The sequence below is a fragment of the Actinotignum inguinis genome (genome assembly GCF_051265835.1).
Lineage (GTDB): Bacteria > Actinomycetota > Actinomycetes > Actinomycetales > Actinomycetaceae > Actinotignum > Actinotignum timonense.
The window spans coordinates 1-46,364 of sequence record NZ_JBOZDP010000015.1; the positions used below are offsets into that span (position 1 = coordinate 1).

General features: G+C 60.6%; 35 protein-coding genes. 22 read left to right on the forward strand and 13 right to left on the reverse strand.

Features of this window, described 5'->3' with window-relative positions:
* The first annotated feature begins 263 nt into the window (after positions 1 to 263).
* A complete protein-coding gene (locus ACRQFC_RS07320) occupies positions 264 to 1,454 on the forward strand; it encodes a Fic family protein (RefSeq protein ID WP_284904670.1) in 1,191 nt (396 codons plus the stop codon).
* A 355-nt stretch (positions 1,455 to 1,809) separates the two neighbouring features.
* Here the strand turns inward: ACRQFC_RS07320 and ACRQFC_RS07325 are convergent, their stop codons facing one another.
* Both ACRQFC_RS07325 and ACRQFC_RS07330 read right to left on the reverse strand, forming a co-directional pair.
* Positions 1,810 to 2,730, reverse strand: a complete 921-nt coding sequence (locus ACRQFC_RS07325; RefSeq protein ID WP_435734658.1) for a hypothetical protein — start codon at positions 2,728 to 2,730, stop codon at positions 1,810 to 1,812.
* Positions 2,727 to 3,761, reverse strand: a complete 1,035-nt coding sequence (locus tag ACRQFC_RS07330) for an ABC transporter ATP-binding protein (RefSeq protein ID WP_284890438.1) — start codon at positions 3,759 to 3,761, stop codon at positions 2,727 to 2,729. Before ACRQFC_RS07330 ends, ACRQFC_RS07325 begins: the two co-directional genes overlap by 4 nt.
* A 139-nt stretch (positions 3,762 to 3,900) precedes the next feature.
* Between ACRQFC_RS07330 and ACRQFC_RS07335 the strand changes: the two genes are divergently transcribed.
* Both ACRQFC_RS07335 and ACRQFC_RS07340 read left to right on the forward strand, forming a co-directional pair.
* Positions 3,901 to 5,874: an acyltransferase family protein gene (locus ACRQFC_RS07335; protein ID WP_284890437.1), complete on the forward strand. Its 1,974-nt coding sequence runs from the start codon at positions 3,901 to 3,903 to the stop codon at positions 5,872 to 5,874.
* Between the two features lie 22 nt (positions 5,875 to 5,896).
* Positions 5,897 to 6,919 carry an endonuclease/exonuclease/phosphatase family protein gene (locus tag ACRQFC_RS07340; RefSeq protein ID WP_051278324.1) on the forward strand — a complete coding sequence of 341 codons (1,023 nt, stop codon included), beginning with the start codon at positions 5,897 to 5,899 and terminating at the stop codon, positions 6,917 to 6,919.
* A gap of 32 nt (positions 6,920 to 6,951) precedes the next feature.
* Here the strand turns inward: ACRQFC_RS07340 and ACRQFC_RS07345 are convergent, their stop codons facing one another.
* Both ACRQFC_RS07345 and ACRQFC_RS07350 read right to left on the reverse strand, forming a co-directional pair.
* Complete coding sequence (locus tag ACRQFC_RS07345; protein WP_435734659.1) at positions 6,952 to 7,593, reverse strand: hypothetical protein; 642 nt, start codon at positions 7,591 to 7,593, stop codon at positions 6,952 to 6,954.
* The gene (locus ACRQFC_RS07350) at positions 7,571 to 7,801 is read right to left on the reverse strand and encodes a hypothetical protein (RefSeq protein WP_284890435.1); all 231 of its coding nucleotides are present in this window, start codon (positions 7,799 to 7,801) and stop codon (positions 7,571 to 7,573) included. Before ACRQFC_RS07350 ends, ACRQFC_RS07345 begins: the two co-directional genes overlap by 23 nt.
* Before the next feature lie 274 nt (positions 7,802 to 8,075).
* Here ACRQFC_RS07350 and ACRQFC_RS07355 point away from each other — a divergent pair, with 274 nt between their 5' ends.
* From ACRQFC_RS07355 to ACRQFC_RS07390, 8 genes are all read left to right on the forward strand, one after another.
* Positions 8,076 to 8,570, forward strand: a complete 495-nt coding sequence (locus tag ACRQFC_RS07355; RefSeq protein WP_284890434.1) for a Panacea domain-containing protein — start codon at positions 8,076 to 8,078, stop codon at positions 8,568 to 8,570.
* 104 nt (positions 8,571 to 8,674) lie between these two features.
* Positions 8,675 to 9,490 (forward strand): DNA-processing protein DprA, encoded by an 816-nt coding sequence (locus ACRQFC_RS07360; RefSeq protein ID WP_284890433.1) that lies wholly within the window; start codon positions 8,675 to 8,677, stop codon positions 9,488 to 9,490.
* A 186-nt stretch (positions 9,491 to 9,676) separates the two neighbouring features.
* Positions 9,677 to 10,585, forward strand: a complete 909-nt coding sequence (locus tag ACRQFC_RS07365) for a trimeric intracellular cation channel family protein (RefSeq protein WP_284890432.1) — start codon at positions 9,677 to 9,679, stop codon at positions 10,583 to 10,585.
* 393 nt (positions 10,586 to 10,978) lie between these two features.
* The gene (locus tag ACRQFC_RS07370) at positions 10,979 to 11,239 is read left to right on the forward strand and encodes a hypothetical protein (RefSeq protein WP_284890431.1); all 261 of its coding nucleotides are present in this window, start codon (positions 10,979 to 10,981) and stop codon (positions 11,237 to 11,239) included.
* Positions 11,240 to 11,428: 189 nt separating this feature from the next.
* Positions 11,429 to 13,192, forward strand: a complete 1,764-nt coding sequence (locus ACRQFC_RS07375; protein ID WP_284890430.1) for an ATP-binding cassette domain-containing protein — start codon at positions 11,429 to 11,431, stop codon at positions 13,190 to 13,192.
* Between the two features lie 49 nt (positions 13,193 to 13,241).
* The gene (locus tag ACRQFC_RS07380; protein ID WP_284890429.1) at positions 13,242 to 13,454 is read left to right on the forward strand and encodes a hypothetical protein; all 213 of its coding nucleotides are present in this window, start codon (positions 13,242 to 13,244) and stop codon (positions 13,452 to 13,454) included.
* Positions 13,455 to 13,749: 295 nt separating this feature from the next.
* Positions 13,750 to 14,322: a Panacea domain-containing protein gene (locus tag ACRQFC_RS07385; RefSeq protein ID WP_284890428.1), complete on the forward strand. Its 573-nt coding sequence runs from the start codon at positions 13,750 to 13,752 to the stop codon at positions 14,320 to 14,322.
* A complete protein-coding gene (locus ACRQFC_RS07390; protein WP_284890427.1) occupies positions 14,310 to 14,906 on the forward strand; it encodes a hypothetical protein in 597 nt (198 codons plus the stop codon). The genes ACRQFC_RS07385 and ACRQFC_RS07390 overlap by 13 nt, the downstream gene beginning before the upstream one ends.
* A gap of 56 nt (positions 14,907 to 14,962) precedes the next feature.
* Here ACRQFC_RS07390 and ACRQFC_RS07395 read toward each other — a convergent pair whose 3' ends face one another.
* The 6 genes from ACRQFC_RS07395 to ACRQFC_RS07420 form a co-directional block, all read right to left on the reverse strand.
* Positions 14,963 to 15,736 (reverse strand): hypothetical protein, encoded by a 774-nt coding sequence (locus ACRQFC_RS07395; RefSeq protein ID WP_284890426.1) that lies wholly within the window; start codon positions 15,734 to 15,736, stop codon positions 14,963 to 14,965.
* Between the two features lie 413 nt (positions 15,737 to 16,149).
* On the reverse strand, positions 16,150 to 19,053 hold the full coding sequence (locus tag ACRQFC_RS07400; RefSeq protein WP_284890425.1) for an SNF2-related protein: 2,904 nt from the start codon (positions 19,051 to 19,053) through the stop codon (positions 16,150 to 16,152).
* Entirely contained in the window at positions 19,050 to 21,623 is a 2,574-nt protein-coding gene (locus ACRQFC_RS07405) for a DEAD/DEAH box helicase (RefSeq protein ID WP_284890424.1), read from the reverse strand. Before ACRQFC_RS07405 ends, ACRQFC_RS07400 begins: the two co-directional genes overlap by 4 nt.
* A 1-nt stretch (position 21,624) precedes the next feature.
* Positions 21,625 to 22,656: a DNA methyltransferase gene (locus tag ACRQFC_RS07410; RefSeq protein ID WP_284890423.1), complete on the reverse strand. Its 1,032-nt coding sequence runs from the start codon at positions 22,654 to 22,656 to the stop codon at positions 21,625 to 21,627.
* Positions 22,657 to 22,792: 136 nt separating this feature from the next.
* Positions 22,793 to 23,800 (reverse strand): DNA methyltransferase, encoded by a 1,008-nt coding sequence (locus tag ACRQFC_RS07415; RefSeq protein WP_301575436.1) that lies wholly within the window; start codon positions 23,798 to 23,800, stop codon positions 22,793 to 22,795.
* A gap of 110 nt (positions 23,801 to 23,910) precedes the next feature.
* A complete protein-coding gene (locus tag ACRQFC_RS07420) occupies positions 23,911 to 24,462 on the reverse strand; it encodes a hypothetical protein (protein ID WP_284890421.1) in 552 nt (183 codons plus the stop codon).
* A 42-nt stretch (positions 24,463 to 24,504) separates the two neighbouring features.
* Here ACRQFC_RS07420 and ACRQFC_RS07425 point away from each other — a divergent pair, with 42 nt between their 5' ends.
* Positions 24,505 to 24,915, forward strand: a complete 411-nt coding sequence (locus ACRQFC_RS07425) for a hypothetical protein (protein ID WP_284890420.1) — start codon at positions 24,505 to 24,507, stop codon at positions 24,913 to 24,915.
* A gap of 123 nt (positions 24,916 to 25,038) precedes the next feature.
* Here ACRQFC_RS07425 and ACRQFC_RS07430 read toward each other — a convergent pair whose 3' ends face one another.
* The 3 genes from ACRQFC_RS07430 to ACRQFC_RS07440 all read right to left on the reverse strand — a co-directional run bounded on the left by ACRQFC_RS07430 (position 25,039) and on the right by ACRQFC_RS07440 (position 28,959).
* Positions 25,039 to 25,974 (reverse strand): Abi family protein, encoded by a 936-nt coding sequence (locus ACRQFC_RS07430; protein WP_284890418.1) that lies wholly within the window; start codon positions 25,972 to 25,974, stop codon positions 25,039 to 25,041.
* A 257-nt stretch (positions 25,975 to 26,231) separates the two neighbouring features.
* Positions 26,232 to 28,115, reverse strand: a complete 1,884-nt coding sequence (locus ACRQFC_RS07435) for a hypothetical protein (protein WP_435734660.1) — start codon at positions 28,113 to 28,115, stop codon at positions 26,232 to 26,234.
* A 4-nt stretch (positions 28,116 to 28,119) separates the two neighbouring features.
* Positions 28,120 to 28,959 carry a Sir2 family NAD-dependent protein deacetylase gene (locus tag ACRQFC_RS07440; RefSeq protein ID WP_087071152.1) on the reverse strand — a complete coding sequence of 280 codons (840 nt, stop codon included), beginning with the start codon at positions 28,957 to 28,959 and terminating at the stop codon, positions 28,120 to 28,122.
* A gap of 315 nt (positions 28,960 to 29,274) precedes the next feature.
* Here ACRQFC_RS07440 and fbaA point away from each other — a divergent pair, with 315 nt between their 5' ends.
* The 10 genes from fbaA to ACRQFC_RS07490 all read left to right on the forward strand — a co-directional run bounded on the left by fbaA (position 29,275) and on the right by ACRQFC_RS07490 (position 46,277).
* Positions 29,275 to 30,303 (forward strand): class II fructose-bisphosphate aldolase, encoded by a 1,029-nt coding sequence (gene fbaA, locus ACRQFC_RS07445; protein WP_257960156.1) that lies wholly within the window; start codon positions 29,275 to 29,277, stop codon positions 30,301 to 30,303.
* A gap of 1,040 nt (positions 30,304 to 31,343) precedes the next feature.
* A complete protein-coding gene (locus tag ACRQFC_RS07450; RefSeq protein WP_284897249.1) occupies positions 31,344 to 35,876 on the forward strand; it encodes an SdrD B-like domain-containing protein in 4,533 nt (1,510 codons plus the stop codon).
* 330 nt (positions 35,877 to 36,206) lie between these two features.
* Positions 36,207 to 36,689: a tetratricopeptide repeat protein gene (locus tag ACRQFC_RS07455; protein WP_026428701.1), complete on the forward strand. Its 483-nt coding sequence runs from the start codon at positions 36,207 to 36,209 to the stop codon at positions 36,687 to 36,689.
* A gap of 20 nt (positions 36,690 to 36,709) precedes the next feature.
* Positions 36,710 to 37,921, forward strand: a complete 1,212-nt coding sequence (locus tag ACRQFC_RS07460; RefSeq protein ID WP_284897247.1) for a hypothetical protein — start codon at positions 36,710 to 36,712, stop codon at positions 37,919 to 37,921.
* A 181-nt stretch (positions 37,922 to 38,102) separates the two neighbouring features.
* Complete coding sequence (locus tag ACRQFC_RS07465) at positions 38,103 to 39,869, forward strand: glycoside hydrolase family 13 protein (protein ID WP_284897245.1); 1,767 nt, start codon at positions 38,103 to 38,105, stop codon at positions 39,867 to 39,869.
* A gap of 248 nt (positions 39,870 to 40,117) precedes the next feature.
* The gene (locus ACRQFC_RS07470) at positions 40,118 to 41,470 is read left to right on the forward strand and encodes an ABC transporter substrate-binding protein (protein ID WP_284897243.1); all 1,353 of its coding nucleotides are present in this window, start codon (positions 40,118 to 40,120) and stop codon (positions 41,468 to 41,470) included.
* A gap of 205 nt (positions 41,471 to 41,675) precedes the next feature.
* A complete protein-coding gene (locus tag ACRQFC_RS07475) occupies positions 41,676 to 42,518 on the forward strand; it encodes a carbohydrate ABC transporter permease (RefSeq protein WP_284897242.1) in 843 nt (280 codons plus the stop codon).
* Positions 42,519 to 42,676: 158 nt separating this feature from the next.
* Positions 42,677 to 43,507 carry a carbohydrate ABC transporter permease gene (locus ACRQFC_RS07480; protein ID WP_284897263.1) on the forward strand — a complete coding sequence of 277 codons (831 nt, stop codon included), beginning with the start codon at positions 42,677 to 42,679 and terminating at the stop codon, positions 43,505 to 43,507.
* Positions 43,508 to 43,686: 179 nt separating this feature from the next.
* Positions 43,687 to 44,451, forward strand: coding sequence for a hypothetical protein (locus tag ACRQFC_RS07485; protein ID WP_284897240.1), 765 nt, complete (start codon positions 43,687 to 43,689; stop codon positions 44,449 to 44,451).
* Positions 44,452 to 45,131: 680 nt separating this feature from the next.
* Entirely contained in the window at positions 45,132 to 46,277 is a 1,146-nt protein-coding gene (locus tag ACRQFC_RS07490) for an MFS transporter (RefSeq protein WP_284897238.1), read from the forward strand.
* The last annotated feature ends 87 nt before the right edge of the window (positions 46,278 to 46,364 follow it).

The following is a 46,364-nucleotide window of genomic DNA, read 5'->3' on the forward strand; positions in this document are numbered from 1 at the left end:
GCTCAGGCGCGACTACACGTCAGAACGCGAGAAGCGCCAGCCACCCAGCGCGAGCAGCACCACCGCCAGCGCGCACCCCCATTTGTCTATTAGCCCCTCCGCTTCTTGGCCGGCTTCAGCTTTGCTGGTTTACCATCAATGGAGCTGCTGAATGATGGGGAAGTGGCACTTGTTCATCATTTGCTAGTGGTTTTGCTTGGGAAGTGGCACTTGTCCATCATTGAGCCTGGGTTTGTGCGTCGCGGTGACCTAAAATTTACGTCATGAGGCTTGAAGACTTTACTGCCCCGCAGATGGGTTCGTTGGTGGACATTGCCGGCAGTGATCCCATTTTGGGTAGTTGGGAGCACAAGGCGTTCGTGCCCGCCGTGCTTCCTTCTGAGATGCCTGAGCTGTCTGGGCGGACTGTCGTCCAAGTCGCAAATGCCAGGTCTAGCTTGGCTGCTTTGGACGCTGTTGCCTTACAGCTTCTTAACCCTGCTCTTTTCAGAAGTTCTGTTCTTCGTCGGGAAGCGCAAAGCACCTCTGCTTTGGAAGGCATATATGCTCCTCTGGAGCGAGTCATGACAACTGATGTTGACTCGCCAGAAGACGAGACCATGCGTGAGATCGTCAACTATCTGGATATGTCCTATGCGGCTTTTGAATGGTTGAGTTACGGGAGAGAAATATCTGTTGGGATGCTTACTGCCCTGCAGGGGGAGCTGATGAAAGGCACTCGACTGGCTGGGCAATCCGGACGGCTGCGAGAGCGTCAGGTTGTCATAGGTAAGCGAAGTAGCGCCAAAGCAAATGAGCCAGCGATACTTTCCTCTAGGTTTGTTCCAGCTCCTCCGGGGGACTTGCTGATTTCGGGCGTCGAAAGGCTGGTGGAATGGATAGGGCAGGATCATTCTGAGCGGATAGACCCCGTGGTCGCCGCCGCAATGTCGCATTATCAGTTTGAGACTCTACATCCGTTTATGGATGGCAACGGCAGGCTCGGTAGGCTGCTGATAGTTCTGCACTTGATGTCTCAGGGTGTGCTTTCCGAGCCGACGCTTTCCGTTTCGCCTTGGTTTGAAGCCCGTCGAGCAGAATACTATGACCGGCTGCGTGCGGTAAGTACCGCCGGTAACTGGGATGAGTACATCGAATTTTTCGCCAGAGGAATAGGGCAATCGGCCAGCCAGGCCTTGCGCCAGGTGCAGGAGCTGATGCGTGTTCGAAATGTGCTCAAAGGCAAAGTGCGTGATTCTGGTCTACGTTCAGAAGCGGGTCTGCGTGTGGTCGATTTAGCCATCGCGAAAATCACTTTCACGACTAAGGCGCTAGCGGAAGAACTGGATCTTTCAGTGGCGCGAGCGGGCGAGCTAATTAGGCAGCTAGAGAATCTGGAAATCTTGGCCGCCGTCAACGAGAGCGCTCGGCCGAAAGTGTATTTCGCGCCTGCGATCGTTCGGGTGTTGGTTTGAGCCTGAGCCGACAGTGGCCTTCGGGGCGCTTTGGCGGGCATCTCGGCTGGCTTTTCCGGCTGTGAGGGGTGTGCTTCTCCTGCTGGTTTACCATCACAAGTGCCGATGAATGATGGGGAAGCGCCCCTTGTCCATCATTCGCCGGTTTGCCTGACTCGTGCAGATTAGTGACCCGACTGCCGGCTGCTGAGGGGTGGTGGGTCACTAAGGCTGTGCAAGTCAGGCCGGAGCTTCCTACCGGTGGGGGTTGGCCGCGGGCTAGTGAAACAGGTGGGGACCGGGCGATTGCCCGGTTCCCACCTGCGTCGTCGTGCTAAAAAACGCCGCGCTGGAAAGCGCCGCGGCTCAGGCGCGACTACACGTCAGAACGCGAGAAGCGCCAGCCACCCAGCGCGAGCAGCACCACCGCCAGCGCGCACCACAACCCCAGACCGATGGCCGGGCTGGAAACCGTGAACGAGGTGACATCGGCGCCGGCGTTGAGGCCGGGCGGGCTGAGCGCCGCGGTGAGGAGCATCGGCGGCAGGTAGGGGATCACGAAGGTGCGCACGAACTCCGAGGGAATAAGCGCGAGCACCGGGGACAGCATCATCACCGCGAGAATCAGCACGATGGTGCCGGCCGAACTGCGCAGCAGGTAGCCGATTCCCAGGGCCATCCACGCGGAGGTGACCATGGCGATGATGAAGTTGAGGAAGAGCCACCAGGCGTCGCCGCTGAACCCGATGGTGAGGCCGAAGAGGGTGCCCACCACGGCGCCCAATACCAGGAGCACCAGCGTGGTGACCAGGGCAACCAGGCTGAGCGCGAGGGTGCGGGCGGCCACGTTGCGCCAGCGGCGCGGGTCGGCGCTCACGGTGGAGCGCATGGTGTTCGCGGCGTATTCCGAGCACACCGTGACGGCGCCGAAAGCCACCATGATGATCTGGAAAATGGTGCTCGCGCTGATGAGGACGTAGACGGCGAGCGAATGCTCCGCGCCCATCGCGGTGGCGTAGGTGTTGAGTTCGAGCTCGCTGGAACCCCAGGCGGTTAGCGCGGTGATCGCCAGCGAGAAGAGGGTGCCGATGATGAGCGTCCAGCGCAGCGAAGGCAGCGTGAGGATTTTGCGCAGCTCGGAGCGCACGGAGCGGCCCAGCGTGACGCGGTAGCTCGGCGCGGCGAATTGGCTGATGCGCGGGGGGAGCTGAGCTAGCTGCGGCGCGGCGGCACCGGGAGCGCCGGGAGTGCCGGGGCCAGGAGTGCCGGGCCCGGCGGGAACAAAAGCGGTACTCATTGGTGGCCTCCCGGGAGGTTCGTGGCGGGGCGGCCCGCGCCGTATTCGACGTCGTGGCCGGTCAGGTCCATGAAAATATCTTCCAGCGAGCGGTGGATGGTGGCCAGTTCGTCCAGCTGCACCCCCGCCTCGAAGGCGATTTTGCCGATGTCCGCGCGCGAACCGCCCGGGATCGCGAAACGGGCGATGGGTGCGGGTGCGGCGTGCTCCCCGGGCGCCGCGGCTGCGCTGGCCGTGGGCGCCGCGGATTGCGCGGCGGTTGTGCCGGGTGCGGGTGCCGCAACCTCGCTAGCATCCTGGAAGTCCAGCCCGGCCGCGCGCAGCGCGCCCTCCAGGCCGGCCCGGTTCGGGGAAGCCACCAGCACGGTGGTGTTCGCCGCTGCCTCGGTGAAGCTTTCGATGGGCCCGAAGGCGATCATGCGCCCGCGCCCGATGACCAGTAGGTCGTCGGCGGTTTGCTGCATTTCGCTCATGAGATGCGAGGAGACCAAGATGGTGCGGCCCTGCTGCGCGAGCGTGCGCATAAGCAGACGCACCCAGCGCACCCCGTCCGGATCCAGGCCGTTCACGGGTTCGTCAAAGAGCAGCACTTCCGGGTCGCCCAGCAGCGCCGCGGCAATCCCGAGCCGCTGGCCCATGCCCAGCGAGAAGCCCTTGAGCTTGCGCTTGGCCACGCTCCCGATCCCGGTCAGCTCGATCACTTCGTCCACGCGCCGCGCGGGAATCCCGTGGGTGGCCGCCAGAATCTGCAGGTGGCTGCGCGCGCTGCGCGAGCCGTGGAAGGCCTTGCCGTCCAGCAGCGCACCCACCGTGGTGAGCGGGGAGGCGAGCTGCTCGTAAGGCAGACCGGCAATGAGGGCGCGCCCGGAGGTGGGGCGATCCAGCCCCATAATGCAACGCATCGTGGTGGATTTGCCCGAACCGTTCGGGCCGAGGAACCCGGTGATTTTCCCGGGTTGGAGCTGGAAACTGAGGTTATCGACCGCGGTGGTCGCACCGTAGCGTTTCGTCAGGGCTTCGACTGTTATCACAGGCAGTCCTTTCGTGCTGGATTAGGCAACGTCACAATTCTACAGTCGCCCCGCCCGCTCCCCGGTGGCGCTCATCTCATGGACGCACCGCCGCCCCGTGTCTCGCCGCCCCGTATTCGCGCAGTCCTAGAATGTGCCTATGCCGCAATCCTCACGCACCACCACCCGCATCCGCGCCCTCGACGGCATCCGCGCGCTCGCGATCATCGCGGTGGTGCTCTATCACATGCGCCCGGCGCTGCTCACCGGCGGTTTCGTGGGCGTCACGGTGTTCTTCGTGCTGTCCGGCTTCCTCATCACCCGCAGCGTGCTGCGCGAGCTGAGCCGCGAACGCCGCTTCTCCTACCGGCGCTACCTGCGCCGTCGCCTCCTGCGCCTGTGGCCCCCGGTTCTCGTCACCATCGCGGGGGCTGCGCTCCTCAGCTACCTCATCGCGCCCAGCCTCCTCCCGAAAGTCCAGGCCGACGCCCTACCCGCCGCGCTTTTCGCGAGCAACTGGGTCTATATTTTCCGCGAGGTCCCGTATTTCGCGGCGTCCGGGCTGCCCTCCCCGCTCACCCACCTGTGGTACCTGGGGGTCCTCGCCCAGTTTTACCTGGTCTGGCCGCTTATCCTGCTGGCCCTGCGCCGGGTGCGCTATTCGACGCTCCGGATCGTGGCGGGCCTGGCCCTCGCATCCGCCCTGCTCATGGCCGTGTTGTTCTTCGCGGGCCCGGATTCCACCCGCGCCTACTACGGCCTGGACACCCGCGCCGCCGAGTTCCTCATCGGCGCGCTCGCGGCTCTCGTTTCGCCGTATGTTGCGTCGTTGTGGCCGCGCGCGGATAGTACGACGACGCCGCAGCCTCCCACCCATTCCGCCACCGCCGCTTTCGCGTTGCGGGTGGGCACCGGCGCCGCTCTCCTGGCTTTGCTGGCGCTGGCTGTATGGGCGGATGGCGAATCGGCCCTCACCTACGCGGGTGGTTTAACGACGACGGCGCTCCTGGCCGCCCTCATTGTGCTCACCGTGCACAACCCGCGGCTCGGCCTGAGCCGGGTGCTGGCCAGCGCGCCCTTGGCTTACCTGGGTTCCCGGTCCTTCTCCCTCTATCTGGTTCACTACCCGCTGCTTCTGCTCATGAATCCGGCTACCCGCACCGCGGAGATTTCCGGGGCGGCCAAAGTCGGGCAGCTGCTGGTGGTGGGCCTGGTGGCGGAGCTGTTTTATCGCTGTGTGGAGCAACCGAGCGCGCGCCTGGCGCGGGCCGGCTGGCGCACGGGCCTGCGCAGCTGGTGGACTGGCCTGCGCGCGTGGCGCAGCGATATGCGCGCGTGGCGCACCGGCCCACGTAACTGGCGCACCTGGCGCAGCCTGGTGAGCAAGCACCACCTCAGCAGCACGATCTTCGCGATGCTCAGCGCGGTGTCTCTCCTGCTCGTGGCTCTGCTGGCTTTCGCGCCGATTCCCTGGCAGCGCCTCGCGGATTCCCGCGCGGTGGCGCTGCGCCCCGAGCTCGCCGCGCCCGCGCCTGCTATCTCCGCCCCGGCTACGCCGACTCCCACTCCAACGCCGAGCTCAAGTGCCCTCCAGCCCATCGCCACCCAAGTCCCGGCCAACCTGGATACGTCAGCCTGGGCCAAGGACCCGGCCACCGGCGTTTGCTCCGCAAACGCCGTGATGATCGGCGATTCGGTCACCCTGGGCGCCACCGAAGCCCTCAAGGAAGTCCTCCCCAATTCGGTGGTGGACGGCAAGGTCAGCCGCCAATTCGCTGCCGGCGCGGAGGTCTTTGCCCAGCGCCAAGCTCTGGGGGAGAAACCGCGGGTGCTTATCTACGCCCTCGGCTCAAATGGGCTCATCGGCAGCGAGGCAGATATTCAAAAACTTGTGGACGCCGCCCAGGGCCTGCCCGTCTATTTCGTGACGAACCGCAGCCCGTTGGAGGCCCAAAACCCCAATAACGAGCTGCTCAAGTCCTATGCCGCCTCCCACCCCAACGTTGGCATTATCGACTGGTGGGCAGCCACCGAAGGCCACGAGGAATTCCTGCGCGACGATGGCATCCATCTCACACCCACCGGGCAGCAGCACTTCGCTACCCTTATCCAGCAGGCCCTGTGCGGGGCCTAAGCCAGCCGGAAAGGTAGGCGCGGTGCGCGTTCTTAGTTCTCTTCTCGGGTTGCTCCTGGCCGCCTTCGCGGTGTTCACGGTGCAGCCGGCCTGGTTCGGTCCGGCTGCCCGGCTCGCCACCGTGGTGCCCGGGGCTCAGATCATGTCCAGCCGCGGGGCACTCGCGCTCGGGATGCTCATCGCCGCGCTCGCGGTGGGGCTGCTCGGCGCGGTCCGTAGGTATTTCGGGGGTGGGCGCGTGGCGGTGAGCTGCGCCGTCGTACTACTACTCGTGGCCCTGGCGCATGCCGGAACCTTGAGCGGACGCGGGCTGGAGCGGGAGACCCTCGGCGCGCCCGCGGCCGGCGAGCTTACCGTGGTGCAATACAACACGGAGGGCGGGCGCGTGGACCTGGATCACCTGGCCGATGCGATTGTGCGGGTGGGTGCGGATGCGGTCTCGCTTATTGAAACGTCGAGCGAGGCCGGCGCGGAGATTCAGGAGAAACTGGCCGCGCGCGGGGCGGACTATCAGCTTTTCGACGGCGGGGTGTCGCGGTATAGCGCCGCGTGGCGGTCCTCGGTGCTGCTGGTGTCTGCCGCGCGCGGGGAGTATGAAGCGGTGGATCTGAGTGAGACGTACGGGGAGGATGTGTCGCGTGCGGTGGCGGCGGCGCCGCGCGGCGGGGCGCGCCCGGATGCTCCGATGTTCGTGGCCGGGCATCCCACAGCACCGGTACCTGCGTATATGGACTTGTGGCGCGCGGAGGCGCGGGCGCTGTACCGGGTGTGCGAGGCCGTGCCGGATGCGGTTGTTGCAGGGGATTTTAATTCGACGGCGGACCACCAGGCTGCCCTCAGCCCCGGCTCTACCTGCCGCGATCTGGGGGCCGACGCCGGTATCGGGGCGGTGGGGACCTGGCCTACCACGGTGCCCGCGCTGCTGGCCTCGCCGATTGATCGGGTTATGAGTTCGGGGGCTTACCGCGGGGTGGCCGGGGAGATCATCGACCCGGATAACGCCAGCGACCACCGCGGCATCATCGTGCGGCTCAAGCCTGTCTAGTAACCCTCAGACAGACAGGTAACGTAGGCGGTTCAATCCGCGAGGGCTTGGAGTGCGATGGCACGGTTGTTGCGCACCACGGAGCGCACCTGAATCTCTTCCCATTCCCGCATGCCGCGCTGGAGCGCTTCACGTGCCTCGGGCATGCAGGCCACCCCGAACTCGTCGATAACGAAAAGAAGAACTTCTTCCAAACAGGGCCGGAATCTGCGCCCACCTACCGGGAAGTGGACATCGGCAATCCGGGGAGTGCGCAGCGCATTCTTGAGGCGCCGGCGCGAGCGGCGGGAATGCTTGCCGCCCAGGAGCAAAGCATGTGTCCATTCATCACGGTGGGAATGCACCTGGACATGCGCACAGGGAATATTCGACCGCGGTGAGCGAATATAATCCCACCGCACCAGCGGCTCTTTTCCAACCCTCCCGTGAATCACTGAGAAGGTTGACTCATTGACAGCTAGAAGCCCGGTCTTCGAATTGAGGAAAACCTCGTAATCGAAGCGGACAATGAGGAAACGATCAACGCGAATATCTCCCGACAGGATTTTTGACGGGAAAGCCGCCTTTGCGGTTTCGTGTTTCACTAGCGAGAAACTGGGGTCAATGAGCTCCCCAATTAGCTGTAGATGCGCCGCGAACTTATCGGCGCACTCATTCAAATGTGCGTTCACCACGGTACAACTCCTCGAAGCGATCCAGGATTTCCATTTCGAAGTAGGCGTTAGTTTCTTTTGGCCCGAGCTGGTAGTTATCGGCACGCCAGTCGAATTCTTCCCGGGTCATTCTGACCTCCTGCAAGATTTCTTCTTTGCGCTCGAGAACCTCCTCCAGTGAGTTGTAAACACGGTCTGGTAAGCACAGCCGATCCTCAGCAATATCCATTTGTCTCACTCCTTCAATCGCCTCATGGCGAAGTAGTTATGCGTGCTTCTCCGTCATTCTTGCACGGTATGCAAGTGCGAAAAAGAGCTACCCACAACCTGTGGAAAAACACGGAGTAATTCTGTGGATAACTTGAGCCAGCCATCGAATAGCCTGCGCGATCTTGCCGTTCTCGTTGACTGGTTTTGGCAACCTGACTACTTTGAGTCAAGTCGGGAAACCTTTAGTCGGCCCCGGTAAGACGATAGGCTAAACGCAGGAGCGGGGAGGCATCGTGGTCAATGTAGAAAAGTACGAAAACACCATCTTGTTCTTGGCGGCAACGCAAGAAGACGATGCCGTGCATGGGAGCCAAAAACTGGCCAGCCTCCTCTACTATGCCGATTTTGATCGCTTCGAGTACAAGGAATCGATGGTCTCCATTACCGGGGATACCTACCGGAATCGCAGAATGGGGCCGGCCCCCGAAGCCTACCTCGATATTGCCAAGGGTATGGCGGAACGCGGGTTGCTCGCGATAGCGGAAAAAGACAAGAACACGGAGTCGCGTGCCACGGGTGTATACAAAGGCTTGCGCGAGCCAGATATGTCGGTTTTTGACGAGGGTGATCGGGTCATCTTGGAGCGAGTTCGCCGGACCTACTCACGCTTGAGCCGGGCGCAGCTGGAAGCGCTGTCCCGCCGCGAAGCGCCCTGGGCAGGCGCGAGCCTCGGGGAGAGCATCCCTTACGAGGCGGCTTTCTATCGGGGTACTAACTTTGACAGTTAGCTACCCTTCGTGCTGTATTCCCACTGTGCGTTAAGTGGCCCGGTCACGTTGGAGGCAGGCCTCGAATATGACAGCAACGCTAAGGTGGAAACCACAGATAGGGGGTGACAACAACGATGAGCCAGCTGGCCGATATTCTTGCGCTCGCGCGTAAAACCAATAAGAAGATCACGCAGCCGGTACGCCTCGCCACCCTGCTTTACGAAGGAATTGACGCTGCCCTCATGGAGGTTGATCCGGGCGCGCTCCTGCCATGCCAGCTTGAACGCGAACAAGCCGCTCACGATATTGCTACCTGGCAAGAGCGCAGCATCAAGATCCTCTCGGTCTTGGATCATGACTATCCCCAGTATCTTGCCCAGGTTCGTGATGCGCCCTTGCTCATCTACTACGAAGGCAAGATTGATCCTGTAGACCGGGCTGTTGCTATTGTTGGCTCACGCCAGGCCACACGGGGTGACTGCGAACGTGCCCGGTTGATCGCCCAGATGATGGTTGAGCAAGGTTATAGCGTTACCAGCGGGTTGGCACGCGGCATCGATACCGCGGCGCACGAAGGGGCATTGGAGGCTGGTGGGCGCACCATCGCCGTGATGGGAACCGGTATCGATATCACCTATCCGCCCGAAAACATCCAGCTACGTTCGCGAATTATTGAGAGCGGGGGTCTGGTCCTCACCCAGTTCGAGCCGGGTGTCGCGCCAACCAAGGCGTCTTTCCCGATGCGCAACGCCACCATGTCCGGATATTCCCAGGCAACCATTGTGGTGGCTGCCGGTGAATATTCAGGGACCCGTAACCACGTACGCTCTGCATTAGCGCACGGGCGCAGCGTTATCTCCTTGCGCCCGTGGCTCGCGAAACGCAGTGGGCGCGCAAGCTCGTGGGTAATCCTGGCGTGTATATCGCTTCCACTATGAAGGAGATTCTCCAGGCCCTGGCGCACATTGCCCGCGCCTATAACCTCTTTGCGCTCACGTGATCCTAGATCACTCTGCGAGAGCTTGGAGTGCGATGGCGCGGTTGTTGCGTACCACGGAACATCTCCTCCAGCGCCTCTACCACACCACCCCAATCCCACTCCTTGAAAACTTCAGTCCCCTAGAATGGAAGACGTGGATTTGGATACGCTCTCGGAATGGTCTCCGGTTGTTTTTGACCTCTTAGATATTTTCGGGGTGTTCGTGGCGGCCATCCTCGGCGGCATGGTGGCCCGCGAAAAGTCCTTCGACATCGTCGGTTTCGTTATCGTGGCGATTATCAGCGCCCTGGGCGGCGGCATGCTGCGCGATGTCCTCATCCAGCAGGCGCCGCTTCTCAAGGAACCGCCGGTGGCGCTCACCAATCCGTACTACCTCAGCTGTGCCCTGCTCGGGGCGCTGGTGGCTTACCTGCTGCGCCTGCGCGGCAAATGGGTGCGGCGTTTCATGACGGTCATGGACGCCGCCGTGATGGGCGCCTGGACCGCCACCGGCGTGATCAAAACTCTCAACGCGGGGCTGGGTGTGATGCCGGCTGTCATGATGGGCATGATTACTGCGGTGGGCGGCGGGCTTATCCGCGACATCACGGTGGGCCGCACCCCGGTGATTTTCGGCGGCAATACTCTCTACGCCACGGCTTCGCTTATCGCGGCGTTCCCGGCGGTGGTGCTGTGGTACAACCACGCGCCGATGCTGGCGATGGCGGTTTCTACGCTGCTCGCTTCCCTGCTGGTGATTCTGGCTCGCGTTTTCGAGTGGTCCCTGCCCGTGAACCGCGACTATTCCGTCAATGACACGCTCCAGCACGTGAGTTCTTCGCTCAGTCGCCGCATGCATCGCTTGCGTGATGAGGAGCATCGCCGCCAGGCGCGCGCCGAACGCCAGGAACGTGCGGTACGACGCCGCAACCAATCCCGCCAGTCGCTTCGCGCGCGAGCGCTCAGCAAGAAGAGCCAAGCGAATTCTTCCGGCTCGAGCGGCTCCGGCGATTCCGGGCCGAGCGGTTCCGGGAAACCTTCCAGTGGCGGGTAATCCTCGGGCAGTTAATCAGCCACCCCTTGTGCAACACCCCGTTCGCAAAGGGTATACGTCGTGGTTTTCACGCCCTGCCCGTCCGAATGTTACGGGTCACACTGTGAATCACACTCTTAGACATTTAAAAGTGTTCCCCCGATTTTCGATGTCTGGCGGCGGTTTTGGCTGCTAACTATAATTCAGACTGCCAAAATCGCCTTGAGACTATTAAAATTCACACGCAGACTGCGAAAAATAGCATCAGACTATCAATTAAGGCTGTGAAACTGTGAGTCTAACTATGAGTCTGGCGTCCAGACTTTCAGTCTGCGCGCATTGCGCAGCCGCACCATTTGCGCCCCGTTCGCTGCCCATTGACCCACCGCCCGCGCGGTAACTACAGTTACCAATGTGACCCAAGAAGCAAGCGAAGAAGCTTTTGCCGCCGCGGATTTTTACGAAAAAGCCGACGGTGGTCGCGGCCCCAATACGGTTGGCGCGCCGCTCGGCCAGGCACTCACGCGTGTCTTGCTCGCGAATATCGAGCTCAACGCCGCGAACCGCAAGCTCGATACCGCGGTAGAAGAAGCGCGCGCATCCGGCGAAAGCTGGTCCGCCATCGGCCGCGTGCTCGGCATGACTCGCCAGGGCGCCAATAAACGTTTTTCTTAGCCGAAGCGCAGCGGGAAGTGTCCTCTCGCGGCCAGCGTGATTGACCCACCGCCCACGCCGTCGCTACATTTACTTATGTAACCGGGACTACAACCCACGCCGAAGGAGGCCATCGTTCCGATGTCGCTGTGATCCCCACTCAGCCCCGCTGAGACGCCGCACCCCGCACCCGCGTCCAAGGAGATCACCATGCCTGCCCTCATTCTTGATAATATTTCATTTTCTTACACCGCCCGCCCGCTCCTCGACCGCATTACCCTGCGCCTCGCCACCGCCGACCGCGCCGTCCTCATCGGCCCGAACGGCTGCGGCAAAACCACCCTGCTGCGCATCGCCGCAGGTCACCTCAGCCCCGAACGCGGCACCGTCACCCGCACCGACGCCAGCACCATCCCGTGGAACCCCGTGCCGAACGACGACGCCGCCGCGACCGTCGCTCACTTCCTCGACAGCACCTTCGCGCCCGCGCGGGAACTACTCGCCCGTTTCGAAACGCTCAGCGCACGCCTGGGGGAGGGCGGCCCGGTCGCAGCCGAATACGACCGGCTATTATCCGAGATCACCCGCCTGGACCTGTGGTCGCTCGAGGACAGGGTCGACGACGCTTTGGCTGGTCTGGGCCTGGAAATGTTGACCGGGAGCGGGCGCTCGCGGGAGTTGGCCACGCTCTCCCCGGGTCAGCGCGCGCGGCTGAACTTGGCTGTCACTCTGGTGGCCCGCCCGCAGGTTCTTATTTTGGACGAGCCCACCAACCATCTGGATGTGGAGGCGAGTGCATACCTCAGCCATATGCTGCGTTCCTGGCCGGGCCCGGTGCTCATGTCCAGCCATGATCGGGCTTTTATTGAGGATGTTGCCACGCTCATTGTGGATATGGATGTGAGTGTATGGGCGCAGCTGGCGCGTGCTGAAGCTGGCGGCGAGGTGCGCGGGGTGTGGGAGTGCCGCGGTACTTACACGGATTATCTTGAAGCCAAGCGCGATGCGGAGCAGCGCTACCGGGCGCTCTACCTGGCCCAACAAGAAGAAAAGACGCAGCTGCGCGCGCATCGCCAGACGGCTGGTGGCATTGCCCGGGGCGGGGTGCGCTTGGCCAATGCGGAGGGCAAGGCGAAGAAATTCTTCGCGGACCGTGCCCAGAGCACGGCCACCCGCCGCACCCGCCACGACGACCGTAAACTCGAAGCCCTCGCCACCCGGGAAGTACGCAAACCCCGCGGATACACTTTTGCGTTCCCGGATTACGCTGGTGCGCCTGCCCGCCAATCCGCCGGCCTCGCGGTATCTGCTCGCGCGGCAGCGATTCCCGGCCGCCTCGCCCCGGTTACCTTCGACCTTTCCCACGGCGAGCACCTCGTGGTCACCGGCGCCAACGGCAGCGGCAAATCCACGCTCCTCACCTGGATCGCCACCGGCACCCCGCCGCCTGCTACGTCATCCGTCGCGGTATCGCCCGACTCTCTGCGCCTCACTGCGTCTGCTACCGTCGCGCAGCCTGCCGTGGCACCCTCCGCGCAGCCTTCCGGCACTCTCTCCTGCGCGGGCCCGCTAGCGTTCGTCCCGCAACGCCTCCCGCGCTGCGGAGATCCCGGTTTTAACCCGGAGGTCTGGAACTCTAGCATTGGCGATCTGGGTACCGGCATCCTGCACCCATCCATGTGGGCAACCCCGATCCCCGAGCTTTCGGCCGGTAACCAGCGCCGCGCCCAGCTCGCTCTCGCGCTCGCGGCCCAGCCTGCTGTCCTCGTCATCGACGAACCCACCAACTACCTTGACCTGGCCGCCATGCACGCTCTCGAGGAATCCCTGGCCCGCTGGCCAGGCACGATCATCCTCGCCACGCACGACCGCTGGCTCATCACCCACTGGCCCGGCCCACGCCTCCACCTACCGAACTCGCGTCTTACCGTTCCGGAATCGAAGGGGCTTCACCTCCCCACCCGCACCCGGTAGTCTCAATCTTGCACACCATAAATCCAACCGCGCGAAAGAGGTGGCCCCAATGGAGTTTCCAGATTCGATGCTTAATCAGGCTGATACGCATACCAACGGCCAGGCACCTCCAAGTACTCCACGTGAGTTATACGTACCGAATGAACTCACCGAGCAAGTAATTGAACACGCGGAGAAGATCATGGCCGGCGAACTTCCGGAAGACGGCGCCGTTTTCGATAATCTCCGCGACGCCCTCACCTTCCTCGACACTCTCGTCTAAACGGTACTCTCTCAAACGAGTACTGCCATTACGCAGCTGGCCACCTGTACCGCTCCCTCATTCGCCCAGATTTCTCGCAGGCGCTTCGGGAATTGTTGGTCGCTGCGCGGGGAAGAGACTACCTATCATTATTGGGCTGTTGGCAAGGCGACGGGGGGGGGGGGGGGGGGGGCTGCGCCACCCCCCCCGCGTCGTCGTAAAAAATGTGCTGCGGATAATGTATACGATGCCACATTTTTGCAATAAGCTGGGGTAGGAGACTCTGTCGGTTTTCAAGGGCTGTGAGGGGGTAGGTATGATCACCGTTTTTGATGTTGCGCGGTTTTTTATTCGGAAATCTCCTACGCGAAGCATTCCCGCTATTACCTTGCAGAAGTTGTGCTTCTATGCTTACGGGTGGTATGCCTACGAAACTGCCCGGCCCCTTTTCCGCGAACGTTTTTATGCGATGAAGCACGGGCCTGTCATATCCGACCTATATTCGGCTCATGCTAAAACCATTGACGTGACGGAAGAGCCGCTTGCACGTGCCCAGGAGCGTCACGGTTTTTCACCTGCTGAGTTTTCTCTTTATGAAAAAGAGATTCTTGAGGCCGTGTGGGATTACTACAGCCCGCACGATAGGTGGGAGCTTCGGGATATGACTCATGAAGAACAGCCCTGGATTACTGCCTGGAATAACCGGGTAGAGGGAAGCGAGCGGGCCGATCTCCCTAGCTCCGATATTATCGATCACTTCATAGCTAAAAAAGTCCCGGAAGGGTTGGAATTGCCTGAGCGAGCGGTGACGGTTTTTGAAGAGGAACCTGTTGCCGATTTCGATCACGGGTCCTTCGTTGAGGATATTTTGGCGCTGTGTCGGGCATGAGCCTGTTATCGAAGCATGGCCTGGAGCTTACCCAAATTAGCGCAGGCCATGATCTTTCGTCTTTTTCCACGCTTGGCGATGGCGACTATCACGGAACCTGGCTGCGCCGTCATGCCCTGCGCGCGGATAGCGAAGATCTTTGCCGAGTGTGGGTGGTACTTCCGAAAAACAGCAACGTTCCTCTCGGGTATTTTTGTCTTTCCTCGTACTCGGTATTGTGCGATGATGTCCGGCGCAGAGACAAGTATTTCGATCCGAAAAATGGCGGTACCGCTGGCTCCTATAAAATGCATCCGGCTGTTTTGCTTGGAAAATTTGCTCTCGATGCTTCTTGTGCCGGGAAGCCACCATTTGGTGTTCTCATGATGTACGGCGTTTTTTCTTGTTTCCTGGATAGCATCAGGTTTTCTAGCGCCAGGTATCTTGTCTTGCATACTGGCGATGACGCTTTAGTTCAGTACTATCGCAAAAAGTATGGTTTTAAACCAGCGGTACGCCAGGAAAACGACCTGATAACAATGTACGTGACTGGTCAAGAGATTCGCGATGCACTCGAAAAAATTGCGGCGGGTCTTGGCGTCTAACCTGACTGAGCTCATCACCCACTGGCTCGGCCCGCTCCATTATTCCCTCATGCGCCCTAATTCGGCATCGGCTTCTCAATCACCCGCCCGTTTGCCGCGGTCAAGTCCCACACCACGGTGCAGGCCGGAGTTTCCTCCCGCGTTGATCCATCCGACTGGCGCACCGCAATCGTGGCGCCCGGCTTCTTTACCGTGAAGTCGAAAGACTCAATCACATCGGTGTTCCGGTTGTATGCCACCCACCCCCGCGTGATGATCCACCCGTCACCCTCCGAGCATCCCTCGAGGAGGCGACTATCGGCGGCCGGCACCGCGGTTCCCTCGCGCACGCTCCCGTGGGAGACGCCCCTCTCGTCCGCCGGCCCAAAATTGGCATGCTCAATCAGGAAACGCATATCGCTTTTCAGAACGGGGCCGCCCTCAGCATCGTCCGGCACCCGCGTGCGCACGGTATAGTCACTCGCCTCGTCGCCCGAGTAGGTCACTGCAATGCGCCGTTCGCCCACGTAATTGAGGTCCTCCGGGCCGCCCTTGGTATTGTCCCAGTGGATAATTCCCATCTCCGCTTCTGCGAGTTCGTCCACGAACCTCAGCGCCTCGCGGGCAATCGCCTCGCTGGTGTCACCGCTGCCTGCATTCTGTTCCGCCGCCGAGGCGCTTGGGCTTGCAGCGTTTGCCCCGCCACCCGCATCTTCCTTCAAGGCCGACGACGCCGCGCCGGTCTCGCTCCGCGATCCCGCCGCGGGGGCCTGGCTGCTACTCGTGCACGCCCCCAGCAAGCACACCGCACATATCCCCGCCACACCGCGGGCCACATTGTTCCATGCCATGCTTCATCCTACCGCCGCAACGAGCGGCCCAGATTCCAGGCAGGCAGGTCAGGCCGGCGCTTCGCTCGCCTCAGCCCCGGCATGTACACCGCCTTGAACATGTTCCTCAAGCAGACCATTCACTGTCAGGGATTTCCTTTCCGCACTGCTCTCCCGGCCGAGCCATCCGCGCACAAAACAGCAACGCACGCCTGTATCTCCGCGCACATCATTCTTTTCGACGACGCCGCACCTCCGCGCGCTGCGCACTTGGCCCGCACTATCTCTCAGCGACGGGCCCGTTATCGGGTAGTAGCCACGCGCCTATTTCGCGGATTAAATACGGGTGGGCATCACAACGCCGACTGCTCTGGAAAAACGTGCTGTATTCGCGGATTTGGATGTGACTCTGGGGAGAAACTAACCGAGAACTGCTATGCTTCTATACTCCACCGAATTGTGAACAAATGTTCATGCTCTATAGTCCCCGATAGGGCTGATTCGATCATGGTTAGGTAGTCTTCGCCTTGAGTTTGAAGTTTGTTGCGTGCTGCACGGTAAGCATCTTCTTCCGCTTCTGCTTTAGCTTTCCATTTTCGGGCTTCTTTTACGTACTTTAGTCGCCCGGTCATTTCTTGTTCCTTTTCAGCTGCTTTGCGTGCTTTCTTTTCCTTCGCTTGAAAATCTCGCACGCGTGCCATGTATTCAGCACGCAAGTCCTTCAATCGGGAATCCTGTAATGATTCCTGTTCAAAATAGAAGGTAGCTGTGCGGTTCTCGAAATCGGAGTGGAGTGCTTCTTCTTGGTGTGCAAGCCTCTTTTTAATTAACTCGATATGTGCAGAATCGGTGCTGGCCAAAGTATTTAACGGCTTAATCTTTGAGACCGCTAAATCTAGCAATGATCGTACGTCTTCTTCATCTAGTTCTTTTCCCTCATCTGTGAGGCCAGCGGCCAGTAGATACTGTTCCTGATTTGGATTGATACCGGTGTCGAGGGCAAACGTTGCTTCATTCACTACAAGAAGGCCGTTTTTACCGGCCAGGTCTTTCATCGTCGCAGAAACACGTGCGGAATCAGAAAGCGAAAAGAAGAGCTCAGCCAGCGGTGTCTCAGCAGCTTTTGCTGCTCCTATTACCCATTGGCCTAAAGGTGAGTTGTAGCGGTATTGGTAAGCGCCCGAATGTGGTTTGTCTTTGAAATAATACTTACCAGTTTTTACGTTGGCGGTTGGCGGAGTGGTAAGAATAAAGCGCCGACCACTGGTGGCTTGATCAAACTCGGCGTAATCTGCCAACTGGTAACGCGTTACGGCAAGTAGTAGTCGTTCAAAAGCATTGAGCACGGTACCAGTTTGCGCGTCATAGGATTTAAGTTTGTCCTGTACATGCGGATCTAGATTATCGAAAACCCTTGCGCGGGCCTTTTCCATTTCCTGATTAATTTGGTGGGAATACTGTGCTTCTAGTTCATCAAAAGCTCGACTGATTTCTTCTGCGGTCTTGAACTTGTCGAGAATCCGTCCAATTGATTTCTCTACATCCAACCCGTCTTCGATGGATCCAAGTATCTCGTCCGAAGCACCGAAAACGGATGTGAAGAGTTGGAATTTCTCCGTTAGTAACTGCAGGATACGTTTCTCAGCGAGATTCTCTTTGTTGGAAAAATTGACAACGACGACGTTAAATTTCTGTCCGAATCGGTGGACTCGACCGATCCGCTGTTCAACCCGCTGCGGATTCCACGGTAAATCATAATTTACGAGCATCGAGCAAAACTGCAGATTAATACCTTCAGCTGCCGCTTCCGTAGCGATCATTAGTGTGCCGCGGTCGCGGAATTCATCAACCAGAGCTTTACGCCGATCTGCGGCGGGGACTCCAGTTATCAAATCCGAACCTTCGTTTTGTTCGAGCCATTGCTGATAAATATCGTTAGCGTCGCGTGATGTATTCTGCCCATTGAAGAGGATGAGACCGTCCCCGCGACCCGCTTCGCGAAGCATTCGCGCGAGGTACTCCTGAGTTTTCGTGGAATCGGTGAAAATAATAGCCTTCTGCGGAGCGCCGATCTCGGCAAGTTTTGCAAATCCTTGGTCTAACGCGCCGAGCAAGGCTATGGCTTTTTGATTGACAGTGATGCTTCGTGCTAATGATGCATATTCTCGAAGCTCTTCAACTTCGGCGAGGGCTGCCTCCCGTGCTGATGAACTTTCTAAGCCATGCGTACCCACTGCGAGAGTGAAAGCTTCTGCTTCCTCATCTGTTATGTCGGGATCAATCGCTTTCTGTTCAATTTTTCCTGATAAGATTTCGTCCTCTAAACGCGAGGCGATGTTCTCAAGCGTCGAAGCCACTGCGTAGGTAGACGAACCAAGGCGTTTGCGGATAATCAGAGCGGAAAGCTGACGCTGTGATCCTTCGAAAGCCCACAAGTGTTCACGACTGAGGTAATCATTAACGAGACTATATAGCTTCTGTTCGTCTGCGGAAGGTGAAAATTCTAACGTTAACGGTATGCGCTCTGTGAAACGGATGTACTTATTTGCATCCTTCCGTAGTGTTCGCCTGGCAATTAATCGTATACGTTCCGCGAGATCATCATTTCCGTACTCATCGCTTCCGTCTATGTAGCGGGCGCGGAAAGCGTCCAAGGAGCCAAAAAACTTCGGATCGCAGACCGAGACTAATCCGAACAGCTCCTCTAACCTGTTCTGTAATGGTGTCGCGGTTAACAACAGCGCCTTCCGGGCTTGCTCCATGAGTGTCGCAATAGCATTTGCTGTCTTTGTTTTACCTGTCCAAAATGAGCGGAGTCGATGAGCTTCATCTGCCACTACTAAGTCCCATTCGCGGGATAGCTTCAATTCGTGACGCATTGCGAATTCATAGGAACAGATAAGAATTTGCTCGGTAGAGTTTGGCCCTAATAGCTTATTTACATTCGAGCGGTCTACAAGAGCTGCGGAAAGGGCAAATTTTTCACCTAGCTCTTGTTTCCATTGCTGACGCAGAGACGACGGTGCAATGATCAGGATTCTGCGCTTACGTTCTGCCCAATATTGGCAGATTACGATTCCGGCCTCAATTGTTTTTCCGAGTCCAACTTCGTCAGCCAAAATCACGCCGGAGAGAGTGGTGTTCTTCAGTGCGAATAACGCGGCATCAATCTGGTGCGGTTTCGGCTCTACTTGTGCGTCAAATAAGAGGCCGGCCAGTTTTCCCACGTGGTCGGAGGCAAAAGAACGTGCCAATTCATGCGCGTAAAATTTCGCGTGGTATGCACTCATGCCTTCGTGGATGCCTGTCAAAGTAATATCTTCCTCGCTAGTAATCACTGGTAGTCATAGGCCACTGCAGAGCTATACAAGCTTTGGGCAGTTTCTGCCTCGAGAATTGCTTCTTGAACGAATGTTTTCGTTATATCGAGAACTCGGAGTCTGCCGTCATTGAGTACTGCTACCGCTTCGACACGGCGGTAAGCACCAGCATGGTTCCGTACGTATTTAACAAACCCCCGAAGCTTAGGCAAAGCATCTGCAAGATGGTAACCATGCGGATCTACAATGTCGACGGCGACACCCCCGTGGCCGTCATCTGCGAAGAAGATGAAATCGGGCCGCAAAGCCTTCCAACCGTCATCTTCATACGGAATGCACAACGAATCTTGTCCGCCTCGGCTGGGGTTACGATACCAACCTTTGAAGCCACTGCGCGATTTTTCAGTACATAGAACATGTCTCTCCCACTCGTTGAGCTTGAATGGGTACTCACCGTTTTCGTCAGCTAAAAGGTGCATATTGTCGGTGGGCAAGTTCTCTTCGGACCCGTTTTTGAGAAGAACTCTCGTGTCGACTTGAGCTTCCCGGGGTAGCAGTAGTTCTGTGAGCTGCGGAGTGGATGCTTGCGCCTCAAGGTGATCATAAATGGCTTGGTCCGCATCCCTTAAGTTCTTGCGCGCGACACGTGTGGAGTCTAGAAGCTCGCTGGCGATCTTGTTTGCTTCTGCCTCGATGTCCTTAACGATTTCGGGAACAGCTCCAAGAGCCGCAACTCGAACGTGGGCATCAAGCAGCTTATCGTCATCTTCATCGAATGGTACAAGGTGGTCAACGTACGCTGCGCACAATTGCTTGGATAAAGAACGTCCCGCGGATCGGTAGGAATCATTAATTGCTCGGGTGTCGGCCGCCACTGAAAACGCCCTCGAAGATTTCACCTCCGCGGAACCGACTTTGGTGCGGATCTCCTCACCGTTCATTGTTAGTACGTCTTGGCGCGCAGCATCCACCTGTTTTGCATATTGAACAGCACGCCCATCTAGCGCTGCACACAGCTTTGCGTAGGTTTTGGCGACGCAGCCCTCCACCACGCCATCTTTTGCTAATGCTGCGGCTATGGCGGTACAGCGTGGAATTGGTTTAGCTGTGACCTTGGGGATTGTCAGCGATGGGAGTTTCGCGAACGCTTCGAAAACTGCGGGGTCGATATTTGCGTTCGGGTGCAGTAGAACAGGATCGAAGAGCACTCGTTTCCCAGCCCCAACGCCACTTTGAGCGTCACCACCGCTCACCAAGGCTTTCACTACAGCTTCGGCGGTCTTTCGCTCAAAGAAGGGTAGTAGGCAATCGACTGAGTTCAGCAGTTCATTACCGGGAATACGCCGCGCCAGTGGCGTGCGGATCATGCGTCCGAGTAACTGAGTAATATGCGTATGGTCAACTGCGGGCCGGAAACTCACGAGAACTTCAGCGCGCGGACAGTCCCAGCCGGTAGAAATAGCGGTTTTAGCCAAAAGAATACGGATGTTCTTCTGTTCTTGGACGCGCTGAGGTTCCACATAGGGAATAACGAATTGCCCCAGGGGAATATCGGAATGCTCACCAAAGACGTGAGCAAAAGCTGTGGTCGGAAGTTCCGGCCATGCTTCGTAGATAGTGTCCCAAATACGAGTGAATACATCGCGGCCAGACTTGTCGGGGACCTGAACTACCATTAATGGAAGAACAGGTTCTCCGTCATGTTGTTCGCGAGCATATTCGGCCCATTCGTACGTTGATCTACGTAGTTTTTCCACTCCGCGACGCAATAAAACCGTGTCGAAAGTTCCGCTTTCGGAAGGAATTTCAAGAACAATATCGTCCTTCAACAAACCTGATTCTTGGACCAGCTGTGGGTCTACTGTTACGGGCGGTAGCGCAACCCGGCCGCCAGCAGTGCCGATAGCTTTCATAGCAAGATCAAAACGTTCCACGGTAGCGGAAATTCCGAGAACGATTGGAATGGGTTTGTTTTGCCGTTCGCCATTAATGAGTCTTTGCACAATGGAGCTGCGATCTTTCGCAGGCTTTCCCATTCCACGGTGTGCTTCGTCGAGAAACATATACAGTGTGATATCCGGATCGGATAGCGTATTTGACAGCACATCATAAAATGTTTGCTGGTACTCATCAGGAGGCGGTAAAAGCGATGTAAGCGAGTTATCTGCTTCCCAATCGACTCCTCGAACAAGCCTCGAATTCTTTGCAAGTTTATGCGTGTTCAAGAAATAGACGTTTCCGGGGCGTAGCTTTGTCTCGGCGAAATTTGTCTCAACGATCGTCATCCGTGCGCCAAGTTCTGGAGAGGCCGAGTGGATGCGTGCGCGGGACTGCTCGTTCAATGATGGGTCATCTGAGAACCACAACACTACCGCGCCGGGGTCCCGCAAGAAATCCAAGTCTTCGTTGCCGAAAAACAGCGCTTCAATGACGGCAGCTGCCATTACCGTCTTCCCGGAACCGGTAGCTGCTGACAGCGAAAACTGGGAAGTTAATTGGCTCTTTCGGTAAAGGTCATGTGCGGTCTCAAGCTGAGCCAAGACCTGGCGTACTGCAGCAAGTTGGTAGTCCTTTAGGGCGTAGCGCATTTTAGTCCCTTCCCGCGGCAATCTCGAAGTTCTGCAAATACGATTCGTACAGTCTTACGGGTTGTACATCAGGAGGTAACTCTCCAGCGACAAATTGGAACGCTGCATCATCATTAGTGATTACAAAAACTGTCGTAATGTTGGGCCGGTCAGCAGTTGCGAGAAGGAAGATGTCTGCCTGATCCACGTCAGCTAGCACTCCATAAGTATCACTCAAGGCCCAGCCGTCCTCGCAAACGTCATCAAGAATCGGGCCGCGAGCGCCGGCTCTAAGCCATAATATTGGTGCGACTCTCTCGAATGCTCTGTTATGTCGAACTGAGAGCGGAGCCTCATACGTTAGCGTAAAAAATGCGGCGTTTTCCTTGAAACCGTCACTCATTGGGAACCCATCGGTGAATTTGTAGTCACCGTTAATCAGCTCGCCGTTGGGCGTCTTTCCTGTGATAGCTGCCTGAATGCGCGGCTTAGTAATGTAATCACAGATACCCCACTGCTCCCATTCTGGATCACCCGGACGGAATCCATCTTTACGCAGCTTTGCCTGCTCATCAGCAGAAACTTCGTTGTTGGTTACACTAATGCATTGCCGAGAGCCTCCGTCCTGCTTGTTCAACCGCATAACCGCATGAGCAGTTGTGCCCGATCCTGCAAAAAAATCGAGAACTGTGGCGTGGGGCTTATCCTTGACAACTATCCGAAGGGCATCTTCTACTGCGTACAGGGACTTAGGGAATGGGAAGCGCCTCTCAGGCAATAGTTTCAGGATCAGTCGTGACCCATATTCACCCGCGTTATGAGCCTGGCGGTTCCAGACGGTTTTGGGTAGAGTTCCATGCTTAATGTCGCCACTGTATTCAACTTCGACTACACCATTGGAATCACGTCCGGTAACCACGATTTCGCCTCGATCAATGCGTTCGCGCTGGGCGCGTCCAAGATACAGCAGAGTCCACCGGTCGCGCTTGGCATCGTATGCGCCAACTTTCGCAAATCCACCTTCGACTAATTCGCGCAGGCTTTGTGGACTCATACGCCAGACTCGATCATCGTCGTTGGTTCTGCCAATAGGCAGAACTGTGATTAAACCGGGTATGTTCGGGGCATCTGCTCGTGCAGCTGATGGAGGAAGTGGCTCTCCTACTTTAGCTATTCTTCGAGAGATGGGATCAACATATACTGGATAAAAACATCCGGGGGAATGAGATCTGGCAGAGTTCGTGCCCCCCCCGGAGTAGCCACTCCCAACGTACCTTGCGTTGGGAGAGGCTACTCCGGGAAGCAGCCACTCTATTTTTTTCTTCTTCTGCGTTCCGTGTGAGGAGGGGATCTTCTAATAACGCTGGTCTGCTCTCGCCAAGAAAAACAAAAAAGGCATACTCATCTACCCTAGCTAATTCTGTATCTCTGGCAACACCGTTCGGGTTGATAACAATACTGACCATCTGGATATGCGCTTCGGGGAATGACTGTTCAAGAAGAAGTCCGAGGCGTAAATACTCTTTCTCGTCAATGGTGCAGATAAGAACAGAGTCCGCAGGATTCAACAGTTCGCGGGCGACCAACAGACGCCGCTCCATCATCGCGAGCCATTTGGAATGACGGTAGGCATCATCTGACACCACGTAGTCGTTGTTGTACTTCCAGTCTTTCGCCCCTGTGTTATAGGGAGGGTCGATGTAGATCGCGTCAATTTTATGACGATGCGTGTACGTGAGCATCTGCAGAACATGGTAATTTTCGCCGTTGATTACCGTGTGGTAAGGCTTATCTCCACCACGCTCAACCCGTCCAGTCTCGACGAGCCCAGGGTAAATTTTGTCAGCAAAGCGTGCCACGACCACCAGATCGCATACATCTACCGTTGTTGTTTGCTGTTCAGAGCCCTCCAGCTTAATCAAGAATGCTTGTCGCTGTTTAGCTGCGCCCCGTAATTCTTCGACACGCCACAGCTCGCTACTCTCCTTTTGATTCGATCCCCGAGGGGAAAGGATGCGTACCGTGTCGCCGCGGCGTACTGGTTGCCCAGGAAGATCAACTGCCTCAGGCTGGTGCCTTTCAAATACGAGTCCGAAACTACGCCGATTCATCAGGGCTTGGACCTCGGCTGTGAGATCTTTGCCGAGTTGCGGATTTACCTTGGTGGCCTGGGCCAAAAGGTCGGTTAATCTCGACATGTAGTACCTCCGGGTTCGTCATTATATTTACCGCATAGAACCCAGCGGACTCTATGCGGTAAAGGCAGCTTCCCTAATCGTACTTGTATTTGGCCAAAATAACCGAAGGGTTACAGTGCTTCATTCGGTGGCTCGCAGGAGTTATTGCGCGCCGGATGCCGCTGGGCTAGGTAGGTGCTGAAGAACACGGCGAAGGCGAGGATCCAGAGCCAGGCCAGGGCGGAGTACCAGTTGAGGCCGCCGAAGAGCGTAATGCGGGGCAGTTCGGTCGCGATGATGAACGAAATGCCGAAGAAAGCACCGTAGATGGCATCCAAGACATAGCCCCACGGGCTCCGCACGCCACGCGCCCGGCGCAGCACCGCCGCAGCCTTGGTGAGAAGCGCGCTCGCTGCCAGGTAAACGAGGGTGGAAGTCCAGAACATCCACATCTTCACCTCCGGATCACCGGTGGCCCAGAACAGAAGTATTGCCGCAGCCAACCCGGCAACGACCACGACGAGTAAAGTAGCGCCCTTGCGGTAGCGGTACGCCCTCTCGGCGGATTTTTCACGGTTCTTGGGCCCGTGCATGGAGCCTGGCGGCATTTGTTCAGAATCGGCGGGTGCTTGCGTGGTGTCTGTGGGCTGCTGCTTAGGTTCTTGTGTGACATCCTCGTTCATAGGATAATTATGGCCGATATTCAAGGGTGAAGGGAATGGGCTATGGCAGACGCACCGCAGCATCGGCAGCCGAGCAGGAAAGTCCCCATCGGTAAGATCGCAAGCTTTCTGATTATCCTCCTCGTCGGTTTCGGGTTTGCCCTGTTGGTGGTTTTCCTTGCTGGCCGGCATTCCTTCCCGCTATGGAGCTTCGTCGTCGTACTTATTCTTTTTAGCATCGCCAGTTTCTACATGACGCGCGCGGTGGGGCGGACGCCGCGGCGCTTCGGGTACCTCCTCGACGCCGGCTACGGAATCATTGCCGGGCTGTCCTTCCTGGTGTTTCAGTACGCGTACGAATCGATTCGGTGGCCGTCGTTCCTGCTGGTGGTGTGGATGCTGGTGACCTCGATGGGGTGCAGCGCGTATATCGACAAGCGGCACCCGGCGCCGCGGGTTGGTGCAGAGGATTAGCGCGAGTTGCGAGCGGCGGTGAGTGCCGCAAGGCGTGCCTGAAATTGCGTGATGTGGTCTAAGTGTTGGGTGCATGACCGGCTCGCGGGCGATAGTGGTATGCACTGGGCAGGTTTCGACCTATTATGCGCAATAGGGTGCCCATAGTGGGGTGCTTCGCCAATCGGATGGCGCTCCTATGTCAGATATAGAGCATCCGGGAATCCCGGTCGGGAATTCGGTCAGGACCCGGGCGATGGCTCGAATCTCCTCAACGAAGCCTTTGCACTCCAGCAGGTAAACCGCAATGCTAAGACTTGTGAAAAGCTTTTCTGGCCGACCTAGGCATGACTTGAGTTTGCCGCAAGAATTGCGGAGATTTGTTGCAGGTGTGACGGCCATTTTGCGATTCCATAGCCTGGCGTGGTGGGCGCAGATATTACGCAGGCTGTTCATAACTCTTAGCCATGACCCCAGTGTGTCCACTCGGGTGGAATATAGATTCGCCACCTGCACTTGTAGTTTGAAAGGCGCGAGTAGGTAAAGGCTAATGAGGGAACCGAATTGCAGAATCTCAGTGATGACCCAAATCGGCATTTGGCCGTTGTATGCGTCTTGGTGGTGCTTGACAAATGCCTCACGGGATCTTTTTTGCGTCTCGGCTAAGGTGACTGCAAAATTGCGAGCTTTGTTACGATCGCGGTCATTATTCTGGATTTCGAGGATATGCATATGTAGGTAGGGATCTGTTTCACCGAAGACGTGACCGACATCGACCCGTAACGCAATTTCAAATTTGCAAAGTGCCTGCCAGACAGCTGACCGTAACTTTTCGTCAAATTCGTAAAGTTCAATAACGTGGTGCATCTTCGCGCCCGGAACGAAAAGATCCGAGCGGCGGTGTGTTAGTGCGTGGTTCTGATTTGCAAATTGGCGCAGCGGATACCAATAACCTGAGAGTCGGTAATAGCCGACTGATCGTAAGTATTGTGCGTATTCCGCAGCGTCACTTAGGCCCCGGCTGGTGAGTATCTCAATCTGCTGGTGGAAAGTGGTCCAGGGCTTCGGAGTAGTTGCCATCGCGCCTCGCTGGGCCTCGGTATGTGAAGCCCGGCCCTGACCCACTCTGTAAAGAAAGTGGGCGGGCCGGTTCTGGTATCTAAAATCTACCAGAACCGGAGGGGATGTCAAGACCTGGATTCAAATTGTGAAGACCGGCCCTGACCTACTCTGCAAAGCGGGTAGGCGGGCCGGTACTGGTGAATAAACTCTAGCAATGCCGCGGCAAAGGCTCAAGGCCGCGGACGAAGCTCAAGAGCGCGGCTGCTGCTCAAGACTTACTTCGCCCGGAAAGCGTAGTAGACGGGCTTGGGATCAGCGGCGGAATAGTCGGTGCCGACGAAGCCGTAGCCGGGCACGGCGTCGGTTATGGTGGCAGGCACTGACCAGACCGGGGCCTCGCCCTGGTTCCAGTCGAAAGCAAAGGTGGCGTCACGGGAATCCTCACGGTAACCCGTCAGCACAATCCCGTTACCGAGCGCCACAAAATCCAAGCTAGCGCTTGCGAGCGGAACCTCCCGCAGCTGACCCGCCGCCACTACCGTGGTGGTAGATCCGGTCAAGCTAGAAAGATACGCCACCCCGCCCGGCACGCAGGCGGATATTCCCACCTGATACCGCGCGGCAGAACCCGCCGGCTGCTGCCCGAGCAGCTTCTCCAGATTCTCCCGCAGCTGCGCGTTACTCGCTTGCGGAGCCGGGCAGCTAGCCTCCCGCACCGACACTTCTCCAGGCAACGGCGCCCCGGTGCTCGCCTTCCCCTCCAACGTGATAGCCAGATTAGCCTCCGGGATGAACCAGCCATCCGCGGTTGGCATGACCGAGGCGTTTTCCACATCCTCGGCCTCCGCCGAACCAGAACCACGCGTGCGGCCTCCGGAATCGAAAACAGTCCAGTTGACCGTGGTGCCCTCCCGATCAAAAAGCAGCAGCTCCCCGCTCGGCGCCACGTGAAAATTCCCGAGCGAGGCAGGGACGGTCACCTCGGCCAACACCGCGCCATCTGTGGGGGAGAGCCAGGAGAAACGCTCCTCGCGAATATCAGCCCGGGAGAGTAGCACCCCGGGCGCGAAGCCCTGCGCGTCCTCTCCGCTTTGCCAAATTACGGCGCCATCCGCTGCGGCGCGCAGGGTGGCTGGTACGTCCGAAATATATGAGCTGGCGTAATGGTTGCCCCAGGAATTCGGCTTGCACCACATATTCGCGGTGTCACCAGCGGGGGCGCAGCTGAGCTCCCCGGGCAAGCTATAGCGCAGCTGCCCGGTTTCCGTGTCATAAAAGCTCGTGGAATCCGCCTTAGCGTTGTAGCCGCCGAAAACGTGCCCGGCGGGGATAACGAAAGGCCGATCCAGGAAGGCAGGAATGTGTGATTCGGTGCGCACCGCCTGCGTTTCGGCAAGGTTCTGCGGGACGGGCGCGTAACTTGCCAGCGGCTGCGCGCCAGCCTCCGGAGCCGCGGCGTTCGCAGCGCCCCCGGCGCCGCCGGAATCTTCAGCACTATGCGCGCTCCCCACCTCGGCCGGCGGATCGCTCACCTCATCTTCCATATCGGCAAGGAAAAACCCGGCCGGGAAGCACACGAAAACAATGATAAGCCACCAGAAAAGGCCGTGGTCCTTCTTTTTCTTCGGTTCCTCGGGCGGCGGCGCGGTATTGACCCGCGTTGCGCCGGTGGTATGCGTTGCGCCGTAGGATCCGGTTGTGCCGGTGGCGTGCGCCGCGCCGTGGGGTCCGGTTGCGCCGCCGGCCTGCTGCGCACTCGCGGGATAGGGGACCGGCGGGACAGTGGGCAACAGTTGCGCCGAACTTGCGTAAGCCTGGCGCATCGCCCGCTCATCGCGCGGATGCGGTTTCGTGCGGGTGCCTTGGCGAGTGCGCGAGCGCTCTTTGCCCCGCGAACCCGCGCCACCCCGCGAGCCCGCGCTAACTCGCCCACCCGCGCTACCCCGCGCGCCTTCCTTCGCCCGCGCCACCACCGGCCGGCGCTCGCCTTCCGGCTCCGAGAAAGCCGAGCCGGCACCGGCGCGCGGCGGAGTTTCCGAAAACGCCGAACGGTGCGCGCGGGTTTGCCATTCGGCCAGGTCCTGGGCGCGTTTACGTTGGCGGCGGCGTTTGAACCAGCCGCGTGCGCCGTCGTCGTCGCTAAAAGCTGAACCACGCATGGACTCACGCTCCTAAAAGATCCGCGGCGCCCGCGAGCACCGTCCCAACGTCCCCCTCCACGCGCAGATCGGCGTAACGATCCGCGGTAGTCGGGCCGATATTAATAATTGCGCACGCCGCGCCGTGCTGGAGCGCCTCGCCCAGCACCCACGAACCGGTCAGCACCGCGAGCGACGTGCCCACCACCAGCGCCACATCCGCCTCGCGCGCCCACGCAAAAGACTGCTCCATCGCATCGCGCGGCAACGCCTCGCCGAAAAATACCACCGCGGGTTTGAGTAGACCGCCGCAGCGCGGGCACGGCGCCACCCGGAACGTGGAGGCCTCCGCCCCGGCGCGGTCCGCGGAAGCCAAAATCGCCACGTGTGCCGGATCGGGATCCTCGGGCCAGCCCGGGTTGAGCGCGTCGAGCTGCGCCGCAATCTCCGCGCGCGGGAACTCCGCCCCGCACTCCACGCATACGACCCGCAAAAAATTCCCGTGCAGTTCCGCGAGCCTGGTGGAACCGGCCTTCTGGTGGAGATTATCCACATTTTGAGTAGCGACGCCATTAATAAGGCCCGCTTTTTCGAAACGCGCCAGTGCCGTGTGGGCATTATTGGCGACGACGCCGCTCAGCGCGCGCCACGTTTCCTGATTACGTTGCCACACCCAGCGCTGCCATACCGGGTCCGAGACGAAAGCGTCGTAATCAATGGAGGGGGCATCGGAGGAGCCGGTGCCGCGGTAATCGGGAATGCCGGATGCCGTGGAGACGCCCGCCCCCGCGATAACTACGGTGGTGCGCCCGGCCATGAGCTCGGCTAGTTCGCGAGCGGCCTCGGTGGTGTCGCTGGTGATCATGGTGACTCTCTCGTGCTGGCTTCGGTGGTTCGGGCGGTGCGGATCCGGTTCCGCGCGGGCGCGTGTGCGTGCACCGGGCCGGCAGCCGCTTCCTCGCTCATCGTATCCCGAATGCGCGGCGGGGTGAATCTTTCGCCTCAGGGCAAAGGTCCGGCCACGGCGGGGTCAAACGTGGGATAATAAAATCTGTTTGAGGAACCCTCAAAGAGTGCCGGTCGCGGCACTCGCACGGAGCCTTCGCCACATCGCGGTGGTTCGCGTGCTCACACAGAAAACCTCTCGGACAGATGGTTCGAGGAACGCCGAATAAAGGAGATCTCAGTGGCTGTTGCAACCCGCGAACAGTACGACGAAATGCTCAACCGCGCCAAGGCAAATAAGTTTGCCTACCCGGCCATCAATGTCACCTCGTCCCAGACGGCCACCGCTGCCCTGCGCGGTTTCGCGGAAGCCGAATCGGATGGCATCATCCAGGTGTCCGTGGGCGGCGCCGAATACCTCTCCGGCTCCACCGTCAAGGATCGCGTGGCCGGTTCCATCGCCCTGGTGGAGTACGTGCGCGCCGTCGCCAAGAACTACGATGTGACCATCGCGCTGCACACCGATCACTGCGCCAAGCAGAACATCGATTCCTGGATCCGCCCGCTTATGGAGCTCGAAGCTGAGCAGCACAAGGCCGGCAAGCAGACCTACTTCAACTCCCACATGTGGGACGGCTCTGCCGTGCCGCTGGATGAGAACCTGGAAATCGCCAAGGAACTGCTGGCGCTCTCCCAGAAGGCCAATACCATTCTCGAAATTGAGATCGGTGTTGTGGGCGGTGAAGAAGATGGCGTCGTTGGCGAAATCAACGAGAAGCTGTACACCACCGCTGAGGACGGCCTCAAGACGGTTGAAGCGCTGGGTCTGGGCGAAAACGGCCGCTACATCACCGCGCTGACCTTCGGGAACGTGCACGGCGTGTACAAGCCCGGCCACGTGAAGCTGCGCCCCGAAATCCTCGGTGAGATCCAGAAGGAAGTCGGTGCCAAGGTTGGCAAGGAATCGCCCTTCGACCTGGTCATGCACGGTGGCTCCGGCTCCACCGCCGAAGAAATCCGCACCGCGGTGGAAAACGGCGTCATCAAGATGAACGTGGACACGGACACCCAGTACGCCTACACCCGCCCGGTGGCCGACTGGATGCTGACCAACTACTCCGGCGTTCTCAAGATCGACGGCGAAGTGGGCAACAAGAAGCAGTACGACCCGCGCTCGTGGGGCAAGGCCGCCGAAGCCGGCATGGCCGCCCGCGTTGTCGAAGCGTGCGAGCGCCTCGGCTCCACCGGCACCCGCATGAAGTAAGGGTGGCGCTTTCGGGCCGCTCGTGAAGCGGGCGTGTTCGTGCGCTGTTCGCGGCTCCGCGCATGAGCCGTAATAGCGGTCATAGCGGTAACAAGGGCCGGTAGTTCATTTTGGGCTGCCGGCCCTTTGTGCTGCACTTCGTGCGTCTTTTCCGATGCTTTCTTTGCTCGCTTTGCCCTCTTTCGCGTTGGAAAGCTTCAGCTTGCGGGGCTGATGGCGATGCGGGTTGCCCGTCATCATGTCGGATCGCAAAGTGGTACTGGAGCTACAGCCAACCCCCGATTTTCTGTCGTGCAGTACCACTTTGCGCGTTCCGCTGTCGTCGAGTACCACTTTGCTGGGCAGTAATAGGTGGATAGTGGCTAGTCCCGGTGGCCCTCGAAACAAAGTGCGCGGGAGAGCACTGTTTCAGAGCGAATTTATGTTCCTTACGCGCACTTGACGGGCACCACGGTTCGAAATGCGCACTTCGCGGGGGTCAATGTCCAGAACGCGCACTTTGCAGCCTTGACGCTTGAGAATGACTCACTCCACCTGTCCCGCGCAGGCCGGGGCGGGTGTGTTTTTCCGGGATGTACTTCGCATGTACGACATCTGCACTACAGCTCTGAAAACACCTACCACCACCGCGGGGACACGTGTGACTATTGAGGTTGATGAGACTTGTGTGACTTGTGGGATTCCCGCCGCCACCACCGCCGCCACCACCACCACCGCCACCACACGTCCGCCACGCCGCGACATCGACGCCCCGCGCCAGCGCCGCGCCGCGACATCGACGCCGCTGCCAACACCCCCGGCACCGCCGCCACCAGCGCATATGGTCATACTCTGAGACAGTTACCTCGGAAGATAAGATTTACCACATAGTTATTTAAGTCGTGCTTGAACACCTTCCAAACGGTTTATAATCGCGGGGCGCCAGGAGTGCCTCGAGTCATCAAGGTGTTTCCGCAGCTGAGCCACGTGTTTGGGGGCGTCTCACCGCGCCGCCGGGGCGTGGAATCCGGTAAAACGGGTAACTAATAAGGGATCTAAGAATGCAAAAATTAAGAACGGGAGCGGCGCGTTCGCGAGCCGCGGCGCACCGGTTGATCACGGGTGCGGTGGCGGCGCTTATTGCCGCCGTCGTCGCGGTGGGCGGAGCGATTCCGCTGACCGCGCCGGCCATGGCCGCGAACGTGCGAGTCACAACGAATGGTGACAACGCCGCAAACACCACCGGCGACAACACCAACGCCACCGGCGAAACCACCGAAAACGCCGAGCGTGCCGCGGAAGCGGCCTCGGCCCGCCTGGAAGTCGCGGTGGCCGAACCTGCCGACCAGAAAGCCAACGGCGTGAAATCCGGCGCGCTGGCCAGCTATGACGTGCAATGGTCCTGCGCCGGCGTGCAAGGTCAATGCGAGAACACCACTCTCAGCGTGACCATCCCCGGCCTGGTCGATTCCATCTCGGATACCGATAACCTCCCTCTCACCCACGTGAGCGCTACCAATTCTTCCCATGACCAATCCGCAGTCCCGGTGCGCGAAGGCGATACCTACACCTGGAACCTGGGCACCGTGCCGGTGGGAACCACCGGCGCCATGCGCGTGCAGGTGCGCCCGGAAAACCTGCGCTGGCCCGAAGGCGAAGCGATCCACCCGAAGGTTGCCGGCGAAACGAACGGCCTGGTAGCCGACCCGGTGGAACTGGCCACCCCGGTTCACGCCACCCCCACCATCGCGGTCCGTAAATTCGCTCCCGAATCCCAGCCGGCCATCGGCGGCCAGTACACCTACACCATTACCGCCGGTTACGAAGGCGCCTTCAATACCAACGAAAACAAATTCCAGGACCCGGGCACCGGCACCCCCGGCCTCATGGGCCTCACCGAGATCCGCCTGGTCGATACCCTGCCCGAAGGTGCGGAATTCGTACGCGCCACCAATGGCGGCACTTACGATCCGGCCACCCGCACCGTCACCTGGGTGGTTCCCGGCGCACCCGTCGTACGCGCCATCGAAGATTACCGCGTCACGGTAGCCTTCCCAGCCGGTACTTTCGCTGAAGGTGCCAGCGCCACCAACAATGTGCAAGCCACCGGCACCCCGCTCGATCCCAAGCACGCGGCCGTCACCGCCACCGATTCCGTGACCCGCCAGCTGCAAAACCTGCGTGCCGAAGGCAATTTCCGCAAAACCTCCAATAAGGCCGTGACCCAGCGCGACGGGGAAGCCAGCTGGGATATTTCCTGGTCGAATACCGGAAATGTGCCGCTGCGCATGCACGTGGCCGATAACCTGCCCTGCCGCTACGTCTCCCCGGAAACTCCCGGCGCCTGCGCCACCCCGGCCCTGCGCAATGTCAAGGCCGGCCTGGTCCGCCCGCTCCGTAAGAATGTCCCGGCCACAGTCACCTACACCACCACGAGTGGGAAGCAGCTGAGCGTCGTCGTCGACCCAACTACCACACGGGATTTTGACCTTCCCGTTCCCGCGGGAGAAGAGATCACCTCCATCGCCCTGGACGTGGACGTAGTCAACGGTGAACGGAGCGATATTACGCTGGAAATCCGCGGAACCGTGGTGGCGGATTTCCCGGCCGATGTGCATAACGGCACCACCGCGCCCGACGGCGCCACCTACAGCTCCGCCCCGCGCTACGAGGTCCCCACGCTGGAGAATCGCGCCGTCGTAACCGCGCAATCTCTCGATTTTGCCGGCAACCCGACCCCGGACCTGCCCGCGAAAATCACCACGCGGGAATCCGCGGCGCAGGTCGCGATTGTGGACGGCTACCCCACCTACGGGGTGTCGAAAACCTCGCACCTGGGCGGCCAGATGGTCGGCAACCTCGATACCAAGCCCGGCGAACTCTTCCAAACCGGCCAGACCTACACCTTCGGGCTGGGCTTCTACACCGGCAAGGGCGCCAAGCTCTACCCGGTGATCATGGACCTGCTCGCCCCCGGCATGGAATACGATCCCAAGCAGCAGATCACCACCTCCGCGAACTGGCCGGCCACCCTCCCGCTCGACAAAATGCGGGTGGAAACCGAGATGAAAACCGTGGACGGTAAACAGCGCCAACTGGTGCGTTTCACCTGGCCGAACGACGACGCTAACGGCGCCGCGGGCACGCCCGGCAGCACAGGCGACTACTTCGCCCCGCCCAGCACCGGGGACCAGAGCCGCTCCAACTCCTCGGAAATGGTGCTCTACTTCGGCGCGAAAATCACCGCGGCCACCGAGCCCGGCGAAAACACCAACGACATGATCCTCGCGGACGCCAAGCGCCCGAACCTGGGCACCGCCGTCGCCCCGAACCAGTGCATCCGCAATTGGTGGGCGCGCACGGACAGCCGCAAACTCACCGATAACCTCGACGGCCTCAACCGCCCCGAAGCGCGCGGCTGCACCACCTCCACGAAGTTCAACGTGGCGGGCTTGCCGGCGCTCGCGGGCAAGAATTACGTGAAGGGCGACGTCGATACCGAGTTCCAAGCCAACCCGAATTACGGGACCGTTTCGCCGGCCTCCAATGCCGAACTCAAGCTGGACCTGGTCAATAACGGCAATGCGGGAGTCTCTGGGGTGGTGGCTTACGATGTGCTGCCCTACCCGGGTGACCACGGCGTGAGCGGCGCCAATACCCCGGAAAACGAGCGCGGCTCCACCTGGCGCCCGCGCCTCAACGGCCCGCTGACCTTCGGGGAAGGTACCCCGCAGCCCACCTCGGTGCTGTACTCCACCTCGATCAACCCGTGCCGCGGCGAAGTTATGGAGCTGGGTGCCGCCCAGGATTCCAGCCCGCAGAATTGTGAGCCGGGCACCTGGAAGACCGCCGAGGAACTGGGCGGGGACTTCTCCCAGGTGCGTGCTTTCCGGGTGGAATTCCCGCAGGATGCCAAGCTCACCCGTGCGGATACCTGGACGATCAACGCCAATGTGACGGCTCCGGCCGCCGCCCGCGGTATCGCCTGGAATAGCTATGCGGTGACCGGTAAGAACGCCGAAACCGGCGCGCCCGTGATGCCGACCGAACCGGCCAAGGTGGGGCTGACCATGCCTTTCGACCTGGACCTCACCAAGGAAAATATTCACGCGAAATCCGCTGATCTCGGCGTGCTGAGCGAGAAGGTGACCGCTGATCCCGCGCATGCCAGCCTGGCCGAGGGCGTGCAGCTCGCCGATATCGAGAAGCAGAACGAAACCGAGCGTTGGGCTACCGGCTCCGTGGTGGAGTACGTGGTGCGCGCCAAGAACGCCGGCCCCGGCTTCGCCACCGGCGTGGAAATCACCGATATGCTCCCCAAGGGCGTCACCTACGTGGGCTACTGGAGCACCAACGGCGGGTACGATGCCGCCACCGGCACCTGGCGCATTAATGACACGGTGACCGAAGTGGTGGATCCGAGCACCGGCGACCCGGTGGAGGGCGCGGACCCGAGCGCCACCGATGATGCCTACCTGCGCTTCACCCACGAACGCGGGATCGCCCCGGGCGGCGAAGAGGTGCTGCACCTGTACGCGGTGATTGATGAAACCGCGCGCTCTCAGCAGGTCTGCAACGAGGCCCTCACCCCGGCCAAGGATCGCCTCGATTCGAAGGGCCAGAAGTTCGCGGGCACGAAGGCGAATGCTTGCCTGACCGTGGGCGTGAACCTGGGGGACCGCATCTTTGAGGATACGAATAACAACGGCGCGGACGATCCGGGCGAGCCGGGCCTGGCGGGCGTCACCGTGAAGGTGTTCCGCCCCGGCGATACGGAACCATTTATTACGACGACGACGGACGCCAGCGGCAAGTACCTTGTGCGCGGCCTGGAACCTGGCACGTACTCGGTTGTGGTTGATCGCGCGACCCTCCCGAAGCGCGAGGGGACCTGGGAAACGACCCACGTCCGGGAAGGCTCGGGCGATAAGGAGAAGGCCAGCTCCGGGGAAATCACCCTGAGCGCCGCCGATGTGCTGGATGCCGATTTCGGCTTCCACTACGTGGCGCCGGTCCCGCCTGTGCCGCCCCAGCCCCCGGTGCCGCCGGAGCCTCCGGTTCCGCCAGCACCCGAGCCGACAACTCCGGAACCGACCACGCCCGCGCCGGCTCCTTCGCCGACGACCACGGCGCCCGCGCCGCAGCCGACCTCGGATCGCGCGCAGCCTGAGCCCGAGCCCTCGCCGACCGTGACGACCCCGGTTCCGCCGGCGCCCGAACCGGAGCCGACCACGCCGGAACCGCCGGCGCCCGTGCCGACGTCGCCTGAGCCCACGGCTCCGGCACCGACAACTCCCGCTCCGGCACCGACAACCGAACCGGCACCGAGCCCGACAAGCACGGCTCCGGCACCGCAACCGGAACCGAGCACCCCGGTGCCCACGGCGAGCACCACGGCGCCCGCGCCCCAGTCCAGCGCAAGCACGGACGGGCCGGCGGCGTCGTCGACCCCGAGTGTGAACCCAACTCCGCCCGCGCAGGCTGGCTCCGGCCCGCGCCTGCCGCACACCGGTGCGGGAGTGCTGGGAGCCGCGGGAGCGGTCCTCGCGCTGCTGGCCGGCGGGGTGCTGGTACTGCGCCGTCGTGGAGAATAGTGGCGGTGTGGCGGTGTGGCGGATAGCGCCACCGGGTGAATAACCGCGGCGGTACATCCGCAGTCGCATAGCGATCAGGCGGGAGGCCGAGCGTGAAAGCGCCCGGCCTCCCGCCTTTCGCGTGCTCGCCCGAGCGTCGGCACGGTGCGCGGCACGGCGCGGCACGCGGCGCGCAGGAACCGCCGCGACGCTTCGCGCACCCACGTCAGGCACACCTTCCCCGAGTTTGTGTTTCCGCTCACAAGTTATAGAATGGTCAGTGGTCCAGGCCACGGCCTCGCGCCGGCGGCCGCTCTCACGTAACCGAACAAGTCAGAAAGAAGCCCGCACATGACGCAAACACCAGTCACTCCCGCGCATCCGGAGCCTGCCGCCCGCGATCCGCACGAGGGCAAGCGTGCGGGCCTTGCCTATTTCAACGATGCCCAGCAGGCTTTCAGCGCCGGCAATATTAAGGACGCCATCGAGCTCTACCGCGCCGCCGCGGATGCTTTCGAGCGTGACCCGGAACTCTACCTGGAGCGCGCCGTCACCAACGGCCAGCTGGGCATTTCCCTCAAAGCCGTGGGGGAGATGGACGAGGCGGCGGACCGGCTCGGCCGCGCAATCTCGCTTTTCCAACAGTTCCCGGAAAACGGCGATGCCGCCGTGAGCATGGGCAATTGCTTCTGGCATATCGGTGAGATCAACGAGGAAGCCGGCGATTTCGACGCCGCCCGCATCTCCTACAACCAGGCGTATTCGGCCTACCGGACTGCGCCGAATACCCAGGAGCTCCAGATCGAAGTCCTCCAAAAACTGCGGTCTATCTAGGCCGGCTCATCCGTCTCGACATGTCTATGCACGCCACCGTTACCGAGCTGCTGCGCGCCGGGCTCGCCGCCCTCGAGCGCCACAATGAAGATGAGGCCCGCGCCCGTTTCGTGGAGGCGCGGGAAACCGAGCGTCGCGCCGCGGGTGGCCGGAGCACCGGCGGCATTCTCGCGAGCGGCGCACTTTCCGGCGCTGACAATTCTGGCGGTGCCCTTTCCGATTCCGCACTTCCCGGCAGTTCCGCGCCTGAATTGTTTGCCCGGGTGAGCGACCCGGATGCTCTGTATTTCGCGGCGCTCGCTACCGGGCAGCTGGGGGAGAACCCCCTCGGCCTCGCGCGCCGCGCCGTGGAGGCGTATCGCGCCGCGCCGCCGTCTTTACGGGCCGCGCGCGCCTGGGAAACCTACGGATATTTTTTGCACGACGCCGCACACGACGCCGCAGCCGCCCAGGCCATGCGGGAGGCGGCTGGCGTGTACGCAGCCCTGGGTGGGCACGAAGCTCAGCAGGCCAATGCGCTGTATAACGCCGGAATCTCCCACGCGGAAGCCGGCGACTTAACCGCTGCTATCGCGGCTTTGGAAGCGGCGTTGCTACCCGCGGGTGCACTGCCGGAGGCGGATCTGGGGCGGGTGGCTATCCGGGCCACCCTCGCCGCGGCGCGCTTGGACGCCGGGCAGTTCGCGGCGGCCGCGCGCGATTACCGAGCGGCGGAGGCGGCCTTCGCGGCGCTCCCCGGCCAGGAATTTAATGCGATTGATTGTGCTTTCGGGCGAGCCCGCGCGGTGCTCGGAAGTGGGGACTACCCGGCCGCCGCGGAGCATTTCGCGGAAGTCGCGGCGCGCGCCACGGAGCTCGCCGGCGGGAAGCCGAGCGCCACCGCCACCGAAGCCGAGCGCGCTGCCTGGGAAGTCGCCGCTATGTCCTGGCATCACGTTGCGGTGGCCCAGGCCAAAAACGGCGCGCCCGCGGAGGGCGTTCCCGCCATGCGTACAGCCGCCGCGATCTACGCGGGGCTGGGCGAGGAGCTCTCCGCTGCCCACTGCCGCGGGCTGCTCGGCGATCTACACGCTGAAGCGCGGGATATGACTGCGGCGCGCACCGCCTGGCAGGCCGCCATCGCGGCGCTCGAAGCCGCTGCGGCACAGGGCGGGGAACTCCCGGCCGGCCCGGCCCGGGACCTGGAAGAATTCCGCCGCAAACTCAGCGCTGCCGGGGGAGCGCTCGCCTAACACTCGGGCAGCTACCGCCCGGTCGCTCGCCTAGCGCACGGCTAGCGGCCAGCCCACCGCCGGGCGGCGCAGCCGTGGCAAAAATGCTGGTGGGATGAGGAGCAGCGGCGTCGTACCTATCACGTAAGCTTGGAAGTGCGGTGCTAACCGGCACCGGTTCCCGGCAACGAAGAGGTTGATCGTGACAGCACAACACCCCGGCACTGTTATCCACCCGCCCCAGCAGCGTGACCAGTGGTGGCGCGATGCCGTTATTTACCAGATTTATCCGCGGTCCTATGCGTCGAGCGGCGGGCCGCTCGGCACCCTGCCCGGCATCACAGAAAAATTCGATTATTTGGAGAAGCTCGGGGTGGATGCGGTGTGGCTTTCGCCTTTCTACGTGTCCCCGCAATTCGACGCCGGGTACGACGTGGCCGATTATCGTGACGTCGATCCGCGCTTCGGCACCCTTGCCGATGCCGAGCGGCTCATCGAGGCCGCCCACGCGCACGGCATGAAAGTCATTGTGGATATTGTCCCGAACCACACCTCCTGGGATCACAAGCTCTTCCGGGAAGCGGTGCTGGCCGGGGAAGGTGCCCCGCAGCGCGATAATTTCTGGTTCCGGCCCGGGCGCGGGGAAGATGGTAGCGAGCCGCCCACCGACTGGCTGTCCTCCTTCGGCGGGCCGGCCTGGTCGCAGGTCAAGGACATTCCCTGGGTGAAAGGAACCCCGCAGGAGCACGAAGAAACCTGGTACCTGCACCTGTTTGACCGTTCGCAGCCAGATGTCAACTGGGAAAGCCCGGCTATTCATGGTGAATTCACTCACACCATTCGGTTCTGGATGGATCGCGGTGTGGACGGCCTGCGGGTAGATGTGGCCCACGGCCTGGCCAAAGACCCGGCCCTCCCGGACTGGCCCTACAAGGTGGAGGACGTGCGCTACAACCCGGACGTGAACGTGCCGCCCGCACCCATGGCCAACCAGCCCGCCGTCCACGATATTTACCGCGAATGGCGCGCGATCCTGGATGAATACGGGCGCGATCGCATGATGGTGGCCGAAGCCTGGGTGGATACCGAGGAAGACCTGGCCCGCTACGTGCGCAGCGACGAAATGCAACAGGCTTTCAACTTCGAATACCTTTCTGCGCCCTGGCGCGCGGACCGCATTAATGCGCTGATCGAGTCCTCGCTGCGCGCCACCGACGCCGTGGGCGCCCCCACCACCTGGGTGCTTTCCAATCATGACACCCTGCGCGCCACCTCCCGCCTGGGCCTGGAGGGCGTGACCACCGGCTGGTGCGGGAACGGCCCGAGCGGCATCGGCCCCGATGACCCGCAGCCCGATGCGGCGCTGGGGGCGCGCCGGGCCCGCGCCTGGCACACCCTCACGGCGGCGCTGCCCGGTTCCTACTACCTCTACCAGGGCGAAGAGCTCGAACTGCCCGAAGCCACCCAGCTGCCGCCCGAATCCCGCGAAGATCCCACCTTCGCGCGCACCGGCGGTGCGGAGCTGGGGCGCGACGGGTGCCGGGTGCCCATCCCCTGGCGCGCGGACGCCCCGGCCTTCGGATTCTCACCCGAGGGGCAAAGCTGGCTGCCCCAACCCGCGGACTGGCGCCGTTTCGCGGTGGACGCGCAGGAAGCCGCCCCGGAATCCGCGCTCGCCTACTACACGGAGCTGCTGCATCTGCGCGCCCGCTACGACCTGGGCCTGGGCGGATTGCGCCGCGCTCCCGAGTACGCCGGCAGCGGCGTCGCGCTCATCAATTTTGCGGGCGACGACGCCGCCACTTCCCGCGGGGATCTCCTGATTATGACGGCCTTTGCCGAGCCCCTGCCCCTGCCCGAAGGCTGGGCGGTGCTCCTCAGCTCCGCGCCGCTGGAAGAAGGGGTGCTCCCGCCGGATACCACGGTCTACCTGGTGCCTTTCAGCACGGATACCGAGGAAGGGTGCTGATGGCGCGGCTGGCGGCGTCGTCGCACCAATGGCGCGCCCGCAACAACAGGTGCGCCTACCACGGGCGTGCCCGCTGCAACCACCGGACGCACACGCGAAGGTGACATTAAATTAGAACTGTAGAACGCAAGATAAGTCACACTGTGGTGTAAACTAGTATCACCACACAGGCAAGGGAGCCGGGGCGCTACGGTGCTGTCGCGGCTGCGGCTTTCTTGCTGGCATTGACGATCATAGGAGACGTAACGATGCATTCAGTGAAGAAGATTGCGGCTCTCGCCGCAGCTGGGTTGGTGGCCATCGCGGGATTGGGTGGCTGCGTATCCAATTCCGATAGTGGCGGAGGAAGCGAAGGCGGGGCCGGCAAGGTCTACTTCCTCAACTACAAGCCGGAATCGGATCAGGCCTTCCAAGAATTGGCGAAGAAATACCACGAACAAACCGGGGTGGATATTAAGATCGTATCCGCGACCGGCGGTTCGTATGAGCCTACCCTCGCCAATGAGCTCGGGCGCGCGGACGGCCCCACTATTTTCCGCGTGGACGGCCCCATCGGCCTGGCCAAATGGAAGCAGTACGCCAGCGATATTTCCGATGCTCCCTTCATTGAGGCTATGACGGATAAAGAAATGGCCCTCAAGGGAGATGACGGTAAGGTTTACGGCGTCCCCCACGCGGTGGAAGGCTACGGCATCATTTATAACGATGCCATTTTGCAGAAGTACTTCGCGCTGCCGGGTGCCAAGGCGAAGTCCGTGGATGAGATCAAGAACTTTGACAAACTCAAGGAAGTCGCGGACGATATGCAGGCCAAGAAGGACGAGCTCGGCATCAAGGGCGCTTTCGCGGTCACCTCGCTTTCCCCGAATGAGGATTGGCGCTGGCAGACCCACCTCATGAACTGGCCGCTCTTCTACGAACTGCGGGATAAGGGCGTGCAGGACACCGGGAGTATCGAAGGTACCTACCTGGATAATATGAAGAAGATCTTCGACCTGTACCTCACCGATTCCACGGTGGATCCCTCGCAAACCACAGCGAAGGCCGTCACCGATTCCATGGCGGAATTCGCGCTCGGCCAGGTGGCTTTCGTGCAGAACGGTAACTGGGCCTGGTCGCAGATTGATGGGGTGGACGGCAATACCGTCAAGGCGGAAGATATCCACTTCCTGCCCATCTACATGGGCGTCAAGGGTGAAGAAAAGGCCGGTATTTCGGTGGGTACCGAAGCCTACCTGACCATCAACAACAAGGCCTCGGATGCCGATAAGAAGGCCTCGATGGACTTCCTCAACTGGATGCTCAATGATCCCACCGGCGCCAAGCTCTGCGCGGAGGACCTCGGCTTCATCGCCCCCTTCAAGGAATACGCCAGCCTCTCGCCCACCGACCCGCTCGGTAAGGAAGTCATCAAGTACATGAAGGATACCGAGCACTACAACGTGGCTTGGGACTTCCAGGTGGCTCCTTCCATGGACTTCAAGAACGGGCTGGGCCAGCACCTGAGCCAGTACGCCGTCGGTAAGGAAAGCTGGGATCAGGTGAAGGACTACTTCGTCACCCAGTGGAACACTGAGAAGGCAGCTGCCGGGGTGAAGTAGCTGGCCGGTGCGGGCGCCTATCGGTTGCGCTGCGCGGAACACAAGCGATAAGCGCGCCGGGCGGCTCGGCACCACCCGTGCCGCGCACTCAAGCGCCGGCCGCGCCACGCAGCGCCCGCGCCCACTGCTACCACACCTGCCTTGCCTGAGGTGAGGCGCGGGGCTCACCATCGCGGTGGGCCCCGCCTCTCACAGGGGGTTTCTCATGAAAACATTGAAAAAACACGGGCTTGCCTTCGTGGGGCCCACGTACGTGGCGTTCGGGATCGCATTCCTCGCCCCGTTCTTTATCGGTATTTATCTTTCGTTCACGAATTTCACCACGCTGGATGATGCCACCTGGGTGGGCGTGCAGAATTACGTCAATGCCTTCACGGAGCAACAAAACTACGTTGGGGCGTTGATCTTCACGGCTTCGGTGGCGATCGTATCCATTATCAGCGTCAATATCATCGCGTTCTTCCTGGCGTATCTGCTCACGCAGAAGCTACCCGCCACGAATTTCTATCGCACGATCTTCTTCATGCCGAATCTCATCGGCGGGATCGTGCTGGGCTACACCTGGCAGTCCCTCCTCAACGCGGTTCTTTCCAATTACGGCACCACGCTGGTCAATGATTCGAAATACGGTTTCATCGGCCTCATCTTGCTGGTCAATTGGCAGATGATCGGCTACATGATGATCATCTACATCGCCGGCTTCCAAAATGTTCCCGCCGAACTCAACGAAGCCGCGCAGATCGACGGCGCCAGCCGCTGGCGCACCCTGCGCTCGGTCACCATCCCCATGATGATGCCCTCGATTACGATCTGCCTCTTCCTGACGCTGGCGAACACCTTCAAGATTTACGACCAAAACCTGGCGCTCACGAACGGCGCCCCCATGCGGGAAACCGAAATGGCGGCGCTCAATATCGTCAAGAGCATGTATGAGCAGGTCGGGCAGCAGGGAGTATCGCAGGCCAAGGCCGTGATCTTCTTCCTCATCGTTTCCGCGATTGCGCTCATCCAGCTGCGCGCCACCCGCACGAAGGAGGTGGACCTGTGAGTACCGAAACTGGCAAACGCGCGGTCGCCGCTGAGTCCCAGGGCGCCGTCGTTCCCGCGGAAACGCGCGACTCTGCACGCACGGGAGCGCGCACGGAAGCACGCGGCACCGATCCCGCGGCGAAACCGAAGCTCAAGGCCCCGCGCCACCGGGTGCGCATGACCCCCGGGCGCTGGGCGGCGGTGGTTTTCCTCGGGATTCTGTCCCTGATTTACGTGGTGCCGCTGCTCTTCATCCTCGTCAATTCTTTCAAGGGCCGCTTCTTCATTTCGGACGACCCCTTCAGCCTGCCGGCCGGCGAAACCTTTGCGGGGATGGATAATTACCAGACCGCGCTGAGCCTGTCCGGTTTTATGCGGGCCCTGGGCTGGTCGTTCTTCGTGACGGTGGCTTCGGTGCTGGTCATCGTATTCTTCTGCGCGATGACGGCGTATTACCTGGCGCGGGTGCGGAGCTGGTGGACCTCGCTGCTGTACTACCTGCTGGTATTTTCCATGGTGGCGCCCTTCCAGATGGTCATGTTCCCGACCGTGAAAATCGCGGACAAGCTGGGTCTGTCCTCGCCGTGGGGCCTGGTGGTGCTCTACCTGGGCTTCGGGGCGGGGCTCTCGGTATTTATTTTCGCGGGCTTCGTGCGTTCGATTCCCGGCGAAATCGAGGAGGCGGCGTCTATCGACGGCGCCGGGCCCTTCAAGACCTACTTCCAGGTGGTCATGCCGATGCTCAAGCCCACGGCGGTCACGGTCGCGATCCTCAACACGATGTGGATTTGGAACGACTTCCTCCTCCCGAACCTCGTGATCGGGCGCGAGGAGGCCTACCGGACTGTCCCGGTGGTGATCCAATTCCTGGTGGGCTCGAATGGAAATAAGGATCTGGGTGCGCAGATGGCGGTGCTGGTGCTCGCCATTATCCCGATTATTATTTTCTATCTTTTTGCGCAGCGCTATATTGTGGAAGGCGTTGCGGCGGGTTCCGTCAAGGGTTAAGAAGCACGACGACGACGCGGCGCCGCGCACCCGATACTGGGCGCGCGGCGCCGTAGCTCAGCCACGTGGGGCTTGGGCCCGCGAGGTGCTGGTTCGCGAGGCGCTGGTCCACGGGGCTTCGCTTGCCGCACAAGCCCGTAGCGCTTCCACCCGCGGGCGCCACGAACCGAAGGAGATGTATGCGCCGGATTTTCGATCCTGACTCACCTTTCCAGCGCGGACTTTCCGACGCCGTCATCCTGGTGGAGCTCAATATTATTACTCTGCTCGGGCTGCTCCCGGTGGTGAGTGGGGGAGCCAGTTTGGTGGCCTCGGCGCGGGTGAGCGCCCAGCTGCTTCGCGGTGAGGCGCCCCGGCCCTGGCGCCTGTGGTGGCAGCATTTCCGCGCTGCTCTGCTGCCATCGCTGGCCTGGTGGTTGCCCACCCTCGGGCTCCTCGGCCTGGCCTGGTGGGAAAACCGCTGGGTCTCCGGCCTCGCCGCCCCCGACAAAGCCGCACCCGCGGCCTCGGCGTCCGCGGCGGCTCACGCCGCCGATTCTGCCCTTGTCGGGCAATCGGTCGCCGACTCTGCCGGGGTGCTCGCTACCGACCCCGCAATCGCCGCGGATCCGCGGCTGGCCGGCATCCTCTCCGGCCTTATTATCGTGGCCCTCCTGCTGGTGCTGGCAGTGCTGGTCTGGCTGGTAACGCTCCAGGCATTCTTCTCCAACGCCTTCCTGGAGCACCTAGGTAACTCGGTGCTCCTCGCCATCACCCGGCCGCTACGCACGGCCGCGTGCGTAGCGGCCGCGGTGGCGCTCCCGCTGGCCTGGCTTTATGCGCCGGTATCACGCTTGGCCATCTTCTGGGCATTGGCGCTGGCCGGGCTAAGCGTCCCGCTCTACCTCACGGCCTGGCTGCAACGCCCGGTCCTCGACACCCTCCTCGCCGAAGCCGAAGGCTAGCCCGCAGCGCCGGCAGCTGCCAGCGGCCCGGCATTCCCGGCCCGGAAACAAAGTGGTACTGGAGCTACAGCCAAACCCTGAATTTCTGTCGTGCAGTACCACTCTGTTCGTTCCGCTGTCGTGGAGTACCACTTTGTTGGGCAGCAGCGGGTGGAAACGGGTTAGCCCCGGCAGCCCCGACATGAAGTGCGCGGGAGAGCACCGTTTCAGAGCGATTTCGTGTCTCTAACGCGCACTTGACGGGGCCACGGTTCGAAATGCGCACTTTGAGGAGGAGGGAGACCAGGCCGGCTAACAAAATGTACCTGGGTGACAGTTTTTCCGCGATTTAATGTCCGTGGCGTACACTCTGCTCCCCTAACAGTCCGAAATGCACGTTTTGCAGCCTTGAAACTTGAAAATGACCCATTCCGGTTACCCTGCCCCGGGCGGAGGCGGGGTGTTTTTCCGGGGTGTACTTCGCGTGTACGACATTTGCACTACAGCTCGGACAACACATGCCCGCTCCGCAGGTGCTTGTGTGACTATTGAAGTCTGTGAGGCTGGTGAGATTCTCGCGTGAAGACCTCCGCATCCGCCCGAAATCAAAGCGCAACGGCAGCTACGTTAAGAAAAGGGGCGCGGACGCCTGGCCTTGTGTAACTCTCGGAATTTCGAAATTGAGGATGTACCCTTATGAAATGCGTAAAGCTTTAGCCCTTTTAGGTCTCTGTACCCTGGCGGTTGCCTGCTTCAGTGCGGTCGATAACCTGTACTTCACGCAGTTCCTCGGGCGAGACCTGGTTTTCCTCGGTGTCATGGTGTCGGTTTTCAATGTCACCGTTTCTCTGGCGGAACTTCCGTTCTCCGTACTCTTTGACCGTTACTCGCAGCGCGCGGTTCTTCTTGCGGGCATCGTGGTGCGGATCGTCGCTTTCGCGGCATTTTTCTGGGCGGTGAACGACGGCGTCCTATTGACCGGCCAGTTCCTCGCAGGAATCGCCAGTGCCGCTATGAGTGGCACTCTTGAGGCGCTGGTGATGAACCAGGTCGATACCTCGACCGCAGAAAAATCAAGCAAGACATTGACGGTCATGCAGTTCGTTCGCTCGGGTACCTCCCTCCTGGGTGGCTTGGCCGGAGTGGTGGTTTACGCGATATGGCCGCCGGCGATCTGGCTGCTTGGCATCGCCGCGCTTGTCGGTGCGGCGATGGTCTCCTGGACGGTTCCTGATTCGCAGGAAGCTGCCGAATATACCTGGCGGGAACTCGGCGCAAACCTAAAAACCGCGGTGTGGTCACACCAGGCACTCGCGTTAATCCTCGTTAATTCGGCAGCGCTCGGGCCGTTCATGCTCTGGCAAATCAAGTTCGGCCAGGCCTCGCTCTGGTTGGTAGCAGCCGGTTACGCTGCCATGTGCCTGGGCGGTTTAGGCGCAGCCACCCTCCAGGAGAAACTCAATATCCCTTCGCGGTGGGCCTGGGCTGTGGCGATTGCCAATATTCTGGCCGCGGCACTCTTCGCGCTCTCCCAGCAGCAGTTCTTCGTGTGGATAACTTTCGCCCTCCACGTGGCCATGCAAACAATCTTGATCATCCAGGTCTCCGGGCGTTACCACACCCGGATCTCCGATAGCGTGCGAGCAAGTGCCCTGTCAGTCATCTCCCTGGCCGATTCCATCGTCACAGCATTATTCGCCCCGGCAGTTGCGGCAATCGGGCTGGCCTGCGGTTTGGATAAAGCGATTATGCTGTCCGCCGCGGTGTACGCACTCATTGCGATACTGCTCTTCTTCACCCGAAACGCCGGCACGGAAAGTGAAACTGCCACACCGACTACGGCGTGACCAGCTCGCCACACCGACTACGGCGTGACCAGCTCACCGCGCGGGTCACGGTCGCTATCCGGGACCCGGCTGGCCGGCAGGCGCGGC

Bases quoted from the DNA above. Each gene is read 5' to 3' on its own strand.
- ACRQFC_RS07435 (WP_435734660.1), bottom strand. From the start codon at position 28,115: ATGCGTGGTTCAGCTTTTAGCGACGACGACGGCGCACGCGGCTGGTTC.
- ACRQFC_RS07320 (WP_284904670.1), top strand. From the start codon at position 264: ATGAGGCTTGAAGACTTTACTGCCCCGCAGATGGGTTCGTTGGTGGAC.
- ACRQFC_RS07485 (WP_284897240.1), top strand. From the start codon at position 43,687: ATGCGCCGGATTTTCGATCCTGACTCACCTTTCCAGCGCGGACTTTCC.
- ACRQFC_RS07380 (WP_284890429.1), top strand. From the start codon at position 13,242: ATGGAGTTTCCAGATTCGATGCTTAATCAGGCTGATACGCATACCAAC.
- ACRQFC_RS07430 (WP_284890418.1), bottom strand. From the start codon at position 25,974: ATGGCAACTACTCCGAAGCCCTGGACCACTTTCCACCAGCAGATTGAG.
- ACRQFC_RS07470 (WP_284897243.1), top strand. From the start codon at position 40,118: ATGCATTCAGTGAAGAAGATTGCGGCTCTCGCCGCAGCTGGGTTGGTG.
- ACRQFC_RS07425 (WP_284890420.1), top strand. From the start codon at position 24,505: ATGGCAGACGCACCGCAGCATCGGCAGCCGAGCAGGAAAGTCCCCATC.
- ACRQFC_RS07395 (WP_284890426.1), bottom strand. From the start codon at position 15,736: ATGGCATGGAACAATGTGGCCCGCGGTGTGGCGGGGATATGTGCGGTG.
- ACRQFC_RS07420 (WP_284890421.1), bottom strand. From the start codon at position 24,462: ATGAACGAGGATGTCACACAAGAACCTAAGCAGCAGCCCACAGACACC.
- ACRQFC_RS07455 (WP_026428701.1), top strand. From the start codon at position 36,207: ATGACGCAAACACCAGTCACTCCCGCGCATCCGGAGCCTGCCGCCCGC.
- ACRQFC_RS07350 (WP_284890435.1), bottom strand. From the start codon at position 7,801: ATGGATATTGCTGAGGATCGGCTGTGCTTACCAGACCGTGTTTACAAC.
- ACRQFC_RS07480 (WP_284897263.1), top strand. From the start codon at position 42,677: ATGACCCCCGGGCGCTGGGCGGCGGTGGTTTTCCTCGGGATTCTGTCC.
- ACRQFC_RS07475 (WP_284897242.1), top strand. From the start codon at position 41,676: ATGAAAACATTGAAAAAACACGGGCTTGCCTTCGTGGGGCCCACGTAC.
- ACRQFC_RS07460 (WP_284897247.1), top strand. From the start codon at position 36,710: ATGTCTATGCACGCCACCGTTACCGAGCTGCTGCGCGCCGGGCTCGCC.
- ACRQFC_RS07410 (WP_284890423.1), bottom strand. From the start codon at position 22,656: ATGAGTCCACAAAGCCTGCGCGAATTAGTCGAAGGTGGATTTGCGAAA.
- ACRQFC_RS07450 (WP_284897249.1), top strand. From the start codon at position 31,344: ATGCAAAAATTAAGAACGGGAGCGGCGCGTTCGCGAGCCGCGGCGCAC.
- ACRQFC_RS07365 (WP_284890432.1), top strand. From the start codon at position 9,677: ATGGAAGACGTGGATTTGGATACGCTCTCGGAATGGTCTCCGGTTGTT.
- ACRQFC_RS07490 (WP_284897238.1), top strand. From the start codon at position 45,132: ATGCGTAAAGCTTTAGCCCTTTTAGGTCTCTGTACCCTGGCGGTTGCC.
- ACRQFC_RS07385 (WP_284890428.1), top strand. From the start codon at position 13,750: ATGATCACCGTTTTTGATGTTGCGCGGTTTTTTATTCGGAAATCTCCT.
- ACRQFC_RS07335 (WP_284890437.1), top strand. From the start codon at position 3,901: ATGCCGCAATCCTCACGCACCACCACCCGCATCCGCGCCCTCGACGGC.
- ACRQFC_RS07325 (WP_435734658.1), bottom strand. From the start codon at position 2,730: ATGAGTACCGCTTTTGTTCCCGCCGGGCCCGGCACTCCTGGCCCCGGC.
- ACRQFC_RS07405 (WP_284890424.1), bottom strand. From the start codon at position 21,623: ATGCGCTACGCCCTAAAGGACTACCAACTTGCTGCAGTACGCCAGGTC.
- ACRQFC_RS07375 (WP_284890430.1), top strand. From the start codon at position 11,429: ATGCCTGCCCTCATTCTTGATAATATTTCATTTTCTTACACCGCCCGC.
- ACRQFC_RS07440 (WP_087071152.1), bottom strand. From the start codon at position 28,959: ATGATCACCAGCGACACCACCGAGGCCGCTCGCGAACTAGCCGAGCTC.
- ACRQFC_RS07415 (WP_301575436.1), bottom strand. From the start codon at position 23,800: ATGTCGAGATTAACCGACCTTTTGGCCCAGGCCACCAAGGTAAATCCG.